The following is a 57,287-nucleotide window of genomic DNA, read 5'->3' on the forward strand; positions in this document are numbered from 1 at the left end:
GGTTACATTCCGAACCCGGAAGCTAAGCCTTACAGCGCCGATGGTACTGCAGGGGGGACCCTGTGGGAGAGTAGGACACCGCCGAACAATCATTCAAAGGGTTGGGCCCTGAACTTCGGTTCAGAGCCCAACCCTTTTTTGTTTTCCGTCACTTGAAGTTCACGTTCCGCCCGCAGCATCCACGGCATGGGTACTGCTGCAATGCTCAGGGCCGCAGGCGTCGGTGTCGGTGACGAGGTCGTCGTGCCGGCCTTCGGGAACGCCGAAGTCGCCGGAGCGGTCGCCCTGGCGGGTGCGCTGCCGGTGTTCGCCGACGTGGATCCGGTGACCTACTGCCTGGACGCGGCCGCCGTCGAGGCGGTCGTAACTCCGCGCACCGCGGCCGTCGTTGTCGTACACCGCTTCGGGCGGCCGGCCGATGTCCCCCGGTTGCACGGGGTCGGGCAGCGGCACGGGCTGCTGGTCCTGGAACAGGCCGAGTCCGAGGCGCCGTACGACGAGATCGCCCGGCGGCGGGAACGGGCGGCCTATCTGGACGCGCGGTTGCGTGGGGTGCGGACCCCCGACGGCGGAGACGGGCACTCCTATCAGCAGTACGTCGTGCGGGTGCCGGGCAACGGCCGTCCCGATCGGGACGCCTTCGCGAGGGCCTTGCGGGGGAAGGGAGTTGAGTGCCGGGTGCCGGTGAAGACCCCGCTGCACCGGCTGCCCGAGTTCCGGCGGTGCGTGTCTTTGCCGGAGACCGAGCTGGCCGCGGACGAGACCCTCGCCCTGCCGGTGGACGCCTCGTTGACGAAACGGGACATGCAGCGCGTCGTGGCCGCGTGCAACGCGCTCGGCGGGCTGCTGCAACCGGCCTTCTGATCGGGTTTGGGAACACGGGCTCGTTCAGGGTATGATCTATTCCGTTGCCGCGAGGGAAACCTCGAAAAGCAACCGGCCCCTATAGCTCAGTCGGCAGAGCGTCTCCATGGTAAGGAGAAGGTCAACGGTTCGATTCCGTTTGGGGGCTCCGAAAAGAAACCCCCGCCCTATCGGGCGGGGGTTTTCTCATGTCCGCGTGACCCTCCCTCTCAGGCCACCCGCATCGCCAGGATCGCCATGTCGTCGGACGGGGCGTCCGACGCGAAGCGTTCCACCGCGCGCATGATGCGGGCCGCGACCGCGCCGGCCGTGAGGCCCGTACAGGTCGACAGGACGTCGGCGAGGCCGTCGTCGCCCAGCATGCGGGTCCCCTCACGGCGCTCGGTGACGCCGTCCGTGACACAGAGCAGGACGTCGCCCGGGTCGAGGGTGACCGTCTGCTCGTACAGTTCCAGGTCCTCGATGACGCCGAGGAGGGGCTGGGGTTCGGCGGCCGGTTCCACCGTGCCGTCCTGGCGCAGGCGGAGCGGGAGGGGGTGACCGGCGCAGACCACCTTCAGTTCCGCGCTGCCGTCGTCCTGCGGGCGCATCTCGCCGTAGAGGAGCGTCAGGAAGCGGCTGCGGTCGCCCTCGTCGAGGATGGCCGAGTTGAGCCGCTCCAGGACCGCCGGGCCGCTGAGGCCCTCCCTGGCGAGCAGTCTCAGGGCGTGGCGGGCCAGACCCGTCACGGCGGCCGCGTGCGGGCCGGTGCCGCAGACGTCGCCGATCGCGAAGCCGTAGGCGCCGTCGCTGATCGGGAAGACGTCGTAGAAGTCGCCGCCGACCTCGTTGCCCTCGCCGGCCGCGCGATAGATGACGTCGACCTCGACGCCGTCGATCCCGGGCAGTCCCGGCGGCAGGAGACTGCGCTGGAGGGACTGGCTGATGGCCGTGCGCTCGGAGTAGAGGCGGGCGTTGTCGAGAGCGAGGGCCGCCCGGCGGCTCAGGTCCTCGGCCAGTTCCAGGATCTCCTGGCGGAAGTGTTCGTCGGTGGGCTTGCCGAGGGTCAGCATGCCGATGACGCGGTTGCGGGCGACCAGCGGGAGGACCACCGTCTCGCCGCCGACCGCGGAGGCCGTGGCGAGGGTGGGGCCGATGCCCGAGGCCACCTGGTGGGTGGGGCCGCCGGTCAGGCCGAGGCTGCGCATGGAGCTGCGCAGGGCCGCCTCGTGGGCGGCCTCGCCGGGCGCCGACCAGACGCGGGCGCCCGGGGTGGGTACCGGATCCGGCGGGGGGATCTTCGAGAGCAACGACTTGATGCCGTCGATGAGCTCCTCGTCCTCGTGCAGGACGTAGGACAGGTACGGGTCGGAGGCCTGGTCGGAGATCGTGTAGACGGCGCACCAGGTCGCCAGGGTGGGAACCGTCATCTGGGCCATCAGGGCCAGGGTCTGGTCGCGGTCCAGGGTGCCGGCCAGCAGGTCGGAGGCCTCCACCAGGAAGCTCAGCGAGCCGCGGCGCAGGCGCTCCAGCTCGCCCAGGCGGGCCGACTCGACGGCGAGGGCGATGCGGTCGGCCGCGAACTGCAGGCGCAGCGCCTCCTCGTTGGAGTAGCGGCCGGGGGCCTCGGCCGCGACGCCGAGGGAGCCGGTGAGACGGCCCTCGACCTTCAGCGGCACCGTCACCACCGAGCGCATGCCGGTGCCGTTCAGCAGCGGCACGGCGCCGGGGACGGCCAGGAGGTCCTCGTGGACGGCCGGCATCCGGGCCGAGCCGTAGCGTCCCGGGCCCGCCTCGACGGGGACGCGGGCGAAGCGCTGGCGGGCGGAGGGCAGGCCGGTGGAGGCGCGGACCTCCAACTCCGTCTCGTCGTCGGTCGCGAGGAGCAGGAAGGCGGAGTCGCCGTCGAGCATGTCGCGGGCGCGTTCCACGGTCCGCTGGAGGAGTCCGTCGAGGTCGTCGGGGGCGGGTGAGCCGATGAAGACCTCGAAGGGGTCGCTGCTCTGGCCGTCGACGGGCGCCGTGTCGGACGCCGGGATGCGTGACGGGGTCTGCAGGACGGCGCGTTCGTGGTCACGGACGAGGAGGCAGACCGTGGAGGGTTCGCCGTCGGTGTCGCGGACGCGGAGGTGGGAGGCGTACACGGGGGTGACCCGGCCGGTGGCGCCGCGGATGCCGTAGCTGCCCTCCCAGCGGGAGAGCTGGAGGGCCTCGGCGATGCCGGTGCCGGTGCCGGGGGTGTGCGGCCAGGCGGCGAGGTCGGTGAGGGGTTTGCCGGTGACCTGGTCGGCGGCGTAGCCGAAGAGTTCCTCGGCGTCCTCGTTCCAGGCCGAGATCGCGCCCGTACGGTCGATCTGGACGACCGCGACGCGGACGCGGCTGTCGGCGAGCGGGAGGAGGTCGGCGGGGAGGGACGGGCCGGCGGTGCGGGTGCCCACCGGGCGGTCGGGAAGATCGAGTTGGAACCAGACCTGCTTGTGGGTGGGGGTGTAGTCGACGCCCCAGCGGCCCGCGATGGCCGCGCAGAGCTGGAGGCCACGGCCGCCCTCCCGGTCGGGGCTGCCCATGGTGGCGGGGGAGCCCTGGAGGGGGATCTCGCGTTCCGGGTACCGGTCGGCCACCTCGATGCGTACGCCGTCCTCGGACCGCAGGCACAGGACGTCGGCGTGGGTGCCCGCGTGGACGACCGCGTTGGTCACCAGCTCGCTGGTGAGGACCACGGCGTCGTCGACGATGTCGGCGAAGCCCCAGCCCTGGAGGGTGTCGCGGACGAACGAGCGGGCGGTCGCGACAGATCGCCCGACGGGCTCGAAGCTGGCGGCCGCACGCGCGGTGATCACGGAACTCCTCGGGCGGTTGTCGACGTGGGGGGAACCCTGGCCGCCCTGGTCGCGCCGCTGCTGCGGCGGGCGCATGCCGGAGGGCCGGGGGTCCGGGGGCTGTTCCCCCGGGATCAGTCCGGTGGTCATGTGTGCGGCCGCCCCTCCGATGCCCGCTCGTGCCTCGTGCCACCGCCCAGGCCGGACGGACCGGCGCGGCTGGACAGCCGCATGCAAGGTTACTTACCTTCCCCGTCCGTGCGGATGCCGGTCATCAGTGTTTCCGCCCCATGAGTGTGCGGACGGTGTGCGAAGCTGCCGAACTGTTATGGCCGGGTTCGGTGAGGGTGAAACACTGGGCAAGCTTCTTGTGAAGGTCCGGGCAGACTGGGTGTCTTCTGAGTACAGGGGGCAGCAGCCCCCGGGGCCGCCTGGTTACATCGGGCGGACAACCCAGCGGTAACCGGCAGACGGCAAGTAGCAGCACCCATGCACAGCGTAACGGTCGATCCCTGCGGGAGGGACAAGTGGAGTCTGGCGCAGCGACGCGGAGCACTAAGGCGCGCGCGAAAGGCGGACAGTCCCTGAGCAGGCGCGCACCGCGCGGAGGTACCACCACCGTGGACACGGCGGCCCTCGACCGGCTGCTCTCGGCCCTGGTGTCCATGCGGGACGGGAACTTCCGCAAGCGGCTCACGGTGTCCGGCGACGGCGTGATGTCGGAGATCGCGGCCGTGTTCAACGAGGTGGCGGACCGCAATCTCCACCTCACGGGTGAGTTGTCGCGGGTGCGCCGCATGGTGGGCCGGGAGGGCAAGCTCACCGAGCGGCTGGAGACGGGCGCCTGTGAGGGGTCGTGGGCGACCGCCATCGACCACTCCAACGCACTGGTCGACGACCTCGTACGGCCTGTCTCCGAGGTCGGGCGGGTGCTGTCGGCGGTGGCCGAGGGTGATCTGTCGCCGCGCATGGAGCTGCGGACGCAGACGCCGGAGGGGGTGGCCGGGCAGCCGCTGCGCGGGGAGTTCCTGAAGGTCGGGCGGACGGTCAACAACCTGGTGGACCAGCTGTCGACGTTCACCGACGAGGTCACGCGCGTGGCCAGCGAGGTGGGCACCGAGGGCAAGCTGGGCGGGCAGGCGCAGGTGCGCGGCATGTCCGGTTCGTGGAAGGACCTGACGGAGTCCGTCAACACGATGGCGGAACGGCTCACCGCGCAGGTGCGGGACATCGCGCTGGTGACGACGGCGGTGGCCAAGGGTGATCTGTCACGGAAGGTGACGGTTCATGTCGAGGGCGAGATGCTGGAGCTGAAGAACACCGTCAACACGATGGTGGACCAGCTCTCCGCGTTCTCGTCCGAGGTGACCCGCGTCGCGCGCGAGGTGGGCACCGACGGCATGCTGGGCGGTCAGGCGCAGGTGTCGGGTGTCGACGGTGTGTGGAAGGAACTCACCGATTCGGTGAACACCATGGCCGGCAATCTGACGGCGCAGGTGCGTCAGATCGCCGAGGTCACCACGGCGGTCGCCAATGGTGACCTGTCGCGGAAGGTGACCGTGCCGGCACGTGGTGAGGTCGCCCAACTCGCCGAGACGATCAACCAGATGACCGAGACGCTGCGGATCTTCGCGGACGAGGTCACGCGCGTGGCCAACGAGGTGGGCGCCGAGGGGCGGCTCGGCGGGCAGGCCAACGTGCCGGGTGCGGCGGGTACCTGGAAGGACCTGACGGACTCCGTCAACACGGTGTTCCGCAACCTCACCACTCAGGTGCGTGACATCGCGGCCGTGACGACGGCCGTGGCGAGCGGTGACCTGTCGCAGAAGGTCACGGTGGACGTGGCCGGCGAGATGCTGGAGCTGAAGAACACCGTCAACGGGATGGTGGACCAGCTCTCCGCGTTCGGTGCCGAGGTCACGCGCGTGGCGCGGGAGATCGGTGTCGAGGGTGAACTGGGCGGTCAGGCGCAGGTGTCGGGCGCGGCCGGGACGTGGAAGGACCTGACGGACTCCGTCAACACGGCGTTCAGGAATCTCACCGGACAGGTGAGGAACATCGCCCAGGTGACGACGGCCGTGGCCAACGGCGACCTGTCGCAGAAGGTCACCGTCGACGTCTCCGGCGAGATGCTCCAGCTGAAGAACACCGTGAACACGATGGTGGACCAGCTGTCGTCGTTCGCCGACCAGGTGACGCGGATGGCCCGGGACGTGGGCACCGAGGGACGGCTCGGCGGTCAGGCACGCGTGGACGGTGTGTCGGGCACGTGGCGGGAGCTCACCGACTCCGTCAACTTCATGGCGGGGAACCTCACCTCTCAGGTGCGGCAGATCGCGCAGGTGACGACCGCCGTGGCGCGCGGTGACCTGTCGCAGAAGATCGACGTCGACGCGCGCGGCGAGATCCTCGAGCTGAAGAACACCATCAACACGATGGTCGACCAGCTCTCCGCGTTCGCGGACCAGGTGACCCGGGTGGCCCGGGACGTGGGTACCGAGGGCCGGCTGGGCGGTCAGGCGCAGGTGCCCGGTGTGGCCGGTGTGTGGCGGGACCTGACCGACTCGGTGAACGGCATGGCCGGCAACCTCACCGCCCAGGTGCGCAACATCGCGCAGGTCGCCACGGCGGTGGCGCGCGGTGACCTGTCCCAGAAGATCACCGTGGACGCGCGCGGGGAGATCCTGGAGCTGAAGAACACCCTGAACACGATGGTGGACCAGCTGTCGTCGTTCGCCCAGGAGGTCACGCGGGTGGCCCGTGAGGTGGGTACGGAGGGGCAGCTCGGCGGCCAGGCCGAGGTGCAGGGTGTCTCCGGCACCTGGAAGGACCTCACGCAGTCGGTGAACTTCATGGCGAACAACCTGACCATCCAGGTGCGCCAGATCGCCGAGGTCACGACCGCAGTCGCCAAGGGCGACCTGTCGAAGAAGATCACCGTCGACGCCAAGGGCGAGATCCTCGAGCTCGTCACCACCGTGAACACGATGGTGGACCAGCTGTCGTCGTTCGCGGAGCAGGTGACCCGGGTGGCCCGTGAGGTGGGCACCGAGGGCATCCTGGGCGGCCAGGCGCACGTTCCGGGCGTCACGGGCATCTGGAAGGACCTCAGCGACAACGTCAACCTGATGGCCAAGAACCTGACCATGCAGGTGCGCAACATCTCCCAGGTCGCGGCGGCCGTCGCCAACGGCGATCTGACGCGGACGGTGACGATCGAGGCGCGCGGCGAGGTCCAGCAGCTCGCCGACACCATCAACACGATGGTGAAGACGCTGAGCTCGTTCGCCGAGCAGGTCACCAAGGTGGCCCGTGAGGTGGGCACGGACGGCATCCTGGGCGGTCAGGCACATGTGCCGGGTGTGGCGGGCACGTGGAAGGACCTCACCGACTCCGTGAACGGCATGGCGTCCAACCTGACCGGTCAGGTGCGCAACATCGCCATGGTCACGACGGCCATCGCGAAGGGTGACCTGACGAAGAAGATCGACATCGATGCGCGCGGGGAGATCCTGGAGCTGAAGACGACCATCAACACGATGGTCGACCAGCTGTCGTCGTTCGCCGAGGAGGTCACCCGGGTGGCCCGCGAGGTGGGCACGGAGGGGCAGCTCGGCGGCCAGGCACGCGTGCGTGACGTCGACGGCACCTGGCGCGACCTCACGGAGTCGGTGAACGAGATGGCCGGGAACCTGACCCGGCAGGTCCGCGCCATCGCGCGCGCGGCGACCGCGGTGACCCGCGGCGACCTGAACCTGAAGCTCGACGTGGACGCGGCCGGCGAGATCCAGGAGCTGCAGGACTACATCAACAAGATGATCGCCAACCTGCGTGACACCACGATCGCCAACAAGGAGCAGGACTGGCTCAAGGGCAACCTCGCGCGCGTGTCGGCCCTGATGCAGGGGCGGCGCGACCTGGAGGACGTGGCTTCGCTGATCATGAGCGAGCTGCCGCCGCTGGTGGCCGCGCAGCACGGCGCGTTCTTCCTGGCGATGCCGTCGTCCGAGGGCACGGAGGAGTCGTACGAGCTGCGGATGCTGGGCTCGTACGGCTACTCGATGGGGTCGATGCCGACGTCGTTCCGGCCGGGTGAGGCGCTGGTGGGGACGGCCGCCGAGGAGAAGCGCACGATCCTGGTGGAGAACGCGCCGAGCGGCTATCTGAAGATCTCCTCCGGGCTCGGTGAGGCGCCGCCCGCGCAGGTGATCGTGCTGCCGGTGCTGTTCGAGGGCAAGGTGCTCGGGGTGATCGAGCTGGCGTCCTTCGCGCCGTTCACGCAGATCCAGAAGGACTTCCTCAACCAGCTCGCCGAGATGATCGCGACCAGCGTCAACACCATCTCGGTCAACACCAAGACCGAGCAGCTGCTGAAGCAGTCGCAGGAGCTGACCGAGCAACTGCGCGAGCGGTCGGCGGAGTTGGAGCAGCGGCAGATGGCCCTCCAGGCGTCCAACGCCGAACTGGAGGAGAAGGCCGAGCTGCTGGCCCAGCAGAACCGTGACATCGAGGTGAAGAACACCGAGATCGAGGAGGCGCGGCAGGTCCTGGAGGAGCGTGCCGAGCAACTCGCGGTGTCGATGCGGTACAAGAGCGAGTTCCTCGCCAACATGTCGCACGAGCTGCGTACGCCGCTGAACTCGCTGCTGATCCTGGCGAAGCTGCTCGCGGACAACGCGGAGGGCAATCTCTCGCCGAAGCAGGTCGAGTTCGCGGAGACGATCCACGGGGCGGGTTCCGACCTGCTGCAGCTGATCAACGACATCCTGGACCTGTCGAAGGTCGAGGCGGGCAAGATGGACGTCTCGCCGACGCGGATCGCGCTCGTGCAGCTCGTGGACTACGTGGAGGCGACCTTCCGGCCGCTGACCGCGGAGAAGGGACTGGATCTGTCGGTGCGGGTGTCGCCGGAGCTGCCGGCCACGCTGCACACGGACGAGCAGCGGCTCCTTCAGGTGCTGCGCAACCTGCTGTCCAACGCGGTGAAGTTCACCGACTCGGGGTCGGTGGAGCTGGTGATCCGGCCGGCCGGGGCGGAGGTGCCGGTGGCGATCCGGGAGCAGTTGCTGGAGGCCGGTTCGCTGACGGATCCGGACGCGCCGCTGATCGCGTTCTCGGTGACCGACACGGGCATCGGGATCGCGGCCAGCAAGATGCGGGTGATCTTCGAGGCGTTCAAGCAGGCGGACGGCACGACCAGCCGCAAGTACGGCGGTACGGGTCTGGGGCTGTCGATCTCGCGGGAGATCGCGCAGCTGCTGGGCGGTGAGATCCATGCGCAGAGCGAGCCGGGGCGTGGTTCGACGTTCACGCTGTACCTGCCGCTGCACCCCAGCGAGCTGCCGCCGCAGGGGTACCAGCAGGTGGTGCCCGCGCTGGAGGCCGGTGACCTGGTGGCCTCGGAGAACGGGGCGGCCGAGCGGTCGGAGCTGTCGGACGTGGAGATCGAGACGCCGGCCGAGGTGAAGTCGTACCACGAGACGCAGAACGGCGCGGCGGCGCTGTTCCGGCGCCGGCGGCGGTCGTCGAACGGCGGGGAGCGGGTCGGGGAGCCCGCGCAGTGGTCGGCGCCGCAGGGGCACCGGGGCATCCGGTTCGGCGGTGAGAAGGTGCTGATCGTCGACGACGACATCCGTAACGTGTTCGCGCTGACCAGCGTCCTGGAGCAGCACGGCCTGTCGGTGCTGTACGCGGAGAACGGCCGTGAGGGCATCGAGGTGCTGGAGCAGCACGACGACGTGGCGGTCGTGCTGATGGACATCATGATGCCCGAGATGGACGGCTACGCGACGACGACGGCGATCCGCAGGATGCCGCAGTTCTCGGGGCTGCCGATCATCGCGCTGACGGCGAAGGCGATGAAGGGCGACCGGGAGAAGGCGATCGAGTCGGGTGCCTCCGACTACGTCACGAAGCCGGTCGATCCCGATCACCTGCTGACGGTGATGGAGCAGTGGATGCGGGAGGCGTGACGGGATCCGTTCTGTGACGGGAACTTGCGGGAGTCGTGAGAAGTTGCCGACAGAGGCTGTTCACGGCCGTGTAGCGGGGCGGGATCCGGGGAACCTTCTGGTCTCCTGTCGCGTTCCTGCTATGTGCACAGTGACATCACGGTGACAGGGTGTGGCGACGGTCGGGGTGCGGCTACCATGACCGGCACAAGGAAGGGCGGCGCAAAGGAGTCGTCCCCAGGGGCGGCGCCCGGTGCACTGCCGGGGCGAGGAGGGCGGGCCATGGTGCAGAAGGCCAAGATCCTCCTGGTCGATGACCGGCCGGAGAATCTGCTGGCGCTGGAGGCGATCCTCTCGGCGCTCGATCAGACGCTGGTGCGGGCATCGTCCGGGGAGGAGGCGCTCAAAGCGCTGCTGACGGACGATTTCGCGGTCATTCTGCTGGATGTCCAGATGCCGGGAATGGACGGTTTCGAAACGGCCGCGCACATCAAGCGGCGAGAACGCACCAGGGACATCCCGATCATCTTCCTCACGGCGATCAACCACGGCCCGCACCACACCTTCCGGGGGTACGCGGCCGGCGCGGTGGACTACATCTCCAAGCCGTTCGACCCGTGGGTGCTGCGCGCCAAGGTCTCGGTGTTCGTCGAGCTGTACATGAAGAACTGCCAGCTCAGGGAGCAGGCGGCGCTGCTGCGGCTCCAGTTGGAGGGCGGCGGCAAGGCGGCGGCGGCCGGTGGTGCCAAGGAGCCGGCCGGGCTGCTGGCCGAGCTCTCCGCGCGTCTCGCGGCCGTCGAGGAGCAGGCCGAGGCGCTGTCCAAGCAGCTCGACGACGAGTCGGCGGACGCGGCCGCGGTGGCCACGGCCGCGCATCTGGAGCGCAAACTCACCGGGCTGCGGCGGGCCCTGGACGCGCTGGAGCCGGGCACCGGCAACGGCGCCGCCTCGCTGCCGTCGCAGAACTGACGCGGGAGGCGGCCGCAGTTGGGGGTGAGCGGGTGTCAGTTCCGTGCGCCGTCACGGGGCTGATGCGCCGGCTCCTCGCCGGGCGGCTGCTCCGGAGGGCTGCCCCAGCCGTGCGGAAGTGTCAGTTCCGCGCCTGCGAAGGGCCGACACGAACGGGTGAAGCAGTGGGCACGCGTGTCCCCTGTCGTCTCCCCCGGTAACCTCACACCCATGGCCTCACGTCCCTCCGCAGCCAAGAAGCAGCCAGCCAAGAAGGCGGCCGCTCCCGCGAAGGCTCCGGCGAAGAAGGCCGCCGCGAAAAAGGCCCCGGCGAAGAAGGCGCCCGCCAGGAAGGCCGCGGCCAAGAAGGCGGCGCCGGCGCCCAAGCCGGCGCCGAGCCCCACCGGGGGCGTCTACCGGCTCGTGCGGGCCCTGTGGCTGGGCCTGGCGCACGCGGTGGGCGCCGTGTTCCGGGGGATAGGGAACGGCGCGAAGAACCTCGACCCCGCCCACCGCAAGGACGGCGTCGCCCTGCTGCTGCTCGGCGTCGCGCTGATCGTCGCCGCGGGCACCTGGGCCGACCTGAAGGGCCCCGTCGGCGACCTGGTCGAGATCCTGGTCACCGGCTCCTTCGGCCGCCTCGACCTGCTCGTGCCGATCCTGCTCGCGGTCATCGCCGTGCGCTTCATCCGGCACCCGGAGAAGCCCGAGGCCAACGGGCGCATCGTGATCGGCCTGTCCGCGCTCGTCATCGGGGTCCTCGGCCAGGTCCACATCGCCTGCGGCGCGCCCGCCCGCAGCGACGGCATGCAGGCGATAAGGGACGCCGGCGGCCTCATCGGCTGGAGCGCGGCGACCCCGCTGACGTACACCATGGGCGAGGTGCTCGCCGTACCGCTGCTGGTGCTGCTCACGGTCTTCGGGCTGCTGGTCGTCACGGCCACCCCGGTCAACGCGATCCCGCAGCGGCTGCGGCAGCTCGGGGTCCGCCTCGGCATCGTGCACGACTACGAGGCGGACGGGTACGACGCGTTCGCCGACGACGACGCGCGCTACGACGAACAGTGGCGCGAGGCGCTGCCCGGGCGCCCCCGCCGGCGCTCGGGCGCCCCCGGGGCGTACGACCCCGACGACGCCGAGGGGGAAGCCCTCTCCCGGCGCCGTGGCCGTCCCCGCCGCTCGGCCGTGCCGCAGCCCGCGATGGACCGGGAGCCGGACGCCGTGGACATCGCCGCGGCCGCCGCGGCCGACCTCGACGGCGCCATCATGCACGGCATGCCGCCCTCGCCGGTCGTCGCCGACCTCACCCAGGGCGTGCGGGTGGGCGACCGTGAGGCGACCACACCGACGCCGGTACCGGCCGCGCGGCCGCAGCAGGAGAAGCTGCGGACCGGGGCCGTCCCCGATCTGACCAAGGCGCCGCCGGAGAAGATCGCCGACCTGCCGCCGCGCGCCGAGCAGCTCCAGCTCGCCGGCGACATCACCTACGCGCTGCCCTCGCTGGACCTGCTGCAGCGCGGCGGCCCCGGCAAGGCGCGCAGCGCCGCCAACGACGCGGTCGTGGCCTCGCTGACGAACGTCTTCACCGAGTTCAAGGTCGACGCGGCCGTCACCGGTTTCACCCGCGGCCCGACGGTCACCCGCTACGAGGTCGAGCTCGGCCCCGCCGTGAAGGTCGAGCGGATCACCGCGCTCACCAAGAACATCGCGTACGCCGTCGCCAGCCCGGACGTGCGGATCATCAGCCCGATCCCCGGCAAGTCGGCGGTCGGCATCGAGATCCCCAACACCGACCGGGAGATGGTGAACCTCGGGGACGTGCTGCGGCTCGCCGACGCGGCGGAGGACGACCACCCGATGCTGGTGGCGCTCGGCAAGGACGTCGAGGGCGGCTATGTGATGGCCAACCTGGCGAAGATGCCGCACATCCTCGTGGCCGGCGCCACCGGGTCCGGCAAGTCCTCGTGCATCAACTGCCTCATCACGTCGATCATGGTCCGGGCGACCCCGGAGGACGTGCGGATGGTCCTCGTCGACCCCAAGCGCGTCGAGCTGACCGCGTACGAGGGCATCCCGCACCTGATCACGCCGATCATCACCAACCCGAAGCGGGCCGCCGAGGCGCTGCAGTGGGTCGTCCGGGAGATGGACCTCCGCTACGACGACCTCGCGGCCTACGGCTTCCGGCACATCGACGACTTCAACGAGGCCATAAGGAACGGCAAGGTCAAGCCGCCCGAGGGCAGCGAGCGGGAGCTGCAGCCCTACCCGTACCTGCTGGTGATCGTCGACGAGCTGGCCGACCTGATGATGGTCGCGCCGCGGGACGTCGAGGACGCGATCGTGCGGATCACACAGCTCGCGCGCGCGGCCGGCATCCACCTGGTGCTCGCCACCCAGCGGCCCTCGGTCGACGTGGTGACCGGTCTGATCAAGGCGAACGTGCCCTCGCGGCTCGCCTTCGCCACCTCCTCGCTCGCCGACTCACGGGTCATCCTGGACCAGCCGGGCGCGGAGAAGCTGATCGGCAAGGGTGACGGACTGTTCCTGCCGATGGGCGCGAACAAGCCGACCCGTATGCAGGGCGCCTTCGTGACCGAGGCCGAGGTCGCGGCGGTCGTGCAGCACTGCAAGGACCAGATGGCGCCGGTCTTCCGGGACGACGTCGTCGTGGGGACGAAGCAGAAGAAGGAGATCGACGAGGACATCGGCGACGACCTCGACCTGCTGTGCCAGGCGGCCGAGCTGGTCGTGTCCACCCAGTTCGGCTCGACGTCGATGCTCCAGCGCAAGCTGCGCGTCGGCTTCGCGAAGGCCGGCCGGCTGATGGACCTCATGGAGTCGCGGAACATCGTCGGTCCGAGCGAGGGATCCAAGGCTCGTGACGTTCTTGTGAAACCCGATGAGCTGGATGGCGTGCTGGCCGTGATCCGGGGGGAGTCTGAGGGGTAGGCGTGGTGCCGGGGACCCGGGCGTCCGTGACTCACCCGTTAGAAACAGCAGGGCAACCGTTTCCCTTTGGTGTACGTCCAGTTGAGCGAGAGGACAGGTACGGCTTTCAACCGGGGCCGTGTCTGGCCCGTCGTCGGCGTGACCGGCCATGCCGATGGCGTACAAAGTCGTACCGTCCGGTTGCCCGTCCCTTTGGCACCCCCCCTAGACTGAACCTCCAGCACAGGTGGCTACACGCTCGAAAGGCGCCCCCGTGTCCATCGGCAACTCCCCTGAAGACGAGCGTCCGTTCGAAGACCCGTCCGAGGAAGCCCCCTTCTCGATCGGTCGTGCCCTGCGCCAGGCGCGCATCACCGCCGGGCTGACCGTCGACGACGTCAGTACCGCCACCCGGGTCCGCATCACCATCATCCGTGCCATCGAGTCGGACGACTTCGCCCCCTGCGGCGGGGACGTGTACGCGCGCGGGCACATCCGGACCCTGGCCCGGGCCGTGCGGCTCGACCCCGGTCCGCTGATCGAACACTACGACGCCACCCACGGCGGCCGTCCGGCTCCCACCCCGGCCGCGCCGCTGTTCGAGGCGGAACGCATCCGCCCCGAGCGACGCGGACCGAACTGGACGGCGGCGATGGTCGCCGCGATCGTGGCCGTGGTCGGCTTCGTCGGCTTCACCGCCTTCAAGGGCGGCGACGACAGCGGATCCAAGGAGTCCGTCGCCGAGGGCACCACGCCCGCGGCCGGCGACACCGCCTCGCCCACCCCCAAGACCGACAAGTCCGCCGACACCCCGCCCGAGCCCTCCGACAGCGCCATCGCGGCCGCGCCCCAGGACAAGGTGACCGTCAAGGTCAGCGCGACCGACGGCCGCAGCTGGATCTCCGCCAAGGACCACAACGGCCGGCTGCTGTTCGACGGACTGCTCAAGCAGGGCGACTCCAAGACCTTCCAGGACAGCGAGAAGATCAACCTCGTCCTCGGCGACGCCGGCGCGATCGACCTGTTCGTCAACGGCAAGAAGATCGACGACAACTTCCAGCCCGGCGCGGTGGAACGCCTGACGTACACCAAGGGCGACCCGCAGGCCGGGTGAGACCCGGGAGACACAAGTGATCCGACGGGGTTGGCCATGATCGCCAACCCCGTCGACGTTCGGTGTCGGCGGGACAAAGTAGTCTTGAGCCCATGCCTGAACGCCGTACCGTCGCACTCGTCACCCTTGGCTGCGCCCGTAACGAGGTGGACTCGGAGGAGCTCGCAGGCCGTTTGGAGGCGGACGGCTGGCAGCTCGTCGAGGACGCCGAGGACGCGGACGTCGCCGTCGTCAACACCTGTGGCTTCGTCGAGGCCGCCAAGAAGGACTCCGTCGACGCCCTCCTGGAGGCCAACGACCTCAAGGGGCACGGCAGAACCCAGGCCGTCGTGGCGGTGGGCTGCATGGCCGAGCGCTACGGCAAGGAACTCGCCGAAGCCCTCCCCGAAGCCGACGGCGTGCTCGGCTTCGACGACTACGCGGACATCTCCGACCGCCTCCAGACCATCCTGAACGGCGGCATCCACGCCTCCCACACCCCGCGCGACCGGCGCAAGCTGCTGCCGATCAGCCCGGCGGAGCGGCAGTCCGCGACCGATGTGGCCCTGCCCGGGCACGGCGCCCCGGTGGACCTGCCGGAAGGCCTCGCCCCGCAGTCCGGCCCCCGCGCGCCCCTGCGCCGCCGCCTCGACGGAGCCCCCGTCGCCTCGGTGAAGCTCGCCTCCGGCTGCGACCGGCGCTGCTCGTTCTGCGCCATCCCGTCCTTCCGCGGCTCCTTCATCTCGCGCCGGCCGGGCGATGTCCTCAACGAGACGCGCTGGCTGGCCGAGCAGGGCGTCAAGGAGATCATGCTGGTCTCCGAGAACAACACCTCCTACGGCAAGGACCTGGGCGACATCCGTCTGCTGGAGACCCTGCTGCCCGAGCTGGCGGAGGTCGACGGCCTGGAGCGGGTGCGCGTCAGCTACCTCCAGCCGGCCGAGATGCGGCCGGGGCTCATCGACGTCCTGACGTCCACGCCCAAGGTCGCGCCCTACTTCGACCTGTCCTTCCAGCACTCCGCCCCCGATGTGCTGCGCGCGATGCGCCGCTTCGGCGACACCGACCGGTTCCTGGAGCTGCTCGACACCATCCGCAGCAAGGCACCCCAGGCGGGCGTGCGCTCCAACTTCATCGTGGGCTTCCCCGGCGAGTCCGAGGCCGACCTGGCCGAGCTGGAGCGCTTCCTGAACGGCGCGCGGCTGGACGCCATCGGGGTCTTCGGGTACTCCGACGAGGAGGGCACCGAGGCCGCCACCTACGAGAACAAGCTCGACGAGGACGTCGTCGCCGAGCGGCTCGCCCGCGTCTCCCGGCTCGCCGAGGAACTCGTGTCCCAGCGGGCCGAGGAGCGCCTGGGCGAGACGGTGCACGTGCTCGTGGAGTCCGTGGACGAGGACGGCGTGCACGGACGTGGGGCGCACCAGGCGCCGGAGACCGACGGCCAGGTGCTGCTCACACCGGGCGAAGGCCTGAGTGTCGGTCGTATGGTCGAGGCGAAGGTGGTCGGCACGGAAGGTGTCGACCTGGTGGCCGAGCCCCTGCAGGGCTCGTTCGGGTGTAGTGAGGAGGCGGGCAGATGACGGGTGCACCGGCATCGGCTGCCGGCGGCTCCTCGCGGGCGCCCGGGACCGGCGCGGCGGACGTTTCCGCCGCCGGTTCCGGCGCCGTCGACCCGTCTGCCGCTGCCGGCCCCGCCACCGCCGCCGGTGGCAGCGGCTCCCGGGGAGCCGCCGACGCCGAGGCGCAGGGTGCCGCGGGCAAGTCCCCGCGCGGCGGCAAGCTGGCCGCCGCGGCCGTCAACCAGGCGAGTGTCTGGAACATCGCCAACCTGCTGACGATGCTCAGGCTGATCCTGGTGCCCGGCTTCGTCATGCTGATGCTGGCCGACGGCGGCTACGACCCGGCCTGGCGGTCGTTCGCCTGGGCGGCCTTCGCCGTCGCCATGATCACCGACCTGTTCGACGGACATCTGGCGCGCACCTACAACCTCGTCACCGACTTCGGGAAGATCGCCGACCCCATCGCCGACAAGGCGATCATGGGAGCGGCGCTGATCTGCCTCTCCTCGCTCGGCGACCTGCCGTGGTGGGTGACCATCGTGATCCTCGGCCGGGAACTCGGGATCACGCTGATGCGTTTCCTCGTCATCCGGTACGGCGTCATCCCGGCGAGCCGGGGCGGCAAGCTCAAGACGCTCACGCAGGGCGTGGCCGTCGGGATGTACATCCTGGCGCTGACGGGCTGGCTCGCCACCCTGAGGTGGTGGGTGATGGCGGCGGCCGTCGTCCTCACCGTGGTGACCGGGCTCGACTACGTAAGACAGGCCATTGTGCTGCGCAGGCAGGGCATCGCCGAGCGCAGGGCGGCGTCGGAGGAGACGGAAGCGTGAATTCCCCGGCCGCCGACGTGGTGCGACTACTCACGGTGAAGGGCGAGACGCTCGCTGTGGCCGAGTCGCTGACCGGTGGCCTGGTCGCGGCGGAGATCACATCGGTGCCCGGGGCCTCCCAGGCCTTCCGTGGCTCCGTCACGGCCTACGCGACCGAGCTGAAGCAGGAACTGCTCGGGGTGGACGCGGGCCTGCTGGCCGCGCGCGGAGCGGTGGATCCGCAGGTCGCCGCCCAGATGGCCGCCGGAGTGCGCAAGGCGCTCGGCGCCGACTGGGGCATCGCGACCACCGGCGTCGCCGGCCCCGATCCCCAGGACGGCCAGCCCGTCGGCACGGTCTTCGTGGCCGTGGACGGCCCCTTCGGGCCGGAATCCGGTTCCGCCCCTGGCGGAAAAGTGGCGGCCCTGCGGTTGAACGGCGACCGCGCGGAAATTCGTAGAGAGAGTGTACGGAGCGTGCTCGCACTGCTTCTGACAGAGCTTGCGGGCGAACACACCGGGAATGAGCGGGCACAGGATACGGAACAGAACGGGGGGTTTTGATGTTTGCAGCCCTGAGTGAACACGACATCGCTCCCCGCACGGCCGCAGCGCGAGGCGGTACGGTGGGGCGTGAAGGATGCGGCTACGCGGTCCGAGGAGGGAGCCACCGATGATTCTGCTCCGTCGCCTGCTGGGTGACGTGCTGCGTCGGCAGCGCCAGCGCCAGGGCCGTACTCTGCGCGAAGTCTCCTCGTCCGCCCGAGTCTCACTCGGCTATCTCTCCGAGGTGGAGCGGGGGCAGAAGGAGGCTTCCTCCGAACTGCTCTCCGCGATCTGCGACGCGCTGGACGTACGGATGTCCGAGCTCATGCGGGAAGTGAGCGACGAACTCGCCCTCGCCGAGCTGGCCCAGTCTGCTGCGGCCACCCCCAGCGAGCCTGTGCCCACGTCGGTTCGCCCGATGCTGGGTTCCGTGTCGGTGACCGGTGTGCCACCGGAGCGGGTGACCATCAAGGCGCCCGCCGAGGCGGTGGACGTGGTCGCCGCGTGAGGTTCCGCCCGCGGGTGTGTCCTTGGACGGGACGTGCTCCGGGCACTGTGTGAGGCCCCGGCCGGGGCGCCTCCGGGGAGACCCGGAGGGGTGCGGTCGGGGTTTTTCGCGTCCGTTTGCCGGTGAGGTGCCCTGCGGTCATCGTGGAGGGGCATGACGGTCGCCTCACACCGGAGGTAGCGATGAACGTCGTGAAGAGCCCGTTGTCCGACGCCGGCCTGAAGACCGTCGCCGAGGCGTTGCAGGGAGCGCTCGTCGATCTGATCGACCTCTCGCTCGTGGCCAAGCAGGTCCACTGGAACGTCGTCGGGCCCCGGTTCCGGTCCGTCCATCTTCAGCTCGACGAGGTCGTGGACGTCGCGCGCGCTCATTCCGACACGGTCGCCGAGCGCGCCTCGGCGCTGGGGGTCTCGCCGGACGGCCGTGCCGCCACGGTCGCGAGCGGCAGCGGGCTCGGCGTGGTGGCCCAGGGCTGGATCAAGGACTCCGACGCGGTGGGGGCGCTCGTGGCGGCTCTGGGCGCGGCGATCACCCGGATGAGGCAACGGGTGGCGGCGACGGAGGAGGCGGATCCCGTCAGCCAGGACATCTTCATCGGGATCACCGCCGACCTCGAGAAGCATCACTGGATGTTCCAGGCGGAGAACGCATGAGGCGCAGCACGCGCGGACGGGTCCCGGGGGCCGGTACGGCGTTCCCGGCGGTGGGCTGGAGGTGACGTCGTGGCGGGCCGCATAGCGCGCCGGGGTGTGCTTCTCGGACTCGGCGCCGTGTGGTGGTGGGCCGTCCTGAGGCTCGCCGTGGCGCCCGGTGCGGGGGCGCTGGAGGGCACGATCGCGGCCGGCGGGTGGGGGCTGAGTCTGCTGCCGGTGCACTGCGTGGCCAAGGCACAGGCGGTGGGGGCGGTCGCGGTGGGGCGGTGGAGAGCGGCCTGGCGGGTGGCGGAGGAGGGGCTCGGGGTCGGGAGTGCGGGGCGCGGACTGTGACGGGGCGCGGGGCGTGGCGAGGGGCGCGGGTGACGAGTACGGGGCGCCGGGAGCGGGGCGTCGGGAGCGGCAGGAAGGGCCGTGAGGGGCATGAGGGGCGTCCGGCGGGTGGGGGCGGGCCGAGTGGGCGGAGCCTCCAGAGCGCCTGGTGCGGGGTGCGTGACATCTGACGCGTGCTGTGGCCCGTGGTGGGCCTGGGGGTGCGGTGCTGCGAGGCGCGGGTTCACCAGGGCATGGACACGCCGCCGTTCGGGCGGAGGGTCTGGCCGGTCGTGAAGGCCGACGCGTCGGAGGCCAGGTGGAGTACGGCATGGGCGATGTCCTCCGGCTCGCCGACGCGGCCCAGGGGCGCCATACGCGCCATGAGCGCCTCGGTCTGCGCCTGTGCGCCGTCGTCGTGGCGGTCGGTCATGGGGGTGCGGATCCAGCCCGGGGCGACGGCGTTGACGCGGATGCCGTGCCGGCCGACCTCGGTCGCCAGGGTCTTCGTCAGCTGGACCACCGCCGCCTTGGCGACGCCGTAGCAGAGCAGTCCGGAGCCACCGGTGTCCACGGCGCCCGAGGCCATGGTGACGATGCTGCCGCCGGTGCCGCGGGCGAGCATCAGCCGGGCGGCCTCCTGGCAGGCGTACAGCACACCCTTGAAATTGACGGCCAGCACCCGGTCGAGGTCTTCGTCGCGGGTCTCCAGGACGGGGCTGCGGTGCATGATCCCGGCGACGGCCGCCATCACGTCCAGCCGCTCGCAGGACTCCACGGCCCGGCGGACCTGGGCGCGGTCGGTGACGTCGAGATGATGGGTGTGGGCGGTGCCGCCCTGGCCCTTGATCAGGGTCTCGGTCTCGTGCAGGCCCTGGGCGTCCAGGTCCGCGCCGTGCACGGTGGCGCCGGCCCGGGCGAGCAGAAGGGCGCAGGCGCGGCCTATCCCGCTCGCGGCGCCGGTGACGAATGCGGTGCGTCCGGTGAGGTCGTACGCCTTCACGGCCATGAGGGGACGGTACGAGGGTTTCTGACGGGTCGTCAATTGGTCGTACGGTGGTAGCGCTCACGCCAGCGCTGCGGGGAACCCGGCGCCGGGGCGGGACCCGACTGGCAGGTGGGGCACCAGTACGTGGGGCGCTCCTGAGACCCGTCGCCCTGGTCGGCCACCCGGATCCGGGTGTGGCAGCGCAGACAGGGACGGGGTGCGCGGCCGTACACGAACAGGTCCTGGTCGCGCAGGCCCGTGGTCCGGCGGACCGGGCGGTCGCGGTTCACCTCCAGCAGCCGCTGGGCGAGGCCGGGCAGCTTCGCGGCGCGTTCTTCGGGAAGCGCGCCGACGGGGAGCCAGGGGGTGACGCCGAGCAGGAAGCAGAGCTCGCTCTTGTACACATTGCCGATGCCGGCGAGGTTGCGCTGGTCGAGCAGCGCCTCCCCCAGGGCGCGGGCGGGGTCGGCGAGGAGGTTCGCGAGCGCGAGGTCGGGGTCCCAGTCCGGGCCGAGGAGATCGGGGCCGAGGTGGCCGACCACGCTCTCCTCTTCGGTGGTGCGCAGCAGCCGTATGACCTGGAGGCGGTAGCCGACCGCGGCGCGGTCGGCCGTACCGAGGATCACCCGGATCTGGTGCGCCGGGCCGCCCTTCCAGCGCTCGCCGGTGCCGTAGACCTTCCAGGCGCCTTCCATGCGCAGGTGGGTGTGCAGGGTCAGGCCGCCCTCGACCCGCGTGAGCAGGTGCTTGCCGCGCGGCACCGTGTTCAGGACGTGCCGGCCGGTCAGGTCCACCGTGGCGTACTTGGGGACCCTGAAGTCGCTGGTGGTCAGCACCCTGCCCGCGAGCGCGCCGTGCAGTCGCTTCGCGGTCTGCCAGACCGTGTCACCTTCGGGCATGCGTCAAGGGTGGCACGCGGGCCGCACCCCGGGCTGGGACGTCAGGCCTCATGCGCGCAGCCGCAGGCCCCGGGGGGTCGCGATGAAGCCCGCTCCCTCCAGGAGGACGCCTATGGGGGACGTCAGGGCCGAGGCGCCGTTGATCCGCTCGACCGTGACCGTGCCGAGGGAGCCCGCGCGGGCGGACAGGGCCAGGGCCTCGGCCGCGTCCCGCAGGCGGGGGTCGTCGGTGGGGTTGTCCGCCGCGTCCGGTGCGGAGGGCCAGGCCAGCAGGGTCTTGCCGCCGCGCTCCATGTAGAGCGTGAGCTCGCCGTCGACGAGCACGACCAGGGACCCCGCCTTGCGGCCCGGCTTGTGTCCGGCGCCCGTAGGCGGCTCGGGCCAGCTCAGGGCGGCGCCGTACGCGTTCGCGGGGTCGGCGGCGGCGAGGACGACCGCCCGGGAGGCGGGTGAGGGGGCGTCGCGGCGACGGTGGGGAGCGGTTGGTCCGTACGAGGAGGCCGGGCCCTGCGGGAAACCGTCGCCCCCGCCGCGGGGGCCGCCCGCGCCGGGGGAGGCGAAGTCGCGCGGGGAGCCGTACTCGCCCGGTGCCGCGAAGGGACCGTCGGGGACAGGGGTCTCCCACTGCGTGTCCAGGGGCGGGAAGCCGTCGGTGAACGCGTCGGTGAAGGCGTCGGAGGTGAACGGGTCGGGGACGGCGGTCTGCGCGCCGGACGGGCCGGGCAGGGGCTCGCTGCGGTCGCGGGCGTTGGCCACCGCGCGCAGCCGGTCCACGGCACCGTCCATCGCGAACTGCGCGGCGCCGAGGCCCTCGACGACATAGCCGCGCCGGGCCTGTCCGCTTTCCTCGAAGGCGGACAGGATGCGGTACGTCGCCGAGAAGCCGCCCTCGACTCCTTCGGCCGCGACCGCGCCCCGGGTCACCACGCCGTGCCGGTCGAGGAGCGTGCGGGCGAGGGCGTGGGCCCGGACGGTGGGGTCGGGTTCGAGGGCCGGAAGGAGGGACCAGCGGCCGGCGACGGTCGGGGGGCCGCTGCGGGAGGCGGGGCGGGCGGCCGCCGTCAGGGAGCCGTAGCGGCCCCGGGGGATCGTGCGCTTGGCGCGGTGGGCGGTGGAGCCGGCCGTGCGGCCCGAGCCCAGCAGGGAGCGCATCGGGGTCAGGGTGTCGTTGGTGAGGCGGCCGGACCAGGCCAGGTCCCAGACGGCGTCGGCGAGTTGCGGATCGGTGGCGTCGGGGTGGGTGGTGGCGCGGACCTGGTCGGCGATCTGGCGGAAGAACAGACCGTAGCCCCCGGAGAGGGCGTCCAGGACGGACTGGTGCAGGGCCGTCAGCTCCAGGGGGTGGGGCGGGGGCAGGAGCAGCGGGGCCGCGTCCGCCATGTACAGGGAGACCCAGCCGTCCTTGCCGGGGAGCGCGCCCGCGCCCGCCCAGACGACCTCTCCGGCGGCGGTGAGCTCGTCGAGCATGGCGGGGGTGTAGTCCGTGACCCGGGAGGGCAGGACGAGCTTCTCCAGGGCCGAGGCGGGCACGGAGGAGCCCTGGAGCTGTTCGACGGCGCGCACCAGACCGTCCGGGCCGCGCAGGGAGTGACCCTTGCCGATGTGCTGCCACTGGGGCAGGAACTGGGCCAGGGCGGGCGGCGGCACCGGTTCGAGTTCGTGCCGCAGGGCGGCCAGCGAACGGCGGCGCAGTCTGCGCAGGACGGCCGCGTCACACCACTCCTGGCCGATGCCGGCCGGGTGGAACTCGCCCTGGACGACGCGCCCGCTCGCCGCGAGCCGCTGCAGGGCGCCCTCGGTGACGGCCACGCCGAGGCCGAAGCGGGCGGCCGCGGTGGCCGAGGTGAACGGGCCGTGGGTACGGGCGTAGCGGGCGAGGAGGTCGCCGAGCGGGTCCTTCACCGGCTCGGTGAACGCCTCGGGGACGCCCACGGGGAGCGCGGTGCCGAGCGCGTCGCGCAGCCGGCCCGCGTCCTCGATGGCCGCCCAGTGGTCGGCGCCTGCGACGCGGACGCGGATGGCGCGCCGCGCCGAGGCCAGTTCTTGCGCCCAGTGCGGTTCGGCGCCGCGCCGTGCCAGTTCGGCGTCGGTCAGCGGACCGAGGAGACGAAGGAGGTCGGCGACGCTTTCGGTGTCCTTCGCGCGGCGGTCCTCGGTGAGCCACTGGAGTTCCTGTTCGAGCTCGGTGAGCACCTCGGCGTCGAGCAGTTCGCGCAGCTCCGCCTGGCCGAGCAGCTCGGCCAGCAGCCGCGAGTCCAGCGAGAGGGCGGCGGCGCGGCGCTCGGCGAGGGGTGAGTCGCCCTCGTACAGGAACTGGGCGACGTACCCGAAGAGGAGCGAGCGAGCGAAGGGCGACGGTTCGGGGGTGGTGACCTCGACCAGGCGGACCTTGCGGGACTCCAGATCGCCCATCAGCTCGACCAGGCCGGGGACGTCGAAGACGTCCTGGAGGCACTCGCGGACCGCCTCCAGGACGATCGGGAACGAGCCGAACTCGCTCGCCACCTGGAGCAGTTGCGCGGCCCGCTGGCGCTGCTGCCACAGCGGGGTGCGCTTGCCGGGGTTGCGGCGGGGCAGCAGGAGAGCACGGGCGGCGCACTCCCGGAAGCGGGCCGCGAACAGGGCGGAGCCGCCGACCTGGTCGGTGACGATCTGGTCGACCTCGCCCTTGTCGAAGACGACGTCCGCCGCCCCGACGGGGGCCTGGTCCGCGTCGTACTCCGTGCCGGCCTTCACGGGGGCCTGGTCGAGCAGGTCGAGGCCCATGAGGTCGGCGTCCGGCAGACGCAGGACGATGCCGTCGTCGGCGTGCATGACCTGGGCGTCCATGCCGTACCGCTCGGAGAGCTTCGCGCCGAGCGCGAGCGCCCACGGCGCGTGCACCTGGGCGCCGAAGGGGGAGTGGACGACGACCCGCCAGTCGCCGAGCTCGTCGCGGAAGCGCTCCACGACGATCGTGCGGTCGTCGGGGACATGGCCGCAGGCCTGGCGCTGTTCGTCCAGGTAGGAGAGCACGTTGTCGGCCGCCCACGCGTCCAGGCCCGCGGTGAGCAGGCGCAGCCGCGCGTCGTCCTTCGGCAGGGAACCGACCTCGCGCAGGAACGCGCCCACGGCGCGGCCCAGCTCCAGGGGGCGGCCCAGCTGGTCGCCCTTCCAGAACGGGAGGCGGCCCGGGACGCCGGGGGCGGGTGACACCAGCACGCGGTCGCGGGTGATGTCCTCGATGCGCCAGGAGCTGGTGCCGAGGGTGAAGACATCACCCACGCGGGACTCGTAGACCATCTCCTCGTCGAGCTCGCCGACCCGGCCGCCGCCCTTCTTGGGGTCGGCGCCTGCGAGGAACACGCCGAACAGACCGCGGTCGGGGATCGTGCCGCCGGAGGTGACGGCCAGCCGCTGGGCGCCGGGGCGGCCGGTGACCGTACCGGCGACGCGGTCCCACACCACGCGCGGGCGCAGCTCGGCGAAGGCGTCGGAGGGGTAGCGGCCCGCGAGCATGTCCAGGGTGGCCATGAACGCGGACTCGGGGAGGGAGGCGAAGGGGGCGGCCCGGCGCACCGTGGCCAGCAGGTCGTCCACCTGCCAGGTGTCCAGGGCGGTCATTGCCACGAGTTGCTGTGCCAGGACGTCCAGGGGATTGGCGGGGATCCGCAGGGACTCGATGGACCCGGTGCGCATGCGCTCGGTGACCACGGCCGCCTGGACCAGGTCGCCGCGGTACTTGGGGAAGACCACACCGGTGGAGACCGCCCCCACCTGGTGTCCCGCGCGGCCCACGCGCTGGAGGCCGGAGGCCACGGAGGGCGGGGACTCCACCTGGACCACCAGGTCCACCGCGCCCATGTCGATGCCCAGCTCCAGGCTGGAGGTGGCGACCACCGCGGGGAGGCGGCCCGCCTTGAGGTCCTCCTCGACCAGGGCGCGCTGTTCCTTGGAGACCGAGCCGTGGTGCGCGCGTGCGATGACGGCCGGGGCGCCCTGGGCAGCTCCTGAGCCGCCCATGAGTTCCGCCGGGGCGTGGTGCTCCTCAAGGGGTTGGCCGGTGGCGCGTTCGTAGGCGATCTCGTTGAGGCGGTTGCACAGGCGCTCGGCCAGGCGGCGGGAGTTCGCGAAGACGATCGTGGAGTGGTGGGCCTGGATGAGGTCCGTGATCCGCTCCTCCACATGCGGCCAGATCGAGGGGCGTTCCGCTCCCTCGGAACCGTCGGCGACGGGGGAGGCCCCCAGCTCGCCCAAATCCTCCACGGGGACGACGACCGACAGGTCGAACTCCTTGCCCGACTTCGGCTGGACGATCTCCACCTTGCGGTGCGGCGAGAGGTAACGGGCGACCTCGTCGACCGGACGGACGGTGGCGGAGAGGCCGATGCGCCGGGCCGGCCGGGGGAGCAGCTCGTCGAGTCGCTCCAGGGTGAGGGCCAGGTGCGCGCCGCGTTTGGTGCCGGCGACGGCGTGGACCTCGTCCAGGATGACCGTGTCGATGCCCGTCAGCGCGTCGCGGGTGGCCGACGTCAGCATCAGGAACAGGGACTCGGGCGTGGTGATCAGGATGTCCGGGGGGCGGGTGGCGAGGGCGCGGCGCTCGGCGGGCGGGGTGTCGCCGGAGCGGATGCCCACCTTGACCTCGGGTTCGGGCAGGCCGAGGCGGACGGACTCCTGGCGGATGCCGGTGAGAGGGCTGCGGAGGTTGCGTTCCACGTCGACGGCCAGGGCCTTGAGGGGGGAGACGTAGAGGACCCGGCAGCGCTTCTTGGGGTCGGCCGGCGGAGGAGTGGAGGCGAGCTGGTCCAGGGCGGCCAGGAAGGCGGCGAGGGTCTTGCCGGAGCCGGTGGGGGCCACCACCAGGACGTCCGAGCCCGCGGCGATGGCCTGCCATGCGCCTGCCTGGGCCGGCGTGGGCGCGGAGAAGGCGCCCGTGAACCAGCCGCGGGTCGCGGGGGAGAAGGCGCTGAGGGCCTCGTGTGCGGAGCTCGCCATGCGTCCATCCTGCACCCGGGGAGTGACAATGGCTGTGACCTGCGGGTATGTGCCCGGGGCCGTGGTGGCGGGTGGGCCGGGTCGTCGTGTCGGGCGTCCGCTCGGGTGCGGGTGGGCGCCCGGCGGGGGCGCGCGGAGAATGGGAGGTGTGGTGGGGACCGGGTCTGGTGAGCTGGCGCGGCACTGGCAGTACGCCGAGTTGCCGGGTGTGGACCTGTTGCGGGCCCGGTATGTGCGGAAGACGTTCGTGCGGCACACCCATGAGCACTTCGTGATCGCCGCCATCGCCGAAGGGGTGGAGGTCTTCCAGCACGGTGGTGGGGATCAGTACGCGGGCGCGGGTGCGCTGGCCCTGGTCAATCCGGACACGCCGCACACCGGGCGGGCGGGGGTGCCCGAGGGGTGGCGGTACGGGGCGGTGTACCCCTCGCCGGAGGTCGTGGCGGGGATCGCGGCGGAGACGACGGGGCTGCGCGGCACTGTGGGATTCGTCCGTCCGGTGCTCGACGATCCGTACGCCGTGGGGCTGGTGCACCAGGTGCTGCGGGCCGCGGACGAGGGCAACGCGCTGGCCGCCGACACCCTGCTGCGGGTGGCGGTGACACGGTTGCTCCGGTTGAACGGCGGAGCGCTGCCGCAGCGCCGGGTGCGAACGGCGGGGGCGCGGTTCGCGGTCCGCGCGCGGGACGTGCTGGAGGAGCGGATGGCCGAGCCGCCGACGCTGGAGCAGTTGGCCGCGGACCTCGGTACCGGTCCGTTCGCCCTGCTGAGGGCGTTCCGTGAGGTGTACGGGATGCCCCCGCACACCTGGCTGACGGACGCGCGCGTGCGGCGGGCGCGGCGGTTGCTGGACGCGGGGACGGCCCCCGCCGAGGCGGCCGTCGCGGTGGGGTTCACCGATCAGCCGCACCTCAACCGTCACTTCGCGCGGATCGTGGGCGTGCCCCCGGGCGCGTACCAGCGTGAGCGCAAGAACGTACAAGACGCGCGGGTGGAGCCGTTCTAGCGTCCGAAGGGTGCGACAAGAAGAACAGACAGCTGTGTCGGTGGTGGGGGCCGGGCCCGTCGGAAAGCCGGACTCGGCCGTGGTGCGGGACGCCCTCGGGGTCGGCGTCGCCGTGGGACTGTCCGGGTTCGCCTTCGGCGTGACCTCGGCGGGCAGCGGACTCACCGTGTGGCAGACCTGTGCGCTGAGTCTGCTGGTGTTCACCGGCGCCTCCCAGTTCGCCCTGGTCGGCGCGCTGGCGGCGGGCGGCAATCCGCTCACCGCGGCCGCGGGCGCCTTCTTCCTGGGGGTGCGCAACGCGTTCTACGGACTGCGGCTGTCGGAGGTGCTGGTGCTTCCGCGCGCGGTGCGTCCGCCGGCCGCGCAGTGGGTGATCGACGAGACGGCCGCCGTGTCGCTGGCCCAGAGCGGGCGGCGTGCGGCCCGGATCGGCTTCGCCGTCACCGGGGTGAGCCTGTACGTGTTGTGGAACCTCACCACCCTGCTGGGCGCGCTCGGGGCCGAGGCGATCGGGGACACGGACGCGTGGGGACTCGACGCGGCCGGGCCGGCGGTCTTCCTTGCCCTGCTCGCGCCCATGCTGAGGACCGGCACGGAGCGCGCCGTCGCCGGGCTCGCGGTGCTGCTGGGGCTCGGGCTGCTGCCCGTGGTGCCGGCCGGGGTGCCCGTGCTGGTGGCCGCGCTCGCCGCGCCGGCCGTTCTGTACGCCCAGGGACGGCGCAGGAGCGCACGGGACGAGGAGCGTGGGTGATGGGCGTCTGGATCGCGATACTCGCCACCGCCGTGGGGTGCTACGCCGTCAAGCTCGCCGGGTTGCTGGTGCCGGCGGGGGTTCTGGAGCGGCCTCTGGTCAGAAGGCTCGCCGCCCTGCTCCCCGTGGCCCTGCTGGCCGCTCTCACGGCTCAGCAGACCTTCGCCGACGGGCCTGCGCTCGTCCTCGACGCGCGGGCCGCGGGGCTCGCCGCGGCCGCCGTGGCGCTGGTGCTGCGGGCCCCCTTTCTGCTCGTGGTCGCGGCAGCCGTGGTGGTCACGGCGGGGGTGCGCGCCCTGGGCGGGTGAGGGAGCCCCGGGTCAGGCGCCGCTGTCCGTGCTCAGCCGATCGCGCGGCCGTGGGCCCTCAGGGTGCGCAGGGCCTCGATCGTCACCGCGGAGCGCGCCTCCAGGGCGGGCGCCGGTGCCCACTGGCGCCAGCGGACGGGCCAGCCGCCGTCCTCCCGCTGCTCGTCCGCGAGGAAGTCCAGGGAGCGGGCCATCTCGTCGTCCGTGAACCACGCGCGCGCGAGGGACTGCGGAGTGCGCGCGTAGTCGTGCGGGAAGTGGTGCTCGCCCGGGGCGTAGCCGGGGGCCACCGGGTAGGCGTCCAGGCGGTCCGGGTCCAGTACGGCGAGGCGCTGGGCGCGGACCAGGCGGCCCAGACGGTCGGCGGCCGCCTCCGCGCGCGGGCGGTCCGGGGCGGAGTCCAGAAAGGTGACGGCCGCCTCGATCTCGTACGGGTGCGAGTGTTCCAGGGAGTCCACCGCCTGCCAGCAGAAGTCCGTGGCCCGGAACAGCCAGGCGTGCCAGACGTCGTTGCGGTGCAGCAGGCCGACCACGGGGGCCGTGGCCAGCAGGTCGCTGGGCGGGTCGTCCACGATCGGGATGAAGGGGGCGGCGGGGTATCCGCGCTGGCCGGGATCCACCGCCGGCAGCGCGCCGTCGGCGGTGGAGACGGAGGTGAGGTAGCGGCACACCCGCTCCACCCGCTGCCCGCCGAGGCGGCCGATGGAGTCCAGGACGCGCAGGGCGTGCGCGGTGTGCAGCGGCTGGCTCACGGGGCCCCGCAGGTCGGGTTCCAGCGCGTGGCCGTACCCGCCGTCCTCGTTGCGGTAGGCGTCGAGCGCCGCCTCGACGGCGTCGGCGCCGCCGCGCAGGAAGTCGTGGGCGAACAGGCGCTGCTCCAGCACGCGCGCGGTGAGCCACACGAAGTGCTCGGCGCGGAAGAGCGGGGAGCGCGCCGAGGGCGTCGGGGGGAGTGGGGATGCTCCGGTTTCGGCCATGCGTCAGACCGTAGGGCGGAAAGCGGTCTCGCCAGGCGCTCATGGCGGGGGCCACCCCCGGGCGCGGGATACTGGAGTCATGCGGTTGACGGTCTTCTGGCAGCGGATGGACGAGCACTTCGGCGCGGGGTACGCCGAGACGTTCGCACGTGATCATGTGATGACGGAACTCGGCGGGCGCACCGTGCACGAGGCGCTGGCGGACGGCTGGGAGGCCAAGGACGTCTGGCGCGTGGTCTGCGCGGTGATGAACGTTCCGCACGAGCGGCGCTGATCCGGAGGGAAGATCACCCGGGGTCCCGCATTGTCGGTGGCGTAGGCGAGACTTGACCCGTGGCACCCACTGACGAGACCGGGCAGGCCGCCCGGCACGCATCCCCGTCCGGCACGACGCCGCCCGACCGGCCCCCGGCCGACGGTGCCGTCGCCTCGGGCGAGCGCATGCCGCGCTGGCTCCCGCGGGCGATGGTGCTCGCGCTCGCGCTCCTCGGTGTGTTCCAGCTGGGCACCTGGGCCTTCCACCAGCTCATCGGCCTGCTGCTCAACATACTCATCGCGTTCTTCCTCGCCCTCGCCGTGGAACCGGCGGTGAGCCGGATGGCCGCCCGCGGGATACGCCGGGGGCTCGCCACGTTCCTGGTCTTCTTCGGTCTGCTGATCGTGGTCGCCGGTTTCTTCACGCTGCTCGGCTCGATGCTCGCGGGGCAGATCATCAAGATGATCGAGGGCTTCCCGGAGTACCTCGACTCCGTGATCAACTGGGTCAACACCACGTTCCACACCGAGCTGCGGCGCGTGGACATCCAGGAGGGCCTGCTCCACTCGGACTGGCTGAAGAAGTACGCGCAGAACAGCGCCGCCGGCGTCCTCGACGTCTCCACACAGGTCCTCGGCGGTCTCTTCCAGCTGCTGACGATCGCCCTGTTCTCGTTCTACTTCGCCGCGGACGGACCGCGTCTGCGGCGTGGGCTGTGCTCCGTGCTGCCGCCCGCCAAGCAGGCCGAGGTGCTGCGCGCGTGGGAGATCGCCGTCGACAAGACCGGCGGCTACCTGTACTCACGCGGTCTGATGGCACTGATCTCGGGGGCCGCGCACTACGTACTCCTGGAGGCGCTGGGCATCCCGTACGCGCCCGTGCTCGCCGTGTGGGTGGGCGTGGTCTCGCAGTTCATCCCCACCATCGGCACCTATCTCGCGGGCGCCCTGCCCATGCTGATCGCCTTCACCGTCTCCCCGCTGTACGCGCTGTGGGTGCTGCTCTTCGTCGTGGTCTACCAGCAGTTCGAGAACTACGTGCTCCAGCCCAAGCTGACCTCCAAGACCGTCGACATCCACCCCGCGGTCGCCTTCGGCTCGGTCATCGCCGGCACCGCCCTCCTCGGTGCCGTCGGCGCCCTGATCTCCATCCCGGCCGTCGCCACCCTCCAGGCGTTCCTGGGCGCGTACGTGAAGCGGTACGCCGTCACCGACGACCCCCGCGTCCACGGCCACCACCGCCGGGGCGAGGGCCCGCGGCTGCTCCGGCGCGCGCGGGGTCTGTGGGCGAGTGCGCGGCAGCGGCGGGGGACCGGGCGGAGGGACGACGCGGAGAACGGCTCGGGGGACAGGCCGGGCAACGGCTCGGACTGAGGCGCTCGCGGCGGCGGCCGCCCTCGGAGGACGGATGCCGGTACGGGTGCCGCTTGACACGAAAATCGAACATCCATTCTTATGGGGGATCCGGCAAGGCCCGCGACGGGAATTATGTCCCGGTTCGGGTAGGTAAGTACCCGAGTTATCCACAGGCCGGACCGGCGTCGGGGCGCATTGTCAGTGGCAGGCGTTAGCGTCTTTGACGTGAAGCGATCGACTCAAGCAAACCGGGTGGAACCCATGGCAGGAACCGACCGCGAGAAGGCCCTGGATGCCGCTCTCGCACAGATTGAACGGCAGTTCGGCAAGGGCGCGGTCATGCGCATGGGCGAGCGGTCGAAGGAGCCCATCGAGGTCATCCCGACCGGGTCGACCGCGCTCGACGTGGCCCTCGGCGTCGGCGGTCTGCCGCGCGGCCGTGTCGTGGAGATCTACGGACCGGAATCCTCCGGTAAGACCACACTGACCCTGCACGCCGTGGCCAACGCGCAGAAGGCCGGCGGCCAGGTCGCCTTCGTGGACGCGGAACACGCCCTCGACCCCGAGTACGCGCGCAAGCTCGGCGTCGACATCGACAACCTCATCCTCTCCCAGCCCGACAACGGCGAGCAGGCCCTGGAGATCGTGGACATGCTGGTCCGCTCCGGTGCCCTCGACCTGATCGTCATCGACTCCGTCGCCGCGCTCGTCCCGCGCGCGGAGATCGAGGGCGAGATGGGTGACAGCCACGTCGGTCTGCAGGCCCGTCTGATGAGCCAGGCGCTGCGGAAGATCACCAGCGCGCTCAACCAGTCCAAGACCACCGCGATCTTCATCAACCAGCTCCGCGAGAAGATCGGCGTGATGTTCGGCTCCCCGGAGACCACGACCGGTGGCCGCGCGCTGAAGTTCTACGCCTCGGTGCGCATCGACATCCGCCGCATCGAGACCCTGAAGGACGGCACCGAGGCGGTCGGCAACCGCACCCGCTGCAAGGTCGTCAAGAACAAGGTCGCGCCGCCCTTCAAGCAGGCCGAGTTCGACATCCTCTACGGCCAGGGCATCAGCCGCGAGGGCGGCCTGATCGACATGGGCGTGGAGCACGGCTTCGTCCGCAAGGCCGGCGCCTGGTACACCTACGAGGGCGACCAGCTCGGCCAGGGCAAGGAGAACGCCCGCAACTTCCTGAAGGACAACCCCGATCTCGCCAACGAGATCGAGAAGAAGATCAAGGAGAAGCTCGGCGTCGGCGTGCGCCCCGAGGAGCCCGCGGCGGAGCCGGGCACGGACGCCGCGGCAGCCCCGGGCGCGCCCGCGGACGACGCCAAGACGGTTCCGGCTCCCGCCGCCAAGACCGCCAAGACCAAGGCCGCGACCGCCAAGAGCTGATCCGTGACACGACGAACGGACTGGGCCGAGTACGACGCCCGTCCCGGCGCCCCCTGGGAGCCGGGGGGCGGGGGCCACGACGGCCCCGCCCGGGGCGACGACCGGCTGGACGGCGGCCCGGGCGATGGTGACGGCGGCCGGTACGGCGGTGACGGCGCGGGCGGTGACGGCCCGCACCGTGGCGGCCGGGCGGCCGGACGTGGCGGCGAGGGCGGTCCGCGCGGCGGGCGCGGACGTCGTCGCCGCGGCTTCGGGGAACCGTCCGCCGAGGACGGAGGCGCCTTCTCCTCGTCGAGGGCCGAGAAGGGGGAGCCTTCGGGAGACCCGGCTGAGCGGGCGCGGGCGATCTGCCTGCGCCTGCTCACCGGGACCCCGCGCACGCGGAAGCAGCTGGCCGACGCCCTGCGCAAGCGGGAGATCCCGGACGACGTGGCCGAGGAGGTGCTCTCGCGGTTCGAGGAGGTCGGGCTGATCAACGACAGCGCCTTCGCGGACGCCTGGGTGGAGTCCCGGCACCACGGCCGAGGGCTGGCCCGGCGCGCGCTCGCGCAGGAGCTGCGGACCAAGGGGGTCGACTCAACGCTGATCGACGAGGCCGTCTCCCAGCTCGACTCCGAGCGGGAGGAGGAGACCGCACGCGACCTCGTCGCCCGCAAGCTGCGCTCGACCCGTGGTCTGGAGCGCGACAAGCGGCTCCGCCGCCTTGCGGGCATGCTGGCGCGCAAGGGCTACTCGGAGGGCATGGCCCTGCGGGTGGTCCGGCAGGCGCTGGAGGATGAGGGCGAGGACACCGAGTTCTTGACGGAGGACGGGGTCTGAGCCCTGCGCAGACGCATGAGCCACCCCGTCAGCCCGCTGATCACCGCGCTCCGGACCGGCTCCGGAGCGGCGCTCTCCCCCTACCGAGGACGCTGCGGCTGCTCCTGGGTGCCGAGGACCCCGGTGCCGCTCACTGCCAGTCCTCGGGGCGCTCGACCTGCTCCAGACGGAGGATCTGTCCCGTACGGCTGAAGCGGCGGATGCGCGGCAGCGGCGGGTAGTAGGCGTGGACGGAGACGGCGTGCTCCTCGGTGGACTCGTTGAGGACCTCGTGGACGTGGTGGCGTCCGAACGCGCGGCCCCGGCCGGCCGGCAGGGTGCGCTCCCGGTCCACGCCGTCCGTCAGCTCCAGGGTCTTCCAGCCGTCGGTGGGCAGCCGCACGGCCAGCGAGTACTCCTTGAGCTCACCCTGTGCGGTGGTGAAGGCCCCCACCGAGTCCGCGTGGTCGTGCCAGCCGGTGCCCGTTCCGGGCGGCCAGCCGATCAGCCAGGCCTCGCTTCCGCCCGGCCCCTCCAGGCGCACCCAGGTGCGGCCCTCGGGGTCGAGGGGGAGGGAGGCGATCAGCCGGGCGTCGGCGGCCGTGCGCCGGACGAAGTCGAGGAGGTCGGCCTGGGTGGGCGCGGCCACGGCCGGGGACACGGAGGGGGAGACAGACACGGGTACCGTCCTGAGAACGTTCGCGGGAGCGCGCGGCGGCGCACGAGCGCACAGACGCATCGGCGGCGCACGCCGGTGGAAGAGGGGGATGCGAGTTCAGCAGGACGGACGACACACGCAGCCCGCATAGCGGACGAGGTCCATATGGACCCTCCGCCACAGGCGCACATCGGTGTCGGTCACGACCGGGAGTAGACCACGCCGGTGGTGACCGGTCAACCGAACGTCACCATGCGGACAGCACGGTGACGATGAGTACGCTCCTCCGGTTGTCGTACCGAAAAGCGCGGGGTGGCGAGGGTCCCGCTCACTGCGCCGCCGAGCCTGCCGTCGCCTCCTCCGACGCCTTGCCGCCGACCGCCGCCTCCGCCGCCGCGTACAGGTCGGCCGGGCGCACCCCGTTCAACGCGGTGACCAGGTGCCCGTCGGGCCGCACCAGCAGCACGGTGTGGGCGGCCGCGCCCGGGTAGCTCTCGGCCACCAGCAGCTCGGCCGGGCTCGGCAGGGCCGTCACGGCGGCGGCCAGCCGGGGCATGATCCCGGCGCTCACCCAGTGCCGGCGCTCCCACACACCCGTACCCGGCGCGATCAGCACGACGAGCAGCGCGCCCCGGCCGAGCCGGTCCCGCAGCCGTACGAAGGAGCCGTCCTCGGCGGTCACCCGCACGTCCTCGACCGGCGCGCCCGCAGGGGTGCCCACGGGTACTTCGGCCTCCAGGAGCCGGGGCGCGAGCGGCGAGCCGGCATGGCCGCCCGGCGTGCCCAGCTGACCGCGCCCCAGATGCCCGTCGGTGAGCAGCACGTCGTGCCCGCGAGCCGTGCCGGGCACGTACGACCTTATGCCGCCGCCCCCGCGCAGCAGCGGCAGCACCTGGTCGGCCGCGCGCAGCCGGGCGGCGACGACCGCGCGGCGCTCGGCCTGGTAGCTGTCCAGCAGCGCCTCGTGCGGACCGTGATGCCAGGTCAGAGCCAGTTTCCAGGCGAGGTTGTCGGCGTCGCGCAGCCCCTCGTCGACCCCCTGCGTGCCGAGGGTGCCGAGCAGGTGCGCGGCGTCACCGGCGAGGAGGACCCGGCCCACGCGCCAGCGGCGGGCGAGCCGGTGGTGCACGGTGTGCACGCCGGTGTCGAGCAGTTCGTACTCCGGTGTCGGGCCGTCGCTCCAGCCCGTCAGGGTCTCGCGGACGCGGGTCAGCAGCAGCTCGGGGGTGACGAGGTCCTTGCCGGGCGGGAGCAGCCAGTCCAGGCGCCAGACGCCGTCCGGCAGCGGACGGGCGGTGACCTCCCCGGCGGAGGGACCGGTCATCCGCCACGGCGGTGACCGGTGGAGCAACGCCTCGCCGTCCCACGGAAGGTCCGCGCGCAGCGCGGCCACGGCGTGTCGCTCCACCGCCGTACGGCCGGGGAAGCGGATGTCGAGGAGTTTGCGGACCGTGGAGCGGGGGCCGTCGCAGCCGATCAGATGGCTGCCGCGCCACCAGGTGCCCTGAGGGCCGCGGGTGTGGGCCGTGACAGCGGAAGGTTCCTGCTCGATCGTGTCCAGGCGGCTGTCCACGGCGAGTTCCACGAGCCGCTCGCCGGCGAGGGCGGCGCGCAGGGCGCCGGTCAGCACATGCTGGGCGATGTGCAGCGGGGCCGGTTCGCCGTCCCCGAACGTGACCTCCCGCGTCACCTGCCGACGGCGCATCGCCCGCCATCCGGTCCAGCGCAAGCCCGCCTCGTCCAGGGAGATCCCGGTGAGCCGCTCCATGAGGGCGGCGGTGTCCTCGCGCAGCACGACGGTGCGCGCGAGCCGTGGCTCGTCCTGGCCCGGTCCCTCGTCGAGGACGACGGACGGCACCTCCTGGCGGGCCAGAGCCAGGGCGAGGGTGAGCCCCACCGGCCCTGCTCCGACGATGATCACCGGGTCCACGGCGTGGCGCTCCCTGCCTTCGACGGTGTCCTCGGGGACGTGAGTGAACAACAGGTTGGAGCAGGGTGCACGATCACAGAACGTATGCAACCCATTGTCGTTGTTTGCGTCAAGCGACGAAAGGCAGTGGCGCGCACGCCACTGCCTTTGTCCCGGTCACGCCAGTTGAGGGTGGGTCAGATGGTGCCGCCCGCGCCGGTGCCGTAGGAGCCGCCGACCTCGGCCGCGTTGAGTTCGTCCACGTCCTCGACGCCGAGCACCGCGCCGGTGCCGCGCTTGCTGCGCCGCAGGCGGCGCTCCAGCCAGCTCGCGAAGCTGGTCAGCAGGAAGTTCAGCAGGACGAACATGGCCGCGACCACGATGAAGCTGGGGATCGGGTTGGCGTAGAACGCCGCGAGCGTGCCACGCGAGTTGAGCAGCTCGGTGAACCCGATCATCACACCGCCGAGCGCCGTGTCCTTCACGATGACCACCAGCTGGCTGACGATCGCCGGGAGCATGGCGGTGACCGCCTGCGGCAGCAGGATGCTGCTCATCGTCTGACCCTTGCGCAGACCGATGGCGTACGCCGCCTCCGTCTGGCCCTTGGGGAGGGACAGGATGCCCGCCCGGACGATCTCGGCGAGGACGGCCGCGTTGTAGAGCACGAGACCGGTGACGACCGCGTAGAGGGGCCGGTCCTCGCTGGTGACGTCCGTGGAGCGGGCATAGAACTCGTTGGCGAACAGCATCAGCAGCAGCACCGGGATGGCCCGGAAGAACTCCACCACCGTGCCGGACACGGCGCGTACCCACCGGTGCTCGGACAGCCGGGCGATGCCGAAGACGGCGCCGAGCGGAAGGGCGATCACCATGGAGAGCGACGCGGCCTTCAGGGTGTCGGCGAGGCCGGGGAGCAGGTAGGTCGTCCACGCCTGCGACTCGGTGAACGGCTTCCACTGCGCGGACGTGAGGAGGTCCTTCGCCTCCATCTTCTGCCACACCCACCACAGGAGCAGGACGAGAAGGACGCAGAAGAGCACCGAGAAGAGGACGTTGCGCCGTCTGGCGCGGGGGCCGGGCGTGTCGTAGAGGACCGAGCTCATCGCTTCACCGCCAGTCGCTTGCCCAGCCAGCCCAGGATGAGGCCGGTCGGCAGGGTCAGTACCACGAACCCGAACGCGAAGACCGCGCCGATGGCCAGCGTCTGCGCTTCGTTCTCGATCATCGTCTTCATCAGGTAGGCGGCCTCGGCGACGCCGATGGCGGCCGCCACCGTGGTGTTCTTGGTGAGCGCGATCAGGACGTTGGCCAGCGGGCCGATGACCGCGCGGAAGGCCTGCGGCAGGACGACGAGCCGCAGGGTCTGGCTGAAGTTCAGCCCGATGGCCCGGGCTGCCTCCGCCTGTCCGAGCGGCACCGTGTTGATGCCGGAGCGCAGCGCCTCACAGACGAAGGCGGCGGTGTAGGCGACCAGACCGAGCACGGCCAGCCGGAAGCCCTGGATCTTGAAGTCCTCGGAGCCCATGGTGACACCGAAGACGTCGGCCAGGCCGAGCGAGCAGAAGAGGATGATGACCGTCAGGGGGATGTTCCGGACGATGTTGACGTAGGCGGTGCCGAACCCGCGCATCAGCGGGACCGGGCTGACCCGCATGGCGGCCAGCAGGGTGCCCCAGATCAGGGAGCCCACGGCGGAGAGGGCGGCGAGTTTCACCGTCATCCAGAACGCCCCGAGGACGTCGTAACCTTCAAGAAAGTCGAACACGATCTCCCGCGCTTCCGGGTGGGTGGCGTATGTGGAGGGCGGGGCGCGCCGCCGCCGTGATCGCGACGGACGGCGGCGTGCCGCAGGAAACCCCGCTGGGCTGGACGGTGCTTACGAGGCGTTCGGGACGATGACGCCGATCTTCGGAGCGGGCTCGTTCTTGTAGTCCGCCGGGCCGAAGTTGGCGTCGACCGCCTTCTGCCACGAGCCGTCGCTGACCATCTGCTCCAGCGCCTTGTTGATCTTGTCGAGGGTCGCGGTGTCGCCCTTCTTGACGCCGACGCCGTAGTTCTCGTTGCTGAGCTTGAGGCCCGCGAGCTTGAACTTGCCCTTGTACTGGTCCTGCGCGGCGAAGCCGGCGAGGATCGAGTCGTCCGTCGTCACGGCGTCCACGGCGCCGCTCTGCAGGCCGGCGATGCACTCCGAGTAGGTGCTGTACTCCCTCAGGTTCGCCTTGGGGGCGATCGACTTCTGGACGTTCTGTGCCGAGGTGGAACCGGTCACGGAGCACAGCTTCTTGCCGTTGAGGTCCGTGCCCTTGGAGATGTCCGAGTCCGACTTGACCAGCAGGTCCTGGTGGGCCAGCAGGTACGGGCCGGCGAAGTCCACCTTCTGCTTGCGCTCGTCGGTGATCGAGTAGGTGGCGGCGATGAACTTCACGTCGCCGCGGGCGAGGGCGTTCTCGCGGTCGGCGCTCTTGGTCTCGACGAACTCGATCTGGTCCGGCTCGTAGCCGAGCTGCTTGGCGACATAGGTGGCGACGTCCACGTCGAAGCCGGCGAAGGATCCGTCGGGCTTCTTCAGGCCGAGGCCGGGCTGGTCGTACTTGATGCCGATCTTGATCTTGCCGCCGCCGCTGCCACCGGTGGAGCTGCTGCCGCCCTCGTCCTTGTTGTCGCCGCCGCAGGCGGTGGCGGACAGCGTGAGCGCGAGTACGACGGCCGAGGCGGCGGTGACCTTGCGAAGCTTCATGTCGACTTCCTTAAGAGTGATGAAGGACTGAGGGCGGTGCGGATGCGCGTCGGAGAGGCGTCAGTGGTGCAGGATCTTCGACAGGAAGTCCTTGGCACGGTCGCTGCGCGGGTTGCTGAAGAACTGTTCCGGCGCAGCCTCTTCGACGATTCGTCCGTCCGCCATGAACACCACGCGGTTTGCAGCCGATCGTGCGAAGCCCATCTCATGGGTGACGACGATCATGGTCATGCCGTCCCGGGCGAGCTGCTGCATGACTTCCAGGACCTCGTTGATCATCTCGGGGTCGAGAGCCGACGTCGGCTCGTCGAAGAGCATGACCTTCGGGTTCATCGCCAGCGCCCGGGCGATGGCGACGCGCTGCTGCTGGCCGCCCGAAAGCTGGGCGGGGTACTTGTCGGCCTGGGTGCCCACGCCGACCCGGTCGAGGAGGGTGCGGGCCTTCTCCTCGGCCTGCTTCTTGTCGGCCCTGCGGACCTTGACCTGGCCCAGCATCACGTTCTCGAGCACTGTCTTGTGCGCGAACAGGTTGAACGACTGGAAGACCATGCCGACGTCGGCCCGCAGCCGCGCCAGCGCCTTGCCCTCCGCAGGCAGAGGCTTCCCGTCGATCGTGATGCTGCCCCCGTCGATCGTCTCCAAACGGTTGATGGTGCGGCACAGGGTCGACTTTCCGGACCCGGAGGGCCCGATGACCACGACGACCTCGCCGCGCGCGATCGTCAGATCGATGTCCTGGAGTACGTGCAACGCGCCGAAGTGCTTGTTGACATTCTTCAGGACGACGAGTTCGCCGGGCGGGGCCGCGTCTTCCTTGGCCACCGATACTTCGGTCATCGCTCTCAGGCTCCGTCCTCCTCGGTTTCGGAGGACAGTAGTGAGCGGCCCCGACCAGCGTCATTACATCTGAGGGGAATCTGAGCATCACGATCCGATAGCAATCGGACACGTGTCGTAGCACTTGTGACCTGCGTGCGTATCGGGCGGATAACGGAAGCCGCGCGCAACCGGAACCCACTTGACTGCGTCCTCGTCCATCAGCGTGACTGCCATGGTGCGCACGCGCGCGTGCCCGCATTTTGTATCCAAACAGACCAAACAGCCGATGAATCGGAGGGGGCCTGGATGAGACTGCTCCTCGTCGAGGACGACAACCATGTCGCCGCCGCGCTGTCCGCGGTCCTCAAGCGGCACGGTTTCGACGTCACGCACGCCCGCAATGGCGAGGAGGCGCTCCAGGCCCTGGTTCCCGAGGGCCCCGGCTTCGGGGTCGTCCTGCTCGACCTCGGCCTGCCCGACCAGGACGGCTACGAGGTCTGCGGCAAGATCCGCAAGCGCACCGCCACCCCGGTGATCATGGTGACGGCCCGCTCCGACGTACGCTCCCGCATCCACGGCCTCAACCTGGGAGCCGACGACTACGTGGTGAAGCCGTACGACACCGGAGAGCTGCTCGCCCGGATCCACGCCGTCAGCCGGCGCACCGTCCCCGAGGACGTGGCCGCGGGCGGCGAGGACGCGCTGCGGCTGGGCCCGGTGCAGATCGAGCTGCCCACCAGACGCGTCACGGTCGACGGCTCGGTCGTCCAGCTGACCCGCAAGGAGTTCGACCTGCTCGCGCTGCTCGCCCAGCGCCCCGGGGTCGTCTTCCGGCGCGAGCAGATCATCAGCGAGGTGTGGCGCACCAGTTGGGAGGGGACCGGGCGCACACTCGAGGTGCACGTCGCCTCCCTGCGGGCCAAACTCCGCATGCCCGCCCTCATCGAGACCGTCCGCGGCGTCGGGTACCGGCTCGTCGCCCCGAGTGCGTAGCGGGGACCGTTGCGCACCCGTCTCCTGCCGCTGCTCATCGTGCTGATGGCGGCCGTGCTGCTCGCCCTGGGGGTGCCGCTGGCCGTCAGCGTGGCCGGGGCGCAGCAGCAGAAGGTGGTTGTCGACCGGATCGACGACACCGCCCGCTTCGCGGCGCTCGCCCAGTTCGTCACCGCGCCGCTGGGGACGGACGACTCCGCGTCCGCGTCCACGGACGAGCGGCTCGCGACCCTGGAGCGCGAACTCGCCAGCTACTACGACGTCTACGGCATCAGTGCCGGCGTCTTCTACCCCACGGACACCCCGCTGGCTCATGCGCCGAAGGACTCCTACCTGCCGCAGACAGGTGAGGTGCGGGACGCTTTTGACGAGGCGCTGCTCAGCCGGCGCAGCCATGACCCGGAGCAGGTGTGGCCGTGGCAGCGCCGTCATCTCGTCGTGGCGTCACCGGTCATCCGGGACGGTGACGTGGTGGCCGTCGTCGTCACCGACTCGCCCACCGGGCCGATGCGGTCGCGGATCCTGCACGGCTGGCTGGTCATCGGCGCGGGCGAGATCGCCGCGATGCTGCTGGCCATCGGCGCCGCGCTGCGGCTGACCGGGTGGGTCCTCAAGCCCGTACGCGTCCTGGACGTCACCACCCACGCGATCGCGAGCGGCCGGCTGAAGTCCCGGGTCGCGGTCGCGAGCGGGCCGCCGGAACTCAGACGCCTGGGCCGGTCGTTCAACGAGATGGCGGACAACGTCGAGGACGTCCTGGAGCAGCAGCGCGCCTTCGTCGCCGACGCCTCGCACCAGTTGCGCAACCCGCTCGCGGCGCTGCTGCTGCGCATCGAACTGCTGGCGTACGAACTCCCCGAGGGCAACGAGGAGATCGCCTCCGTCCAGAACGAGGGCAGGCGCCTGGCCCAGGTCCTGGACGACCTGCTCGACCTCGCCCTGGCCGAGCACACCGAGGCCGACCTGAGGGTCACCGACGTCGGCGCGCTGACCGCCGAGCGCGTCGCCGCCTGGGCGCCCACGGCCGAGGCCAAGGGCGTCCGGCTGGTCGGCGACTGCCCGCCCACCACGGCCTGGGCCGACCCGGTCACGCTCTCCAGCGCCCTGGACGCGGTGATCGACAACGCGGTGAAGTTCACGCCGGAGGGCGAGAGCGTCGAGGTGACCGTCGCGGCCGACGGCCAGACCTCCACCGTCGTGGTCACGGACCACGGCCCCGGCCTCACCGACGAGGAACTCACGCGCGTGGGCGACCGCTTCTGGCGCAGCGGCCGCCATCAGAACATCAAGGGCTCCGGTCTGGGCCTGTCCATCTCCCGGGCCCTGCTCGCGGCCGGCGGCGGCACGATCTCGTACGACCACCACGAGCCGACCGGGCTGACGGTGACGGTGGCGGTGCCGAGGTCGAGGCCTACGGCTTGACCGAGCGGTAGTAGCGCCGGGCGCCGGTGTGCAGCGGGAGCGGGTCGGTGTAGATGGCCGTGCGCAGGTCCACCAGCTGGGCGGAGTGCACGTGGCCGCCGATGTCGTCCCGGCTCTTGATCACGGTCCGGGTCAGCCACTCGGTGAGCCGGGGGTCCATGTCCGTGCGGGTCATCAGCAGGTTGGACACCGCGATCGTCGGCACGGTGTCGCCGTTCTGGACGGTGGGATAGGCGGACTCGGGCATGTTGGTGGCCCGGTAGTAGCCGGTGGAGTCGTCCTGGTCGTGCATCTGGGCGACGAGGGCCGCGTCGATCGGCACGAACCGGAACGTGAAGGAGTTCGCCAGGTCCTCCAGACCGGCCGTCGGGACCCCGCCCGACCAGAAGAACGCGTCGATCTTCCCCTGCTTCAGCCGCTCGGGACCGGTGTCGATGCCCTGCGACACCGCCGTGATGTCCTTGGCCGGGTCCAGGCCCGCCGCCTTCAGCACCCGCTCGGCGATCAGCCGCACACCGGAGCGCGGCAGCCCCGTCGCCACCGTCTTCCCCCGCAGGTCCGTGATCGAGCGCACGTCCGAGTCCCGCGGCACCACGAGCTGGACGTAGTCGTCGTAGAGGCGGGCCACCCCGCGCAGCCGGGTCGTCGAACCGGCGTGCTGCTCCTCGTACGTCTGGACCGCGTCGGCCGCGGCGATGGTGAAGTCGGCCTGGCCGGTCGCCACGCGCGCGACGTTCTCCTGCGAGCCGTTGCTGGTCGTCAGCGTCACCTTCAGCCCCGGCATGTCCTTGGCGAGCTCCTTGCGCAGCAGGCTGCCGTACTCCTGGTAGACGCCGCGGGTCGTGCCCGTGCTGAAGGTGATCGACCCGCTCGGCGGCGCCTCGCCCAGCGGCAGCAGCCACCACAGCAGCAGCCCGAGGGCGACGACACCGGCCGCCGCGCCCTGCAGGGCCCGGCGCCTGCCGATACGGGGAAGGACCTTGGACATGCGGCGATCCTGCCAGGCCACGCGCGCCGATGGCCAGGGCGGGGCTCACAGGGCCGGTGGCCGACGGCGATGTCGGTGGGCGTCGTTACAGTCGGGGCATGAGCTCTTCCTCGCCCGCCGACCTGGTCCGTGAGTTCCACCGTGCCTTCGGGCTCGACGCGCGCAGTACGCCGACGGAGGTGTCGCCCGGCCTCGCCGCGCACCGTGGGGAGCTGCTCGCCGAGGAGGCGGCGGAGGTCGCCGAGGTGTCGGTGAGCGGGCCGCTGGACCGGCTCGCGCACGAGCTGGCGGACGTCGTCTACGTCGCGTACGGCACGGCCCTGGTGCACGGGATCGACCTCGACGCGGTGATCGCCGAGATCCACCGCTCCAACATGACCAAGCTGGGCCCCGACGGCCAGGTCGCCCGCCGGGCCGACGGCAAGGTGCTCAAGGGGGAGCACTACGCGGCGCCGGACGTGTCGGCGGTGCTGCGCCGCCAGGGCTGGACACCCGGGGGCGGCGCAGCGTCCTGAGGAGCACGGCGACGCCCCTCCGCGCCTGCGGTCACCGCGGTCGGGGCGGCGCCCCCTCCATGACTGCGGTCGCCGCGTGGTCCTTCCGGCGCCGCTGATCCCGGCGCGGTCGCCCGCCGGCTCTGTCTCAGTCGCGCACCGGCTCCTGAGCCGCCCGCGCCCCGGTCGGCTGCTCCGCCGTGTTCTCCCGGGGCGCCGTGCGGCGGGTCCAGCGCAGGGCCAGGGGTTCCGCGTAGCGCGCGGTGAGCGGGCCCAGGACCACCAGAAGCAGGACGTACGCCGTGGCCAGGGGGCCCAGGGACGGCTCGATCCCGGCGGTGACCGCGAGACCGGCGATGACGATCGAGAACTCGCCGCGGGCGACCAGCGCGCCGCCCGCGCGCCAGCGGCCCTTGACGGAGATGCCCGCGCGCCGGGCCGCCCAGTAACCGGTGGCGATCTTCGTCGCGGCGGTGACGACGGCCAGCGCCAGGGCGGGGAGCAGGACGGGAGGGATGCTCGCCGGGTCGGTGTGCAGCCCGAAGAAGACGAAGAAGATCGCCGCGAACAGGTCCCGCAGCGGGCTCAGCAACGTGTGCGCACCCTCCGCGGCCTCCCCCGACAGCGCGATGCCCACCAGGAACGCGCCGACCGCGGCCGACACCTGGAGCTGCTGCGCCACACCGGCGACGAGGATCGTCAGCCCCAGCACGACGAGCAGCAGCTTCTCCGGGTCGTCGCTCGACACGAACCGGGAGATGACCCGGCCGTGGCGCACCGCCGCGAACAGCACGAGCCCCGCGGCGCCCAGCGCGATCGCCAGGGTCAGGCTGCCGGCCGCCAGACCCGCGCCGGCCACCAGCGCGGTGATGATCGGCAGGTAGACGGCCATCGCCAGATCCTCCAGGACCAGGACGCTGAGGATGACCGGCGTCTCACGGTTGCCGACCCGGCCCAGGTCGCCGAGCACCTTGGCGATCACCCCGGACGAGGAGATCCAGGTGACCCCGGCGAGCACCACGGCCGCGACGGGTCCCCAGCCCAGGAGCAGCGCGGCGGCCGCGCCCGGCAGGGCGTTGAGGGCGCAGTCGACGAGACCGGCCGGGTAGTGGGCCTTGAGGTTGGAGACCAGATCGCTCGCCGTGTACTCCAGGCCGAGCATCAGCAGCAACAGGATGACGCCGATCTCGGCACCGGTGGCGATGAACTCCTCGCTCGCCCCGAGCGGCAGCAGCCCGCCCTCGCCGAAGGCCAGACCGGCCAGCAGATACAGCGGTATCGGGGAGAACCGGAAACGGGCGGCGAACCGGCCGAGCAGCCCGAGCGCCAGGATGACGGATCCGAACTCGATCAGCAGGACGGCGGAGTGCACGCGATCACTCCCGGCCGAGGATCGCCGCGGCCGCGTCCACGCCCTCACGGGTGCCGATCACGATGAGCGTGTCGCAGCCCGCCAGCCGGAAGTCCGGTGCCGGGGACGGGATCGCCTCGGCGCGCCGCAGCACCGCGACGATCGACGCGCCCGTCTCCGTGCGCATCCGGGTGTCGCCCAGCAGCCGTCCGTTCCAGCGCGAGGCGGCCGCGACCTCGATGCGTTCGGCGACCAGGCCCAGGCCCGTGGTGTACAGCAGGCTCGGACTGTGGTGGGAGGGTTTCAGCGCGTCGATCAGGGAACCGGCCTCCGCGCCGGTCAGCCGCAGGGACTGGGCGCAGGAGTCCGGGTCGTCGGCGCGGTACACGGCGACGGTTCGGGTGCCGTCGCGGTGCGCCACCACGGACAGATGCCGCTGCTCTCGTGTCACCAGGTCGTACTGGACTCCGATGCCTGGCAGCGGTGTCGTGCGGAGGCGTGGAGCAGACACGTTTCTTCCCCTTGCTGGTCGGGTGGCCGGAACGGCCATGCTGCCATCCGCCCGTACGGTGGCGACATGGGTGTTGTGACGGATGGACAGGCCCCGCGCGAGGCGGAGAGGCTGGTCACGGCGGTGCCGTGGGTGCGCGGCGGGAGAGGAGGGGGCGGGAGCGTGTCGCTGTTCTGGCGGATCTTCACCCTCAACGCGGTCGGCCTGACCGTGGCCACCGCACTGCTCCTGGGGCCGGTCACCGTCTCCACGCCGGTGCTGCCGGGCGAGGCGCTCGTCGTCCTGGGCGGCCTGGCCGTGCTGCTGGCCGTCAACGTCCTCGTGCTGCGGGTGGGACTGGCCCCGCTGGGGCGGCTCGGCCGGGCGATGGCCGACGCCGACCTGCTGCGGCCGGGGGCCCGCGCCGTGGTGTCGGGCCCGGTCGAGACGGCCGAGCTGATCACCACCTACAACGCCATGCTCGACCGGCTGGAGGCCGAGCGCGCCGCCAGCGCGGCCCGCGCGCTGTCCGCCCAGGAGCGTGAACGCCATCGCGTCGCGCGCGAACTCCACGACGAGGTCGGCCAGACCCTGACCGCGGTCCTCCTCCAGCTCAAGCGGGTCGCCGACCGGGCACCGGCGGACCTGCGCGCGGAACTGGGCCAGGCCCAGCAGGCCACCCGCGCCGGGCTCGACGAGATCCGGCGCATCGCGCGCCGTCTGCGCCCCGGCGTCCTCGACGAACTCGGCCTGCTCAGCGCGTTGCGTTCGCTCGCGGCCGAGTTCACCACCCACGGGCTGACGGTCCGTCACGACCTGCGCGCCGGGCTGCCCTCGCTGACCGAGGAGACGGAACTCGTGCTCTACCGCGTCGCCCAGGAAGCCCTCACCAACACCGCCCGGCACGCCGGCGCCGACCGCGCCGAACTCCGGCTGCGCCCGGTGGGCGACGGCGTCGAACTCCTCGTACGGGACAACGGCCGCGGACTCGGCCCGGCGGCCGCGGAGGGGGCCGGCATCCGGGGCATGCGGGAACGGGCGCTGCTGATCGGGGCGACCCTGACCGTGGAGGCGGGGGCCGGTCGTGGCGGGTCCGTGGGGTCGGGGACTGCTCGTGCCGGGTCCGTGGGGCCGGGGGCCGGTCGTGGCGGGTCCGGTGGGTCGGGGACTGCTCGTGCCGGGTCCGTGGGGTCGGGGGCCGGTCGTGGCGGAACCGTCGGGTCGGGGACCTTTCGTGCCGGAGCCGTCGGGGCCGGTACGGAGGTACGGCTGCGGGCGCCGGTGAGGCCGGTCGTCGGCACCGGTCTCGCCGGTACCGCGGGCAACGCCGTCGGCGGGCCCGTCGGAGCGGTGCGGTGACCGGGCGCGCGTCGCCGGTCCGCGTCCTCCTCGCCGACGACCACACGCTCGTGCGCCGGGGCGTGCGGCTGATCCTCGACGGCGAACCCGATCTGGAGGTCGTCGCCGAGGCCGGGGACGGCGCCGAGGCGGTCGAACGGGCCCGGGCCGGGGACATCGACCTGGCCGTGCTCGACGTGGCCATGCCCCGGATGACCGGACTGCAGGCGGCCCGCGAACTGTCCCGGCGGCAGAACGCGCCGCGCATCCTCGTCCTGACCATGTACGACAACGAGCAGTACTTCTTCGAGGCCCTCAAGGCGGGGGCGGGCGGTTACGTCCTGAAGTCCGTCGCCGACCGCGACCTCGTCGAGGCATGCCGGGCGGTGGTGCGCGACGAGCCGTTCATCTACCCGGGCGCCGAGCGGGCCCTCGTGCGCTCGTACCTGGAGCGGCTGCACCGCGGGGACGGTGTCGACGGGCTCCCGGAGCGGCCCATCACCGAGCGCGAGGAGGAGATCCTCAAGCTCGTCGCCGAGGGGCACACCTCACGGGAGATCGGCGCCCTGCTCTTCATCAGCGCCAAGACCGTCGAACGTCACCGCGCCAACCTCCTGCACAAGCTCGGCATGCGCGACCGCCTCGAACTCACCCGCTACGCGATCCGCGCGGGCCTCATCGACCCCTGAACGACGTCCCGGACCTCACAGGAGCGCGTCCCAGTCCTCGTCGAAGCCGGCCGCGGCCAGGAACATCGGCTCCGGCGCCTCGGCCGGCTGGTCCGGCCCCTCGTCCGGGCCGCGCAGCGGCTGTTCGGTCCAGATGCACTTGCCGTTCGGCGTGTACCGCGCGCCCCACCGGCCGGAGAGCGCCGTGATCAGCTGCAGGCCCCGGCCGCCCTCGTCGGTCTCCGTGGCGCGACGGATGCGGGGCATGGTCTGGCTGGCGTCGTAGACCTCGCAGATCAGCTCGGCGCCGTGCAGCAGGCGCAGCCGCACCGGGCCCCGGGCATGCCGGACGACATTGCCGACGAGCTCGCTGACCAGGAGTTCCGTGGTGGGGGCCAAATGGTCCAGGTCCCAGTGGGCGAGTTGCTCGCGGACGTGCCGGCGGGCCAGGCCGGCGGCTCTCGGGTCCTCGGGCAGCGGCCAGGAGGCCATCCGGTCCGCGGGCAGCGCGTGCAGCCGGGCGAGGAGGAACGCGGCGTCGTCGGCCTGCTGCTCGGTGGGCAGGAGACCGGCCGTCAGCGTGTCGCACAGCCGCTCGAGATCCACGGCCGGGCCGACGGTGCCGCCCGTGTGCGCCGCCTTCAGCAAGCGGGCCAGCTCCGCCATCCCCTCGTCGATGTCCCGCTTCGCCGACTCGACCAGACCGTCCGTGTACAGCACGAGCAGACTGCCGTCCGGGACCTCCAGCTCGACCGTCTCGAACGGCGGTTCCGCCGCGCCCAGGGGCGGGTCGGCGTCCGGTTCCGGGAAGTGCACGGTGCCGTCGGGACGCACCAGCGCGGGCGGCGGGTGTCCGGCGCGGACCAAAGAGCAGACCCGGGTGGTGGAGTCGTACAGCGCGTACAGACAGGTGGCGTACGACCCCTCGCCCATGCCGGCGACGATGTCGTTGAGGTGGCCCATGATCTCGCCGGGCGGCAGTTCCAGGTCGGCCAGGGTGTGGACGGCGGTGCGCAGCCGGCCCATGGTGGCCGCCTCGGGCAGTCCGTGGCCCATGACGTCGCCGACGACGAGCGCGACCTGCCCGCCGGACAGCGGGATGATGTCGTACCAGTCGCCGCCCACGTCCGCGCCCCGGCCGGCCGGCAGATAGCGGGCCGCGGCCGTGCACGCGGGAAGGTCCGGCAGCGCCTGGGGGAGCAGACTGCGCTGGAGTTCGCGGGACCGGGTGTACTCGGCGTCGTAGAGACGGGCCCGTTCCAGCGACTGCGCGACCAGGGCGCTGATCGTGGTCAGCAGGGCACGCTCCTCGGCGGTGAGCAGCCGCCGGCGGTCGAAGGCCACGACGCACACCCCGAAGGTGTGGCCCGAGGCCGTCAGTGGCAGGAACGCCCACGCCTGCTTGCGGGCACGTTCCGGCAGGCCGGTCAGCCAGGGCGAGTGCGAGGTCAGCTCCAGCGGCGAGGAGAAGAACAGGGGCGTGCCGGACTCGATCGCCTCCCAGGCCGGATCGCCGGGCAGTCGGCGGCGGCCCTCGATGAGTTCCAGGAAGTCGTCCGGGTAGCCGACGGCTCCGACATAGTGCAGCCGCTCGTCCTCGATCACCTGGACCAGGACCCCGGCGGCGGCGAACGGCGGCAGCACCCGCCGGGCGACCGCGTCCACCACGTCCTGCGAGGTGGTGGCCTTGGCGAGCTCAGCGGTCAGCTCGGCTATCCGCGCCGACCGCTCGGCCGCGGCGCGCTCGTCCGCCTGCCGCTCCTCCGCGAGCCGCCGTCTCTCGGTGACATCGGTGAAGTACAGCGTGTGCCCGTCCGGCCCCGGCACCAGCCGCATGTGGTAGCGGCAGCCGGAGTCGGGCAGCCGGACGTCGAAACCGGTGGGCTTCTCCTCGGCCGCGGCATCCCGGCAACGGCCCTCCAGGCCGGGCACCTGCCGGGCTGCGGACAGGTCCCAGAGCAGCCGCCCGAACAGCTCGTCCTCCGAGAGGCCCAGGAACCGTTCCGCCTCCAGGTTGGCGAAGGTGATCCGCCATGCGCCGTCCACCGCCAGGAAGCCGTCGCTCATGTGCCGCAGGGCCCGGCTGAGCGTGTCCCGCGCGGTCCGCGACTCGTCGCTCTCCCAGCCCACCCCGATCATCCGCACGGGCTCGCCGCGCTCGTCGTACGTGGCCCTGCCGCGCGCCTGCGTCCAGCCGTACGTGCCGTCCAGGCGCCGTACCCGGTACTCGGCCTCGTAGACGGAGTGGTCGAGGATCGCGCGCTGCGCCGCCGCCAGGGTGGGCGCCAGGTCGTCGGGGTGCACGATCCGCATCCAGTTGTCGATCCTGCCGGTGAAGTCGGCCGGCCGGGTGCCGTACAGCTCCAGCGCCGCCTCGTCCCAGATCAGCTCGCCGCTGCGGATGTCCCAGTCCCACGAGCCGACCCTGACCTCCTTCAGGGCCTGCCGCAGCCGCTCCCCGCTCAGCTCCGTCTGCGCGGGCCCGGCCGGGGGCGGCGCCTGGGCCATGCGGTCCTCGGTCCAGGCCACGACGGCCCGCAGGAACTCCCAGTGCCCGGGGGTCGGTTCGCCCCGCTCCCCAGCCAGTACGGTCAGCACGCCTATGCTGCGCCGCCCGCTGAACACCGGCAGCGCGGCGAGGCCGGTACCGGGCCAGATGGCCCCGGGCCCGGACCCGGGCACCGGTCCTGGCTCGTGCGCCGGTCCGGGGTCGCACGCGTGCGCCGGTTCCGCGGCGGGCGCCGGTCCGGTGGCGGGCCCGGGCACCCACACGCCGCTGCCCCGGTAGAGGGCGAGGGCCGGGGCCAGCGGTCCCTCCTGGTCGACGATCTCCCAGGAACGGGCGAGGGCGGGGGGCAGGCCGACGGCGGACACCAGTCGCAACGCGGACATCGGGCCGCGCAGGTGGATGGCAGCGCCGAGCGCGCCCAGCTCGCCCATCGCGTGCTGCAGCGCAAGCCGGAAGACCTCGCTCTCCGTGACACCGGGGGCCACTGTGTGGAGCAGAGCGAGCCGTGCGTTCATGTCAGGGAACCTATCGTTCCCGTTCTTCCGCGAAACCTGTTTCACACATTCTCACCGGCGGTTTCGTGCCAGTTTCACGCTTCAACCACCTTACAGAGCAAGGGAGTTGATCAAATGTGGTCCGTGCGGCGCGCGGTCGCACGGGCAGGTCTCCGATCACGAGGAGCGGCGTGGACATCGGTGTCTTCATCCCCATCGGCAACAACGGCTGGCTCATCTCGAAGAGCGCCCCGCAGTACATGCCCACCTTCGAGCTGAACAAGGCCGTCGTGCGGAAGGCGGAGGAGCACGGACTCGACTTCGCCCTCTCGATGATCAAACTCAGGGGGTTCGGCGGCGAGACGGAGTTCTGGGACCACTGCCTGGAGTCGTTCACGCTGATGGCGGGCCTGGCCGCGGTCACGGAGCGGATCAAGCTGTACGCCTCCACGCCCATCCTCGCCCTGCCCCCGGCCATCGTCGCGCGCATGGCGGTCACGGTCGACTCCATCGCCCCGGGACGCTTCGGCGTCAACATCGTCACCGGATGGGCGCCGGGCGAGTACACGCAGATGGGCCTGTGGCCCGGCGACGAGCACTTCACCGACCGGTACGACCGCGCCGTCGAGTACGTCACCGTCATGAAGGAGCTGTGGAGCGAAGGCGTCAGCGACTTCAAGGGCGAGTTCTACGCGATGGACCACTGCGTGCTGTCGCCGCGCCCGGCCGACGGGCACATCGACATCGTCGCCGCCGGGCAGAGCGGCACCGGCATGCGGTTCGCCGCCGAGCACGCCGACTACAACTTCGTCCTCGGCACCGGCGTGAACACACCGCTCGCCTTCGCGGACACCACGGCGGCGCTGATGGACGCCGTGCGGGAGACGGGCCGTGACGTCGGGGCGCTGTCGCTGTTCATGGTGATCGCCGACGAGACCGACGAGGCCGCCCGCGCCAAGTGGCGGGACTACCACGACCACGCCGACCACGCGGCGCTGGCGTACATGGCGGGGGAGTCGGCCACCGACACCACCGCCGACGCCTCCTCCACCGCCCGCACCATCGTGCTCCCCGAAGGCGCCGTGAACTTCAACATGGGCACGCTCGTCGGCTCCTACGCGACCGTGGCAAGGATGCTCGACGAGATCGCCGGCGTGCCCGGCAACAAGGGGATCATGCTCGTCTTCGACGACTTCCTGGAAGGGCTGGAGACCTTCGGCACCCGTGTGCAGCCCCTGATGCGCTCCAGGGCGGGACGGGCCGCGACGGGCTGAGCACGCCAGGTGGAAACCCGGAGAGGGCCGCCTAGGCTGGAGGCATGACCGGCAGTAGCGACCGGAGCCGGCGGTGACGGGTGATGCCGTACGTCGCCGTCAGCGCGCTCAGCCATCCCGGACTGCTCCGTGAGCGCAACGAGGACAGCCTCGTCGCAGGGCCGTGGACGCTGTGCGCCACCGTGACCGAGAACCCCCAGACCCTGGTGTTCCCGCTCGGCACGCCCCTCGTGGTCGCCGTCGCGGACGGACTCGGCGGACATCCCAGCGGCGACGTCGCCAGTTCCCTCGTCGCCCGCCGGATCGCGTCCGTGGGTTCGCTGCTGACCGGCGAGGACCTCGTGCGCGACGCCCTGGTCGCCTGCAACCGCGCCGTCCACGAGGCCGCCAGCGACGAGGGAGGCGAGCTCACCGGCATGGGGACGACCGTCGCCGGAGTCGTCGTGCTGCCCGGCTCGGCGCTGGTGTTCAACGTCGGCGACAGCCGGGTCTACGCGGCCTCCCCGGACGGATTGCGCCAGGTGAGCGTGGACGACAGCCCACCGCTCGAACCGGGCCGGCGCACCACCTCTCTCGTCACCCAGTGCCTGGGCGGCTCCGTCGGCTACCACGCGGTGCACCCCCATGTGACGACCGCACCCCTGACCCCCGGCGAGCGCTATCTCATCTGCACCGACGGCCTGAGCGATCCCGTGACGACGGACGTGCTCGACGCCGTGATGCGGGAGCACGACGACGTCCGGGCGGCCTTCGAACTGTGGAAGTGCGCCATCGCCGCGGGCGGCCCCGACAACATCACGCTGGCGGTCGTACGCGTCACGGACGACGGCGGGACCGATGAGTCTCCGGCCGGCTCCGGGTCCTGACTCTCGGGGACGCACCACTCTCGGGGAACCACGCCAGGAGGCGATCATGTTCGGTACGACGAAGGCGTTCAGCGGTTTCTCGGTGGACGACATCGACGCGGCGAGGAAGTTCTACGGCGAGACGCTCGGGCTGCGGGTGTCCGAGGCGAACGGGATGCTCACCCTGCACATCGCCGGGGACCGGGACATCCTGGTCTATCCCAAGCCCGACCACACCCCGGCGACGTTCACGATCCTCAACTTCCCCGTCGACGACGTCGAGGCCGCGGTCGACGAGCTGGCCGGCCGGGGAGTGCGCTTCGAGCGCTACGACCACCTCGAGGCCGACGACAAGGGCATTTTCCGCGGTGGTGGCCCGCTGATCGCGTGGTTCACCGACCCTGCGGGCAATGTGCTCTCCGTCATCGAGGTACCTGTAGAGACATGACTGAGATCGTCGTCTACGAACTCGACCAGCCGGTGACCACCGGTGCCGCGGAAACACCGGGCGGTGCGGAGAGCCGCGTCCGCACGGTGCACGCGGCGCCGGCCGCCCCCGGGACACCAGGCGAGACCGGACCGCGCACCCTCTGCGGCAAGGACACCTTCGCCATGGCACGGGCCCGCTGGCAGCCCGCGGACCACCCCGGAGCAGCCTGGTACCCCGAGGAACACGCGTCCTCGGTCTGCCCCGACTGCGCGGCTGTCATCGAGACCTGACCGGTGACGCGGGAGCCGGGGCGGGGCTCACGCGCGAGCACCTACCCTTGAGGCATGACCAGCAGCAGCGACCGGAGCCTCGCAGTGGACGTTCCCGCCCCCAAGAGCTATGAAATCCGCACCTATGGGTGCCAGATGAACGTCCACGACTCCGAGCGGTTGTCCGGGCTGCTCGAAGAGGCCGGATACGTGCGCGCCCCCGAGGGATCCGACGGGGACGCGGACGTCGTCGTCTTCAACACCTGCGCGGTCCGGGAGAACGCGGACAACCGGCTGTACGGCAACCTCGGCCGCCTCGCGCCCAAGAAGGCGAGCCGGCCCGGGATGCAGATCGCGGTCGGCGGCTGCCTCGCGCAGAAGGACCGCGACACCATCGTGAAGAGGGCGCCCTGGGTGGACGTCGTCTTCGGCACGCACAACATCGGCAAGCTGCCGGTCCTGCTGGAACGCGCACGCGTGCAGGAGGAGGCGCAGGTCGAGATCGCCGAGTCGCTGGAGGCGTTCCCCTCCACGCTGCCCACGCGCCGCGAGAGCGCGTACGCGGCCTGGGTGTCGATCTCCGTCGGCTGCAACAACACCTGCACCTTCTGCATCGTCCCGGCCCTGCGCGGCAAGGAGAAGGACCGCCGTACCGGCGACATCCTCGCCGAGATCGAGGCCCTCGTCGGCGAGGGCGTCAGCGAGATCACCCTGCTCGGCCAGAACGTCAACGCCTACGGCTCCGACATCGGTGACCGCGAGGCGTTCAGCAAGCTGCTGCGCGCCTGCGGCACGATCGACGGCCTGGAGCGCGTCCGCTTCACCTCGCCCCACCCCCGCGACTTCACCGACGACGTGATCGCCGCGATGGCGGAGACCCCGAACGTCATGCCGCAGCTGCACATGCCCCTGCAGTCCGGCTCGGACACCGTCCTGAAGGCGATGCGCCGCTCCTACCGGCAGGAGCGGTACCTCGGGATCATCGAGAAGGTCCGCGCCGCCATCCCGCACGCGGCGATCACCACCGACATCATCGTGGGCTTCCCCGGCGAGACCGAGGAGGACTTCGAGCAGACCCTGCACGTCGTGCGCGAGGCCCGCTTCGCCCAGGCCTTCACCTTCCAGTACTCCAAGCGCCCCGGCACCCCGGCCGCGACCATGGAGAACCAGATCCCCAAGGAGGTCGTCCAGGCGCGCTACGAGCGTCTCGTCGCCCTCCAGGAGGAGATCTCCTGGGAGGAGAACAAGAAGCAGGTGGGCCGGACCCTGGAGCTGATGGTGGCCGAGGGCGAGGGCCGCAAGGACGGCGCCACCCACCGCCTCTCCGGCCGCGCCCCCGACAACCGCCTGGTCCACTTCACCAAGCCCGAGCAGGAGGTGCGCCCCGGCGACGTCGTCACGGTCGAGATCACGTACGCCGCCCCGCACCACCTCCTCGCCGAGGGCACCGTCCTCGACGTGCGCCGCACGCGCGCGGGGGACGCCTGGGAGAAGCGCACCGCGGAGAAGGCGGCCGGGCCCGCCGGTGTGATGCTGGGCCTGCCGAAGATCGGCGTGCCCGCGCCGCTGCCGGTCGCGGCGAGCGGCTGCGGCTGCGACTGACGCGCTGACCGGGGACTGACACCCCGGCGGCCCACGGGGTTACCCTGCCGATCATGCTTGTCGCCGCAGCCGTCTGTCCCTGCCCGCCGCTCCTCGTCCCCGAGGTCGCCGCGGGCGCCGCACCCGAGCTCGACGCGGCGCGTGCGGCCTGCTCCGACGCGCTCGCCGTGCTGGCGGCCGCCCGGCCGGACCGGCTCGTCGTGGTCGGGCCGGCCGAGGAGGCCGGGCGGGGCGCCCACCCGGAGGGCGCGCGCGGCTCGTTCCGCGGTTTCGGGGTGGACGTGACCGTACGGCTGGGCCGGGGCGGCACGGACGCCCCGTCCGCGCGCGAGCTGCCGGCCTCGCTGGCCGTCGCCGCCTGGCTGCTGGAGCGGACCGGCTGGTCGGCCGCCCCCGTCGAAGGCCTCGGCGTGGGAGAACCCCTCGAGGTCGAGCGGTGCGTCGAGACCGGCGGGGAGATCGGCGCACGGGCGGAGCGCGTCGCGCTGCTCGTCATGGGCGACGCCAGCGCCTGCCGGACCCTGAAGGCTCCGGGCTACCTCGACGAGCGCGCGGCTCCCTTCGACGCGGAGGTCGCGCGGGCGCTGGGCGCGGCGGACCTGGAGGCGATCAAGGCGCTGGACGCCGGGCTGGCGCGCGAGCTGAAGGCCGCGGGCCGGGCTCCCTGGCAGATCCTCGCGGGCGCCGCCGAGGGCGCCGGGCTGCAGGGCGCGCTGCTGTACGAGGACGCCCCGTACGGCGTGGGATACGTGGTCGCGACCTGGTCCTAGCGGGACAGGTGCCTGAGCCGCACCGTCCAACCCGCCTTTCGAACGGGCCTGCGCCGCGCCTTCCGACGCGCCGAGGGCACCTTCTGACATGCCGGGCCCGGCCCTCTGATGGGGGTGAACCTTGCCGACTCGCGGCCTGGCCCTGCCGGAAGGGCCGTTGGGCGACCTGGGCCCGTCGGAAGGGCCGTTGGGCGGTCCGGGCCCGTAGGCGGGGGCGTTTCGCGGTCTGGGTCTGCCGGAAGGGCCGTTGGGTGGTTCACGCCCGCCGACAGGGGCGTTCGCGAGACGGGCTTTCGGAAGGCCGTTGTCCGGCCCGGGCGTCGACGGTTCGCGGGTCCGGCACCGCGGGCTCGTCACAGGTCCCGTCGGTCCTCGGCGGGAGCGGGCGAAACGGCGGACGGCCGCGAGCGTTTCCGCTGCGCGGCCGTCCGCCGATCGATACGCCGGTGCTGAGGTGCGGTCAGGAGGCCGGCGGGGGTGTGCGCGGCGGCGTGAACCTGTCGCCGCCGCCCGTCGGCGGCTCGTCCTTGTGCGCGAGCCGGTCCATGGCGCCCTTGGCCTTGTGGGTGCCCGTGTGGATCCGCTCGCTGTACTTGCCCCTGGTCTTCTCGTCGACGACCTGGGCCGCCTTGTCGAGGCCGTGCGTGATCTTGTCCCCGTGCTCGTGCGCGAGGTGCGAGACCTTGCCCTTGGCCGGGGCGAGCCTGGCCTTCAAATGGTCCATGAAGCCCATGGGTCACCTTCCCTACCGGATCCGATCCGTCACGTGTGGGCGCCTTCGCCGGCCTCGCTGTCGGCCGCCTCCCCGGCGGACTGCTGCCTGGGGATCTCCACGCCGTCGGCGGCGGGAGCACCGGCCGTGCCGGCCGCCGCTTCACCGTCCGCCGGCGTACCGGACGGTGCCTCGGGCGCGGTCGTCACCTCCCCGGTGACGGCGTTCGTGCCGACGGCGGTGCCCGCCTCCGCGGCCGCTTCCGCCGCCGTGTCCGTAGCCGCCTCCTCCGTGGCCTTCGACCTTCGGAAAAGTCGCGCCAAAACGCCCATAACAACTCCATACGGTACTCGTGCGGGCGGAATCCCGCGCTGCCCCGTGCGTCCGTCCGCGCCACAGGGATCACCGTCGCCGCGAAAGGGTGACGGGAATGTCGCAACGGGAAACGACCCCGGACCGGCCCCGTCACGTAACTCGTTCGAGGGCGGCCCCGGAGGTTTGGGAGACTGGTGCGGTGAGCAGCGCAGCCCCCACCCCCCGCGTCATCGCCGTCGTCGGACCGACCGCAGCCGGAAAGTCCGATCTGGGCGTATTCCTGGCTCAGCGGCTCGGCGGCGAGGTCGTCAACGCCGACTCCATGCAGCTCTACCGAGGGATGGACATCGGCACCGCCAAACTGACGCCCGGGGAGCGCGCCGGCGTCCCCCACCACCTCCTGGACGTCTGGGACGTCACCGTCACCGCCTCGGTCGCCGAGTACCAGAAACTGGCCCGGGCCCGTATCGACGCACTGCTCGCCGAGGGGCGCTGGCCGATCCTGGTCGGCGGATCCGGGCTGTACGTCCGAGGCGCCGTCGACAATCTCGAGTTCCCCGGCACCGACCCCGAGGTCCGCGCCCGGCTGGAGGAGGAGCTCACGCTGCGCGGCTCCGGTGCGCTGCACGCCCGTCTGGCGGCCGCCGACCCCGAGGCCGCGCAGGCGATCCTGCCCAGCAACGGCCGCCGTATCGTCCGCGCCCTGGAGGTCATCGAGATCACCGGCCGGCCGTTCACCGCCAATCTGCCCGGCCACGACTCGGTCTACGACACGGTCCAGATCGGTGTCGACGTGGCGCGCCCCGAACTCGACGAGCGCATCGCCCGCCGTGTCGACCGCATGTGGGACGCGGGGCTCGTGGACGAGGTCCGCGCGCTGGAGGCGCAAGGCCTGCGCGAGGGGCGTACGGCGTCGCGCGCGCTCGGCTACCAGCAGGTCCTCGCCGCCCTGGCCGGCGAGTGCACCGAGGCCGACGCGCGGGCCGAGACCGTCCGTGCCACCAAGCGCTTCGCGCGCCGTCAGGATTCGTGGTTCAGGCGCGATCCGCGGGTGCACTGGTTGAGTGGGGCTGCGGCGGATCTCACAGAACTTCCGGAGCTCGCGCTGGCGTTGGTGGAACGACCGGTTACAGCCTGATCACGTCATGGCATCGGGACGCCCAGGCCGTCATCAGTGCCTCCGGTGCCGTGCCATCATCGAGCTTCGATCGACCAAGTGGAGTCCGAGTTGGGAGGGCGCGTGGCGATGGAGGCCGGCCCTCGTGACACCGCACAAGGCACCGAGGACCTCACCCCCGAGTGTGGGCGACCGGAGCCCGCGGAGGAGAGTGCGCTCCCCGACGTGGTGGACGACACCCTGAGCGACGGCGTGACCGACGACGGTCCCGAGCCCGAGGAGATGTTCGCGGGCGGGCCCGAGGTCGAGGTCGAGCTGCGCCCGCAGCGCAGGCTGCGGATCTGGCAGCTCGCGCCCATCGTCGCCCTGTCCGCGACCGGCTCGCTGATGTTCGCGTTCCCT

General features: G+C 71.7%; 48 protein-coding genes, 1 tRNA gene, 1 rRNA gene and 1 pseudogene (1 of these 51 running past the window's edge). 33 read left to right on the top strand and 18 right to left on the bottom strand.

The annotated features are described in order from the left end of the window. From rrf to ACFY2L_RS33960, 3 genes are all read left to right on the top strand, one after another. A 5S ribosomal RNA gene (rrf, locus tag ACFY2L_RS33950) occupies positions 1-87 on the top strand; the annotation flags it as partial. Positions 88-201: 114 nt separating this feature from the next. Continuing rightward, positions 202-864 (top strand): DegT/DnrJ/EryC1/StrS family aminotransferase, encoded by a 663-nt coding sequence (locus ACFY2L_RS33955; RefSeq protein WP_390661972.1) that lies wholly within the window; start codon positions 202-204, stop codon positions 862-864. Between the two features lie 75 nt (positions 865-939). Continuing rightward, a tRNA-Thr gene (locus ACFY2L_RS33960) sits at positions 940-1,012 on the top strand. Positions 1,013-1,073: 61 nt separating this feature from the next. Here ACFY2L_RS33960 and ACFY2L_RS33965 read toward each other — a convergent pair. Continuing rightward, the gene (locus ACFY2L_RS33965) at positions 1,074-3,812 is read right to left on the bottom strand and encodes a SpoIIE family protein phosphatase (protein WP_390661960.1); all 2,739 of its coding nucleotides are present in this window, start codon (positions 3,810-3,812) and stop codon (positions 1,074-1,076) included. A gap of 377 nt (positions 3,813-4,189) precedes the next feature. Here ACFY2L_RS33965 and ACFY2L_RS33970 point away from each other — a divergent pair, with 377 nt between their 5' ends. From ACFY2L_RS33970 to ACFY2L_RS34015, 10 genes are all read left to right on the top strand, one after another. After that, on the top strand, positions 4,190-9,634 hold the full coding sequence (locus ACFY2L_RS33970) for a HAMP domain-containing protein (RefSeq protein ID WP_390661959.1): 5,445 nt from the start codon (positions 4,190-4,192) through the stop codon (positions 9,632-9,634). A gap of 261 nt (positions 9,635-9,895) precedes the next feature. After that, complete coding sequence (locus ACFY2L_RS33975; RefSeq protein ID WP_390661958.1) at positions 9,896-10,582, top strand: two-component system response regulator; 687 nt, start codon at positions 9,896-9,898, stop codon at positions 10,580-10,582. Positions 10,583-10,792: 210 nt separating this feature from the next. After that, positions 10,793-13,513, top strand: a complete 2,721-nt coding sequence (locus tag ACFY2L_RS33980; RefSeq protein WP_390661957.1) for a DNA translocase FtsK — start codon at positions 10,793-10,795, stop codon at positions 13,511-13,513. Between the two features lie 253 nt (positions 13,514-13,766). Continuing rightward, on the top strand, positions 13,767-14,606 hold the full coding sequence (locus ACFY2L_RS33985; protein ID WP_390661956.1) for a helix-turn-helix domain-containing protein: 840 nt from the start codon (positions 13,767-13,769) through the stop codon (positions 14,604-14,606). A 92-nt stretch (positions 14,607-14,698) separates the two neighbouring features. Beyond that, positions 14,699-16,168: a 30S ribosomal protein S12 methylthiotransferase RimO gene (gene rimO / locus ACFY2L_RS33990; protein WP_390661955.1), complete on the top strand. Its 1,470-nt coding sequence runs from the start codon at positions 14,699-14,701 to the stop codon at positions 16,166-16,168. After that, the gene (gene pgsA / locus ACFY2L_RS33995; RefSeq protein WP_390824262.1) at positions 16,165-16,977 is read left to right on the top strand and encodes a CDP-diacylglycerol--glycerol-3-phosphate 3-phosphatidyltransferase; all 813 of its coding nucleotides are present in this window, start codon (positions 16,165-16,167) and stop codon (positions 16,975-16,977) included. Before rimO ends, pgsA begins: the two co-directional genes overlap by 4 nt. Beyond that, positions 16,974-17,519 carry a CinA family protein gene (locus ACFY2L_RS34000; protein ID WP_390661953.1) on the top strand — a complete coding sequence of 182 codons (546 nt, stop codon included), beginning with the start codon at positions 16,974-16,976 and terminating at the stop codon, positions 17,517-17,519. The genes pgsA and ACFY2L_RS34000 overlap by 4 nt, the downstream gene beginning before the upstream one ends. 109 nt (positions 17,520-17,628) lie before the next feature. Next, on the top strand, positions 17,629-18,009 hold the full coding sequence (locus tag ACFY2L_RS34005) for a helix-turn-helix domain-containing protein (RefSeq protein ID WP_015657463.1): 381 nt from the start codon (positions 17,629-17,631) through the stop codon (positions 18,007-18,009). A gap of 182 nt (positions 18,010-18,191) precedes the next feature. Beyond that, on the top strand, positions 18,192-18,662 hold the full coding sequence (locus ACFY2L_RS34010) for a Dps family protein (RefSeq protein WP_390824263.1): 471 nt from the start codon (positions 18,192-18,194) through the stop codon (positions 18,660-18,662). A gap of 69 nt (positions 18,663-18,731) precedes the next feature. Beyond that, entirely contained in the window at positions 18,732-18,995 is a 264-nt protein-coding gene (locus ACFY2L_RS34015; RefSeq protein ID WP_390824264.1) for a hypothetical protein, read from the top strand. Between the two features lie 223 nt (positions 18,996-19,218). On the opposite strand, the gene ACFY2L_RS34020 is transcribed toward ACFY2L_RS34015, so the two are convergent. From ACFY2L_RS34020 to ACFY2L_RS34030, 3 genes are read right to left on the bottom strand one after another with little or no spacing between them, the layout of a single operon-like run. Continuing rightward, on the bottom strand, positions 19,219-19,983 hold the full coding sequence (locus tag ACFY2L_RS34020) for an SDR family NAD(P)-dependent oxidoreductase (RefSeq protein WP_390824265.1): 765 nt from the start codon (positions 19,981-19,983) through the stop codon (positions 19,219-19,221). A gap of 32 nt (positions 19,984-20,015) precedes the next feature. Next, the gene (locus tag ACFY2L_RS34025; protein WP_390824266.1) at positions 20,016-20,861 is read right to left on the bottom strand and encodes a DNA-formamidopyrimidine glycosylase family protein; all 846 of its coding nucleotides are present in this window, start codon (positions 20,859-20,861) and stop codon (positions 20,016-20,018) included. A gap of 48 nt (positions 20,862-20,909) precedes the next feature. Beyond that, on the bottom strand, positions 20,910-25,838 hold the full coding sequence (locus ACFY2L_RS34030; RefSeq protein ID WP_390824267.1) for an ATP-dependent helicase: 4,929 nt from the start codon (positions 25,836-25,838) through the stop codon (positions 20,910-20,912). A 139-nt stretch (positions 25,839-25,977) separates the two neighbouring features. Here ACFY2L_RS34030 and ACFY2L_RS34035 point away from each other — a divergent pair, with 139 nt between their 5' ends. The 3 genes from ACFY2L_RS34035 to ACFY2L_RS34045 are packed head-to-tail and all read left to right on the top strand — an operon-like array spanning position 25,978 to position 27,903. Further along, complete coding sequence (locus tag ACFY2L_RS34035; RefSeq protein ID WP_390661947.1) at positions 25,978-26,844, top strand: AraC family transcriptional regulator; 867 nt, start codon at positions 25,978-25,980, stop codon at positions 26,842-26,844. 10 nt (positions 26,845-26,854) lie between these two features. Beyond that, positions 26,855-27,595 (top strand): AzlC family ABC transporter permease, encoded by a 741-nt coding sequence (locus ACFY2L_RS34040; RefSeq protein WP_390824268.1) that lies wholly within the window; start codon positions 26,855-26,857, stop codon positions 27,593-27,595. Then, a complete protein-coding gene (locus ACFY2L_RS34045) occupies positions 27,595-27,903 on the top strand; it encodes an AzlD domain-containing protein (protein WP_390824269.1) in 309 nt (102 codons plus the stop codon). Before ACFY2L_RS34040 ends, ACFY2L_RS34045 begins: the two co-directional genes overlap by 1 nt. A 32-nt stretch (positions 27,904-27,935) precedes the next feature. Here ACFY2L_RS34045 and ACFY2L_RS34050 read toward each other — a convergent pair whose 3' ends face one another. After that, on the bottom strand, positions 27,936-28,880 hold the full coding sequence (locus ACFY2L_RS34050) for a hypothetical protein (RefSeq protein WP_390661944.1): 945 nt from the start codon (positions 28,878-28,880) through the stop codon (positions 27,936-27,938). 79 nt (positions 28,881-28,959) lie between these two features. Between ACFY2L_RS34050 and ACFY2L_RS34055 the strand changes: the two genes are divergently transcribed. From ACFY2L_RS34055 to recX, 4 genes are all read left to right on the top strand, one after another. Continuing rightward, complete coding sequence (locus ACFY2L_RS34055; RefSeq protein WP_390661943.1) at positions 28,960-29,154, top strand: DUF3046 domain-containing protein; 195 nt, start codon at positions 28,960-28,962, stop codon at positions 29,152-29,154. Positions 29,155-29,213: 59 nt separating this feature from the next. Next, positions 29,214-30,509 carry an AI-2E family transporter gene (locus ACFY2L_RS34060; protein ID WP_390824270.1) on the top strand — a complete coding sequence of 432 codons (1,296 nt, stop codon included), beginning with the start codon at positions 29,214-29,216 and terminating at the stop codon, positions 30,507-30,509. Positions 30,510-30,752: 243 nt separating this feature from the next. Then, on the top strand, positions 30,753-31,880 hold the full coding sequence (gene recA, locus ACFY2L_RS34065; protein ID WP_390661941.1) for a recombinase RecA: 1,128 nt from the start codon (positions 30,753-30,755) through the stop codon (positions 31,878-31,880). Positions 31,881-31,883: 3 nt separating this feature from the next. Beyond that, the gene (recX, locus tag ACFY2L_RS34070) at positions 31,884-32,699 is read left to right on the top strand and encodes a recombination regulator RecX (protein ID WP_390824271.1); all 816 of its coding nucleotides are present in this window, start codon (positions 31,884-31,886) and stop codon (positions 32,697-32,699) included. Between the two features lie 130 nt (positions 32,700-32,829). Here recX and ACFY2L_RS34075 read toward each other — a convergent pair whose 3' ends face one another. The 7 genes from ACFY2L_RS34075 to ACFY2L_RS34105 all read right to left on the bottom strand — a co-directional run bounded on the left by ACFY2L_RS34075 (position 32,830) and on the right by ACFY2L_RS34105 (position 38,822). After that, positions 32,830-33,357: a cysteine dioxygenase gene (locus ACFY2L_RS34075; RefSeq protein ID WP_390661939.1), complete on the bottom strand. Its 528-nt coding sequence runs from the start codon at positions 33,355-33,357 to the stop codon at positions 32,830-32,832. Positions 33,358-33,453: 96 nt separating this feature from the next. After that, positions 33,454-33,540, bottom strand: a complete 87-nt coding sequence (locus ACFY2L_RS34080; protein WP_311605579.1) for a putative leader peptide — start codon at positions 33,538-33,540, stop codon at positions 33,454-33,456. Positions 33,541-33,664: 124 nt separating this feature from the next. Next, complete coding sequence (locus tag ACFY2L_RS34085) at positions 33,665-35,266, bottom strand: FAD-dependent monooxygenase (RefSeq protein ID WP_390661971.1); 1,602 nt, start codon at positions 35,264-35,266, stop codon at positions 33,665-33,667. Between the two features lie 176 nt (positions 35,267-35,442). Further along, positions 35,443-36,351: an amino acid ABC transporter permease gene (locus tag ACFY2L_RS34090; RefSeq protein WP_390824272.1), complete on the bottom strand. Its 909-nt coding sequence runs from the start codon at positions 36,349-36,351 to the stop codon at positions 35,443-35,445. Beyond that, entirely contained in the window at positions 36,348-37,013 is a 666-nt protein-coding gene (locus ACFY2L_RS34095) for an amino acid ABC transporter permease (protein ID WP_390824273.1), read from the bottom strand. Before ACFY2L_RS34095 ends, ACFY2L_RS34090 begins: the two co-directional genes overlap by 4 nt. A 111-nt stretch (positions 37,014-37,124) precedes the next feature. Further along, positions 37,125-37,985, bottom strand: a complete 861-nt coding sequence (locus ACFY2L_RS34100) for a glutamate ABC transporter substrate-binding protein (RefSeq protein ID WP_390824274.1) — start codon at positions 37,983-37,985, stop codon at positions 37,125-37,127. Positions 37,986-38,045: 60 nt separating this feature from the next. Beyond that, entirely contained in the window at positions 38,046-38,822 is a 777-nt protein-coding gene (locus tag ACFY2L_RS34105) for an amino acid ABC transporter ATP-binding protein (RefSeq protein WP_390661935.1), read from the bottom strand. A gap of 288 nt (positions 38,823-39,110) precedes the next feature. Here ACFY2L_RS34105 and ACFY2L_RS34110 point away from each other — a divergent pair, with 288 nt between their 5' ends. Then, on the top strand, positions 39,111-39,797 hold the full coding sequence (locus ACFY2L_RS34110) for a response regulator transcription factor (RefSeq protein WP_390661934.1): 687 nt from the start codon (positions 39,111-39,113) through the stop codon (positions 39,795-39,797). 9 nt (positions 39,798-39,806) lie between these two features. Next, positions 39,807-41,219, top strand: a complete 1,413-nt coding sequence (locus ACFY2L_RS34115) for a sensor histidine kinase (protein ID WP_390661933.1) — start codon at positions 39,807-39,809, stop codon at positions 41,217-41,219. On the opposite strand, the gene ACFY2L_RS34120 is transcribed toward ACFY2L_RS34115, so the two are convergent. Beyond that, positions 41,209-42,207 (bottom strand): TAXI family TRAP transporter solute-binding subunit, encoded by a 999-nt coding sequence (locus tag ACFY2L_RS34120; RefSeq protein WP_390661932.1) that lies wholly within the window; start codon positions 42,205-42,207, stop codon positions 41,209-41,211. The genes ACFY2L_RS34115 and ACFY2L_RS34120 overlap by 11 nt on opposite strands. Positions 42,208-42,305: 98 nt before the next feature. Here ACFY2L_RS34120 and ACFY2L_RS34125 point away from each other — a divergent pair, with 98 nt between their 5' ends. After that, positions 42,306-42,722 carry a MazG nucleotide pyrophosphohydrolase domain-containing protein gene (locus ACFY2L_RS34125; RefSeq protein WP_390661931.1) on the top strand — a complete coding sequence of 139 codons (417 nt, stop codon included), beginning with the start codon at positions 42,306-42,308 and terminating at the stop codon, positions 42,720-42,722. Positions 42,723-42,849: 127 nt separating this feature from the next. On the opposite strand, the gene ACFY2L_RS34130 is transcribed toward ACFY2L_RS34125, so the two are convergent. Together ACFY2L_RS34130 and ACFY2L_RS34135 are read right to left on the bottom strand one after the other, a co-directional pair. After that, a complete protein-coding gene (locus ACFY2L_RS34130) occupies positions 42,850-44,073 on the bottom strand; it encodes a cation:proton antiporter (protein WP_390824275.1) in 1,224 nt (407 codons plus the stop codon). Between the two features lie 4 nt (positions 44,074-44,077). After that, positions 44,078-44,563 carry a cation:proton antiporter regulatory subunit gene (locus ACFY2L_RS34135; RefSeq protein WP_390824276.1) on the bottom strand — a complete coding sequence of 162 codons (486 nt, stop codon included), beginning with the start codon at positions 44,561-44,563 and terminating at the stop codon, positions 44,078-44,080. Between the two features lie 162 nt (positions 44,564-44,725). Here ACFY2L_RS34135 and ACFY2L_RS34140 point away from each other — a divergent pair. Both ACFY2L_RS34140 and ACFY2L_RS34145 read left to right on the top strand, forming a co-directional pair. After that, positions 44,726-45,640: pseudogene (locus ACFY2L_RS34140) on the top strand (sensor histidine kinase); the annotation flags it as partial. Between the two features lie 257 nt (positions 45,641-45,897). Further along, complete coding sequence (locus tag ACFY2L_RS34145) at positions 45,898-46,569, top strand: response regulator (RefSeq protein ID WP_390661928.1); 672 nt, start codon at positions 45,898-45,900, stop codon at positions 46,567-46,569. A 15-nt stretch (positions 46,570-46,584) separates the two neighbouring features. Here ACFY2L_RS34145 and ACFY2L_RS34150 read toward each other — a convergent pair whose 3' ends face one another. Beyond that, positions 46,585-49,572, bottom strand: a complete 2,988-nt coding sequence (locus ACFY2L_RS34150) for a SpoIIE family protein phosphatase (RefSeq protein ID WP_390824277.1) — start codon at positions 49,570-49,572, stop codon at positions 46,585-46,587. Positions 49,573-49,742: 170 nt separating this feature from the next. On the opposite strand from ACFY2L_RS34150, the gene rutA reads away from it, so the two are divergent. The 6 genes from rutA to ACFY2L_RS34180 all read left to right on the top strand — a co-directional run bounded on the left by rutA (position 49,743) and on the right by ACFY2L_RS34180 (position 54,741). Continuing rightward, positions 49,743-50,825: a pyrimidine utilization protein A gene (gene rutA / locus ACFY2L_RS34155; RefSeq protein ID WP_390661926.1), complete on the top strand. Its 1,083-nt coding sequence runs from the start codon at positions 49,743-49,745 to the stop codon at positions 50,823-50,825. Between the two features lie 83 nt (positions 50,826-50,908). Continuing rightward, positions 50,909-51,691 (top strand): PP2C family protein-serine/threonine phosphatase, encoded by a 783-nt coding sequence (locus ACFY2L_RS34160; RefSeq protein WP_390824278.1) that lies wholly within the window; start codon positions 50,909-50,911, stop codon positions 51,689-51,691. A 46-nt stretch (positions 51,692-51,737) separates the two neighbouring features. Then, positions 51,738-52,118 (top strand): VOC family protein, encoded by a 381-nt coding sequence (locus ACFY2L_RS34165; protein WP_390661924.1) that lies wholly within the window; start codon positions 51,738-51,740, stop codon positions 52,116-52,118. Then, positions 52,115-52,390: a hypothetical protein gene (locus tag ACFY2L_RS34170; protein WP_390661923.1), complete on the top strand. Its 276-nt coding sequence runs from the start codon at positions 52,115-52,117 to the stop codon at positions 52,388-52,390. The genes ACFY2L_RS34165 and ACFY2L_RS34170 overlap by 4 nt, the downstream gene beginning before the upstream one ends. A gap of 54 nt (positions 52,391-52,444) precedes the next feature. Continuing rightward, positions 52,445-53,971, top strand: a complete 1,527-nt coding sequence (gene miaB / locus ACFY2L_RS34175; protein ID WP_390824279.1) for a tRNA (N6-isopentenyl adenosine(37)-C2)-methylthiotransferase MiaB — start codon at positions 52,445-52,447, stop codon at positions 53,969-53,971. 53 nt (positions 53,972-54,024) lie between these two features. Further along, the gene (locus ACFY2L_RS34180; protein ID WP_390824280.1) at positions 54,025-54,741 is read left to right on the top strand and encodes a class III extradiol dioxygenase subunit B-like domain-containing protein; all 717 of its coding nucleotides are present in this window, start codon (positions 54,025-54,027) and stop codon (positions 54,739-54,741) included. Positions 54,742-55,201: 460 nt separating this feature from the next. Here the strand turns inward: ACFY2L_RS34180 and ACFY2L_RS34185 are convergent, their stop codons facing one another. Both ACFY2L_RS34185 and ACFY2L_RS34190 read right to left on the bottom strand, forming a co-directional pair. Beyond that, positions 55,202-55,474, bottom strand: a complete 273-nt coding sequence (locus ACFY2L_RS34185; protein ID WP_390824281.1) for an antitoxin — start codon at positions 55,472-55,474, stop codon at positions 55,202-55,204. 29 nt (positions 55,475-55,503) lie between these two features. Next, positions 55,504-55,785, bottom strand: a complete 282-nt coding sequence (locus ACFY2L_RS34190) for a hypothetical protein (protein ID WP_390661918.1) — start codon at positions 55,783-55,785, stop codon at positions 55,504-55,506. Positions 55,786-55,967: 182 nt separating this feature from the next. On the opposite strand from ACFY2L_RS34190, the gene miaA reads away from it, so the two are divergent. Continuing rightward, positions 55,968-56,906 carry a tRNA (adenosine(37)-N6)-dimethylallyltransferase MiaA gene (gene miaA / locus ACFY2L_RS34195; protein ID WP_390824282.1) on the top strand — a complete coding sequence of 313 codons (939 nt, stop codon included), beginning with the start codon at positions 55,968-55,970 and terminating at the stop codon, positions 56,904-56,906. A 108-nt stretch (positions 56,907-57,014) separates the two neighbouring features. Continuing rightward, positions 57,015-57,287: the 5' portion of a hypothetical protein gene (locus ACFY2L_RS34200; protein WP_390661969.1), read on the top strand. The gene runs 234 nt beyond the window's last position; 273 of the gene's 507 nt are visible here — the first part of the coding sequence; its start codon is at positions 57,015-57,017; its stop codon lies beyond the right edge, outside the window.

Source organism: Streptomyces sp. NPDC001381 (assembly GCF_042895685.1).
In the GTDB taxonomy this organism is placed as follows: domain Bacteria; phylum Actinomycetota; class Actinomycetes; order Streptomycetales; family Streptomycetaceae; genus Streptomyces.

Bases quoted from the DNA above. Each gene is read 5' to 3' on its own strand.
- ACFY2L_RS34105 (WP_390661935.1), bottom strand. From the start codon at position 38,822: ATGACCGAAGTATCGGTGGCCAAGGAAGACGCGGCCCCGCCCGGCGAA.
- ACFY2L_RS34050 (WP_390661944.1), bottom strand. From the start codon at position 28,880: ATGGCCGAAACCGGAGCATCCCCACTCCCCCCGACGCCCTCGGCGCGC.
- recA (WP_390661941.1), top strand. From the start codon at position 30,753: ATGGCAGGAACCGACCGCGAGAAGGCCCTGGATGCCGCTCTCGCACAG.
- ACFY2L_RS34160 (WP_390824278.1), top strand. From the start codon at position 50,909: ATGCCGTACGTCGCCGTCAGCGCGCTCAGCCATCCCGGACTGCTCCGT.
- ACFY2L_RS33965 (WP_390661960.1), bottom strand. From the start codon at position 3,812: ATGACCACCGGACTGATCCCGGGGGAACAGCCCCCGGACCCCCGGCCC.
- ACFY2L_RS34090 (WP_390824272.1), bottom strand. From the start codon at position 36,351: ATGAGCTCGGTCCTCTACGACACGCCCGGCCCCCGCGCCAGACGGCGC.
- ACFY2L_RS34165 (WP_390661924.1), top strand. From the start codon at position 51,738: ATGTTCGGTACGACGAAGGCGTTCAGCGGTTTCTCGGTGGACGACATC.
- ACFY2L_RS33980 (WP_390661957.1), top strand. From the start codon at position 10,793: ATGGCCTCACGTCCCTCCGCAGCCAAGAAGCAGCCAGCCAAGAAGGCG.
- ACFY2L_RS33955 (WP_390661972.1), top strand. From the start codon at position 202: ATGCTCAGGGCCGCAGGCGTCGGTGTCGGTGACGAGGTCGTCGTGCCG.
- ACFY2L_RS34180 (WP_390824280.1), top strand. From the start codon at position 54,025: ATGCTTGTCGCCGCAGCCGTCTGTCCCTGCCCGCCGCTCCTCGTCCCC.
- ACFY2L_RS34025 (WP_390824266.1), bottom strand. From the start codon at position 20,861: ATGCCCGAAGGTGACACGGTCTGGCAGACCGCGAAGCGACTGCACGGC.
- ACFY2L_RS34150 (WP_390824277.1), bottom strand. From the start codon at position 49,572: ATGAACGCACGGCTCGCTCTGCTCCACACAGTGGCCCCCGGTGTCACG.
- pgsA (WP_390824262.1), top strand. From the start codon at position 16,165: ATGACGGGTGCACCGGCATCGGCTGCCGGCGGCTCCTCGCGGGCGCCC.
- ACFY2L_RS34010 (WP_390824263.1), top strand. From the start codon at position 18,192: ATGAACGTCGTGAAGAGCCCGTTGTCCGACGCCGGCCTGAAGACCGTC.
- miaB (WP_390824279.1), top strand. From the start codon at position 52,445: ATGACCAGCAGCAGCGACCGGAGCCTCGCAGTGGACGTTCCCGCCCCC.
- ACFY2L_RS34125 (WP_390661931.1), top strand. From the start codon at position 42,306: ATGAGCTCTTCCTCGCCCGCCGACCTGGTCCGTGAGTTCCACCGTGCC.
- ACFY2L_RS34020 (WP_390824265.1), bottom strand. From the start codon at position 19,983: ATGGCCGTGAAGGCGTACGACCTCACCGGACGCACCGCATTCGTCACC.
- rimO (WP_390661955.1), top strand. From the start codon at position 14,699: ATGCCTGAACGCCGTACCGTCGCACTCGTCACCCTTGGCTGCGCCCGT.
- ACFY2L_RS34035 (WP_390661947.1), top strand. From the start codon at position 25,978: ATGGGAGGTGTGGTGGGGACCGGGTCTGGTGAGCTGGCGCGGCACTGG.
- ACFY2L_RS34185 (WP_390824281.1), bottom strand. From the start codon at position 55,474: ATGGGCTTCATGGACCATTTGAAGGCCAGGCTCGCCCCGGCCAAGGGC.
- ACFY2L_RS34005 (WP_015657463.1), top strand. From the start codon at position 17,629: ATGATTCTGCTCCGTCGCCTGCTGGGTGACGTGCTGCGTCGGCAGCGC.
- ACFY2L_RS34045 (WP_390824269.1), top strand. From the start codon at position 27,595: ATGGGCGTCTGGATCGCGATACTCGCCACCGCCGTGGGGTGCTACGCC.
- ACFY2L_RS34170 (WP_390661923.1), top strand. From the start codon at position 52,115: ATGACTGAGATCGTCGTCTACGAACTCGACCAGCCGGTGACCACCGGT.
- ACFY2L_RS34190 (WP_390661918.1), bottom strand. From the start codon at position 55,785: ATGGGCGTTTTGGCGCGACTTTTCCGAAGGTCGAAGGCCACGGAGGAG.
- ACFY2L_RS33975 (WP_390661958.1), top strand. From the start codon at position 9,896: ATGGTGCAGAAGGCCAAGATCCTCCTGGTCGATGACCGGCCGGAGAAT.
- ACFY2L_RS34055 (WP_390661943.1), top strand. From the start codon at position 28,960: ATGCGGTTGACGGTCTTCTGGCAGCGGATGGACGAGCACTTCGGCGCG.
- ACFY2L_RS34100 (WP_390824274.1), bottom strand. From the start codon at position 37,985: ATGAAGCTTCGCAAGGTCACCGCCGCCTCGGCCGTCGTACTCGCGCTC.
- ACFY2L_RS34030 (WP_390824267.1), bottom strand. From the start codon at position 25,838: ATGGCGAGCTCCGCACACGAGGCCCTCAGCGCCTTCTCCCCCGCGACC.
- ACFY2L_RS34110 (WP_390661934.1), top strand. From the start codon at position 39,111: ATGAGACTGCTCCTCGTCGAGGACGACAACCATGTCGCCGCCGCGCTG.
- ACFY2L_RS34120 (WP_390661932.1), bottom strand. From the start codon at position 42,207: ATGTCCAAGGTCCTTCCCCGTATCGGCAGGCGCCGGGCCCTGCAGGGC.